Consider the following 56944-nt stretch of genomic DNA (forward strand, 5'->3'; position numbering starts at 1 on the left):
TGCGCTACGGCCTCTCGCGGGGTGCCCTGCGTGCCGCCATTCAGGCGTTTGTCGGCGCCGGTGGGCAATCCATCGAGGTGGCCAACGGTGGCGGCGGGCGGGATGACCACGTGGCCGCCGCCGCGCTGGCACGACGCTTTGGTCTGACGGGGTCAAAGGGTTCGGATTTTCATGATCCCGACTTCCCGTGGATCGAGATCGGGCGTCTGGCGCCCCTCCCACCGGATATCCCCGCGGTCTGGGAACGTTTCCGTGAAACACCGGCCGAGTCTGTCAGTGGCTGAAGAATCCGGACCGCTCGATCACCCATTTGCCGCCCTGCAGCCGGCGCTGATCCTGGATATGGTCGAGGCCGCCGGCGTGCAGGCGGATGGCCGTCTGCTCGCCCTTAATAGCTATGAAAACCGGGTCTATCAGCTCGGCGTCGAGGACGGGACACCGCTGATTCTCAAGGTCTATCGGCCCGGGCGCTGGAGTGATGGGTCGATCATCGAGGAACACGCCTTCGCCCGGCAACTGGCCGGACACGATATCCCGATCGTGCCGCCCATCAGCCTCGACGGTCACACCCTCCACCATGCCGCGGGGTTTCGTTTCGCCCTCTACCCGCGTCGCGGCGGGCATGCGCCCGAGCTCGACCAGGCGGCCACCCGGGAATGGCTGGGTCGGCTGCTGGGGCGTCTGCACACGGTCGGTGAAGCCGCCGAATTCGCCCACCGGCCGCTGCTTGATCCGGATGTCATGGGTCGACAGAGCCGCGACTGGCTGCTGGAGGCCGGCTGGATACCGGCAGCGCTGGCGGGGGCCTATCGCGCGGTGACCGATGAGCTGTTGAGCGCCATTGACGAGGCCTGGGCGCGGGCCGGACAGAGTGCGGCTGTCCGTCTGCACGGCGATTTCCATCCGGGTAACATCCTCTGGACGCAGGCTGGCCCGCATCTGGTGGATCTGGACGACTGTCGCACCGGGCCGGCCATCCAGGATCTGTGGATGCTGCTCAGCGGCGAGCGTGCCGAGCGAACGCTGCAGCTCAGTGACCTGGTGGCCGGCTACGAGCAGTTCCGCGAATTCGACCCCCGTGAGCTGCACCTGCTCGAAGCGCTGCGCACCCTGCGGATGATGAATTATGCCGCCTGGCTGGCACGGCGCTGGCATGATCCGGCGTTTCCGGCGGCCTTTCCGTGGTTTGGCAGCGAGCGTTACTGGGACGAGCATGTGCTGGCGCTGCGCGAGCAGCTGAGCGCGATGCAGACGCCGCCGCTGGCGGTATGATGGCGACGATTTCAACCGGCAACCAGAAGGCTACCCCGCAGTGATGATTGTGATAATCGGTGCCGGCCCGGTCGGCACGAACCTGATCGAGCAGGCCCTGTCGGGCACCAACAATGAGCTGGTGGTGGTCGAGAGCGACCCGGCCCTGGCCAATGCCTGTGCCGAGCAGCACGACGTGCGGGTGCTGTCCATGGACGTCGGTGACGATGCCTTTGTCGATGAAAGCCAGCTGGCGCGGGCCGAGGCGCTGATCGCCACCACGGATGACGACTCGACCAATCTCATGGCGATTCTGCTGGCCCGGGAGGTCGGGGTGAAAACGCTGACGGCCACGGTCAGCCGCCGTTCGCATATGGCCATGTTCCGCCGCCTGGGGGTGCGCGTGCTCGGCGACCCGGAGCGCCTGGTGGCCCAGCATCTGCTGGACATCACGCTGTTGCCGGGCATCAGCGATGTCACCACCCTGCGTGGCGGCCAGCAGATCATCGAACTCAGACTTGAAGACGGCTCGCCCCTGCTGGGGCTTGACGCCCGCACGATCCAGCAGCGGGAACTGCCGGACGCGGGGCTGCAGCTGCTGGCGCGGGTCCGTGACGGCGAGACCCAGCCCTTGACCGAGGGCGATGCCCTGGCGGCGGGCGACAGCGTGATCCTGTTCGCCACGGAGCGCCTGCGTGGCCGCCGCCGGCGGGAGTTTCTCGAGCGCAAGCTGGGGGGATGAGCGCGTGCGCGAGATCCTGCGTGGCGTCGGCTTTCTCCTGCATGTCCCCGGCGCCATGGCGCTGGCCTCGCTGCCCATCGCCTGGTGGGGTGGCGAGCGCTGGGGGCTGGCCGGATTCCTGATCACCGCGGCGGTGTCGCTGGGCGCCGGGCAGGCGCTGGTCTGGACGACGCGGGGCCCGCTGGTGTTCTATCGCTATCAATCCATGCTGATTGCCGCGATCAGCTGGCTGCTCATCACCCTGGTGGGGGCGATCCCCATTTATATCAGTGCGCATCTCTCGCCGCCCGCGGTTGACGCCGCTATCCAGATCTTCCGGTATCCGGCCAATGCCGTGTTCGAATCGGTATCGGGGTTCACCTCAACCGGCCTGACGGTGGTGAGTGCCGCCTCCGAGCTGCCCCTGCATATCCAGTGGTGGCGCAGCCTGATCCAGTGGGTGGGTGGCATTGGTGTCATCCTTCTGCTGCTGGCGGTGATCCCCGCCGAGCGCGGCGCGATCAACCTGTACTTCTCGGAAGCCCGCGATGAAAAGATCCTGCCGACGGTCAAATCCACCGTGCAGGCCATCTGGGCCATCTATGTGGGCTACACGCTGATTGGCATCCTGTTGCTGTGGCTGGCCGGCGACCCACTGTGGCGGGCCATCAATCACGCCATGTCGGCGATTTCCACGGGCGGGTTCACGATCACCGATGATGGGCTGGCGAGCGCGAGCACTGCGGTTCGACTGGCCTACACACCGATCATGCTGGTGGGGGCGATCAGCTTTCTCATTCATTACCGGATGGTGGTCGAGCGGGTCGGCCCGCGGTCCCTGTGGCAGTTGCTGGAGGTGCGGGTATTCGTCTACGTGCTCGTGCTGGGCGGGCTGCTGCTCTGGGGGCACCGCTGGCTGGTGGGTGCCGATACCGACCCGGTCAGTGCGCTGGTGCTGTGGGTGTCCGCCATCACCGCCACCGGTGTGACATCGGTGAACATCGCCACGCTCGACAATGGCTCGCTGCTGTTGATGCTGGTCGGGCTGGCCATGGGCGGCATGGCCGGATCGGCGGCCGGGGGCATCAAACTGCTGCGCGTCGGGCTTTTGATCAAGGACGTGGTCGGCCAGCTGAGACGGCTGCGCGCCACGCCCCACGAGGTGGTCGTGCTGCGCTATAACGGCGCCCGGATCACGCCGGCGGAAATGGCGCGGCTCGGGCATACCGCGCTGCGGCTCGTGGGCGTATTCATGCTGCTGTGGCTCGTCGGCGTTTTCATCATGCTCTACTGGATGCCCGATGACATGCGTCTGGCCTATGTGTTCTTCGACACGGCCTCGGCGCTGTTCAACAACGGGCTCGCCACCGGGGTGGCCGGACCGGACCTGGACACCGGCGCCGCGCTGGTGCTGAGCGTGCTCATGCTGCTGGGACGACTCGAGGTGTTTCCGCTGCTGCTGCTGGTGGCGTTTTTCCTGGGACGGCGCTAGGAAATCGCCGGCTGGCCGACAATTCCGCCGCGCAACCTGTAGACTGGGGGGTTATTCATCACAGCGACCGATTGATCAGCGAGCGAAATCCCATGAGCACCGATCCCATCCAGACCGACGTGCGCGACCTGCGCAATGTCGCCATCATCGCCCATGTCGACCACGGCAAGACCACGCTAGTGGATCAGTTGCTCCAGCAGTCGGGCACCCTGGCCGCGCGGGGCGAGGTGCAGGACCGGATCATGGATTCCAATGATCTGGAGCGCGAGCGCGGCATCACGATCCTGTCAAAGAATACCGCCATCAAGTGGCAGGATCTGCGCGTCAACATCGTCGACACACCGGGCCATGCCGATTTTGGTGGCGAGGTCGAGCGCGTGCTGTCGATGGTCGACTCGGTGCTGCTGCTGGTCGATGCGGTCGACGGACCGATGCCGCAGACCCGCTTTGTCACCCAGAAAGCGCTGGCGCTGGGTCTCAAGCCCATCGTGGTGGTCAATAAAGTCGACCGTGATGGCGCGCGGCCCGACTGGGTGGTGGACAAGACCTTCGATCTGTTCGACAACCTGGGTGCCAGTGACGAGCAGCTCGACTTTCCGGTGATTTACGCCTCGGCGCTGAACGGCTATGCCGGCACCGACTCGGATGTCCGCAGCGGCGACATGACCCCGCTGTTCGAGCTCATCCGCGACATCGTCCCGGCGCCTCAGGTGGATGCCGAGGGGCCATTCCGCATGCAGGTGACCTCCCTCGACTACAACAGCTATGTCGGCGTCATCGGCATCGGCCGTATCGAGCGGGGCAGCGTCAAGAGCAACCAGACGCTGAGCTGCGTCGACCGCGACGGCAAGCGCCGACAGGTCCGGCTGCTCCAGGTGCTGGGCTTCCTGGGGCTTGACCGCGTTGAGGTGCCCTTCGCCAGTGCCGGCGATATCATCGCGTTTACCGGCATTGACGGCATCAACATCTCCGACACGCTCTGCGACAGCTCGGCGGTGGAGGCGCTGCCGGCACTGACCGTCGACGAGCCGACGGTGTCCATGACCTTCCAGGTGAACACTTCGCCGTTCGTGGGCCGCGAGGGCAAGTATGTGACCTCGCGGCAGCTGCGGGAGCGGCTGATGCGTGAGCTCGAGCACAACGTCGCGCTGCGGGTCGAGGACACCAATGACCCCGAGCGTTTCCGGGTCTCGGGCCGCGGTGAGCTGCATCTGGGCATTCTCATCGAGAACATGCGCCGCGAGGGCTATGAGCTGGGTGTCTCCCGGCCCGAGGTCATCACCCGCGAGGTCGATGGCCGGCTTGAGGAGCCGTTCGAGCAGCTCACCGTCGACGTCGAGGAAGACTATCAGGGCGCGGTGATGCAGGCCCTTGGCGAGCGCGGCGGCGAGCTCACCGACATGCTCCCCGACGGCCGTGGCCGGGTGCGGCTGGACTACACCATTCCCGCGCGGGGCCTCATCGGTTTTCGCACTGAGTTCCTGACCGCCACCTCGGGCACCGGGCTGATGTATCACGTTTTCGATCACTACGGCCCGGCGAAGACCGGTGAGTACGGTCAGCGGATCAACGGTGTGCTGGTGTCGATGGCGCCCGGCAAGGCGCTCGCCTATGCGCTGTTCAACCTCCAGGATCGCGGCAAGCTGTTCATCGGGCATGGCGACGAGGTCTATGAGGGGATGGTCATCGGGCTGCACAACCGTGACAACGATCTGGTGGTCAACCCGCTCAAGGCCAAGCAGCTGACCAATGTGCGCGCGGCCGGCTCGGACGAGAGCATCATCCTCACGCCGCCGCAACGGCTGACGCTGGAGCAGGCGCTGGAGTTCATCGACGACGATGAGCTGGTGGAAGTGACCCCGGGCGCCATCCGCATCCGCAAGAAATACCTCCTCGAGCATGAGCGCAAGAAGGCGGCGAAGGCCGGCCACTAGGGCCCGTCGTGAGCCCGGAGCAGTCCGGGCTCAGCGCTCGCGCTGGATGATGTAGTCGGCGAGCGCGCGCAGGCGATCGGCGCCAGACCCCATACCGCCCAGGGCGTCGACGGCCCCGTCGCGCAGTCGACGGGCGAATTGCTGCGAGGCCTCAAGGCCCATCAGCCCCGGATAGGTCGGCTTGGCGCGACGCGCATCGGCGCCGCTGGTCTTGCCAATGGCCTCGCTGTCGCCGGTGACATCGAGGATGTCGTCCTGTACCTGAAAGGCCAGACCGATGCGCTGGCCGTACTCATCCAGCCTCTGACGGACCGAATCGTCAACGCCGTGGGGTCCGCTCAGCGAACCCAGCCTGAGGCTGGCCAGGATCAGCGCCCCGGTCTTGTAGCGGTGCATGGTCTCGAGCTGCGCGGCATTCAGTTGATGCCGGACGGCGCCCAGGTCCAGCGCCTGACCGCCCGCCATGCCCTGCGAGCCCACCGCCGCCGCCAGGGTCTGCACCATCTCCAGTCGGCGTTCGGCGGCAACGCCCGTCGCTCCCGCCAGATGCTCGAACGCCAGGGTCTGGAGGGCATCGCCGGCGAGGATCGCGGTGGACTCGTCAAACGCCCGGTGACAGGTCGGCTGACCGCGGCGCAGGTCATCGTCGTCCATGGCCGGCAGGTCGTCGTGGACAAGCGAGTAGGCATGGATCATCTCCACCGCACAGGCGGCGGGATCCAGATCCGACGCGTCGACGCCACACAATGCCCCCGCCTCGTAGACCAGGAACGGGCGCAGCCGCTTGCCCGGCGCCAGCACGGCATAGCGCATGGCCTGATGGAGCCGCGTCGGTGGCTGGTCGTCGGCGGGAAGGGCGGTTTCCAGGGCCGCCTCGACCCGCGCACGGGCCCGGCTCAGCGCGTCATTCAGGGCCGGTGTCATCGCTTCCCTCGAAGGGCCGGGGCTGGGCGTCGGGATCGCGGCCGGCGAGAATCTCGACGCGCTGTTCGGCCTCGGTCAGCGCCTTCTGGCACTCCCGCGTCAGCCGGATGCCCTGCTCGAAGCATTGCAGGGACTGCTCCAGTGTCAGCTCGCCGGCTTCCATGCGCTCGACCAGTTCCTCGAGGGTCTTGAGGGCGGCTTCAAAGTCGGGGGTCGATTCAGATTCACTCATGCCCGCAAGTCTAGCGCGCAGTGGCGGGCAACGCACTCGCCCGATGCGGTGCCACCCGTTACACTTCCCGCCATGAGCAAAGATTACGATTCCGCTTCCATCGAGGTTCTCACCGGCCTCGATCCGGTGCGCCGTCGCCCGGGGATGTATACCGATACCACCCGCCCCAACCATCTGGCCCAGGAGGTCATCGATAACAGCGTCGACGAGGCCATCGGCGGTCACTGCCAGCGCATTGACGTCACGCTGCATCGCGACGGGTCACTGTCAGTCAGTGACGATGGACGCGGCATGCCGGTGGACATGCACCCCGAGGAGGGGGCGCCCGGCGTTGAAATCATCCTTGGCCGACTGCATGCCGGCGGCAAGTTCTCGCGCGAGAGCTACCAGTTCTCCGGCGGCCTGCACGGGGTGGGTGTGTCGGTGGTCAACGCCCTGTCGACCCGCCTCGAGGTGAGTATCCGCCGCGACGGGCGGGAATGGCGGATGGCCTTCGCCAACGGCGAGCGGATCCAGCCCCTCGAGGCGGTGGGCGAGGTCGGCCGGCGCAACACCGGCACGCGCCTGCATTTCTGGCCGAATGCCGAGTACTTTGATTCGGCCCGCTTTTCGCTGCCGCGCCTGCGCCATGTCCTGCGGGCCAAGGCGGTTCTCTGCCCGGGGCTCGCCGTGCGGCTGGTCGAGGAGGCCAGCGGCGAGGAAACGCTCTGGCACTACGAAAAGGGGCTGGCCGATTATCTGGGAACCACCCTCGAGGGTGTCCCGCAGATCCCCGCAGCGCCGTTCACCGGCGATTTTTCGGCCGCCCACGAAGCCGTGGAATGGGCGGTCGCCTGGCTGCCCGAGCAGGGTGAGCCGGTGCAGGAAAGCTACGTCAACCTGATCCCCACCCTGCAGGGCGGCACCCACGTCAACGGCCTGCGCACCGGCCTGACCGAGGCGCTGCGGGAGTTCTGCGAATTCCGCAATCTCCTCCCGCGCGGCGTACGCATCGCCCCGGAGGATGTCTGGGAGCGGGTCACCTATGTGCTCTCGGTCAAGCTCGAGGAGCCGCAGTTCTCGGGCCAGACCAAGGAGCGCCTGTCCTCCCGCGCCTGCGCCGGATTCGTCTCGGGCGTGGTCAAGGACGCCTTCAGTCTGTGGCTCAACGAACACACCAGCGAGGCCGAAGCACTTGTCGAGCTGGTGCTCGCCAATGCCCAGCGCCGCCTTCGGGCATCACGCAAGGTGACGCGCAAGCGAGTCACCCAGGGGCCGGCGCTGCCCGGCAAGCTGGCCGACTGCAGCAACCAGGATCCGGGCATCAGCGAGCTGTTTCTGGTGGAGGGGGATTCCGCCGGGGGGTCCGCCAAACAGGCCCGCGACCGCGACTTTCAGGCCGTGATGCCGCTGCGTGGCAAGATCCTCAATACCTGGGAGGTCGATCCGTCTGAGGTCATGGCTTCGCAGGAGGTCCATGACATCGCCGTTGCGCTGGGGATCGAGCCGGGGTCGGAGGATCTGAGCGGGCTGCGCTACGCCAAGGTCTGCGTGCTGGCCGATGCCGACCCCGATGGTGCGCATATCGCGACGCTGCTCTGCGCGCTCTTCCTGCGCCATTTCCCCGCCCTGGTGCGGGCCGGCCACGTGTTCATGGCCATGCCGCCGCTGTATCGGGTGGATGTGGGCAAGCAGACCTGGTACGCGCTGGACGAGGACGAGCGCCAGGGTATCCTCGAGCGGATCGAGGCCGAAAAGCTCAAGGGCAAAGTGGCGATCACCCGGTTCAAGGGGCTCGGTGAGATGAACCCGCTGCAGCTTCGCGAGACCACCATGGCCCCGGATACACGGCGGCTGGTTCAGTTGACCGTTGACGCCCCCGAGGAAACCGAGGCGCTGATGGCGATGCTGCTGGGCAAGCGTGCCGCCGGCCAGCGCCGCGCCTGGCTGGAGCGCAAGGGCGATCTGGCCGACGTACTGGTATGAACGGGCGACAGGATATCCACAAACGATGAGCGAACCGATTCAGTCAGAAGGCTTCGAGCGCCGCCCGCTGCAGGAGTTCACCGAAAAGGCGTATCTCGATTATTCGATGTACGTCATCCTCGACCGGGCGCTGCCCCACGTCGGCGATGGCCTCAAGCCCGTGCAGCGGCGGATCGTCTATGCCATGTCCGAGCTGGGCCTCTCGGCGGTCTCCAAGCACAAGAAGTCGGCCCGCACCGTGGGCGACGTGCTGGGCAAGTACCACCCCCACGGCGACTCGGCCTGCTACGAGGCGATGGTGCTGATGGCCCAGCCCTTCTCCTATCGCTATCCGCTGGTGGACGGCCAGGGCAACTGGGGGTCGGCGGACGATCCCAAGTCCTTCGCGGCCATGCGCTACACCGAGGCGCGGCTGGCCCCCTACGCCCGCCTGCTGCTCCAGGAACTGGGCCAGGGCACGGTCGAATGGCAACCCAACTTTGATGGCAGTCTGGATGAACCGGTGACCCTGCCGGCGCGGGTGCCCAATGTGCTGCTGAACGGCGGTACCGGGATCGCCGTGGGCATGGCCACCGATATCCCGCCACACAATCTGCGCGAGGTCGCGTCGGCCTGCATCCGGCTGCTGGATGAGCCGGAGGCCGACATCGACGCGCTCTGCGAACACATCCAGGGCCCCGACTTTCCCACCGATGCCGAGCTCATCACCTCCGCCAGTGACATCCGCCGGCTCTACGAAACCGGTCATGGCGGTCTGCGGCTGCGCGCCCGCTGGGAGCAGGATGGCCGCGATGTGATCGTGACCGCCCTGCCGTTCCAGGTCTCCGGCAGTCGGGTGCTCGAGCAGATCGCCGCGCAGATGCAGGCCCGCAAGCTGCCCATGGTCGAGGATCTGCGTGACGAATCGGACCACGAGAACCCGACCCGCCTGGTCATCAGCCTGCGCTCCAACCGGGTGGATGCCGAGGAGGTGATGCAGCATGTCTTCGCCACCACCGATCTCGAGAAAACCTATCGGGTCAACCTGAACGTGATCGGTCTGGATGGCCGCCCGCGGGTGCGCAATCTGCGCGAGCTGCTTGGCGAGTGGCTCGAATATCGCCGCGACACGGTCCGGCGCCGCCTGCAGTGGCGGCTGGAAAAGGTCGAGGCGCGTCTGCATGTGCTCGAGGGCCTGCTGACCGCCTATCTGAACATCGACGAGGTGATCGCGATCATCCGTGACGCGGATGAACCGCGCCCGGCCCTCATGCAACGCTTCGGGCTGACCCAGACCCAGGCCGAGGCCATCCTCGAGCTGCGGCTGCGGCAGCTTGCCCGGCTCGAGGAAATGAAAATCCGGGGTGAGCAGGACGAGCTCGCGACCGAGCGCGACGAGCTGACTGACATTCTCGGCTCGGAAGACCGGATGACCCAGCTCATCCAGTCCGAGCTGAAGGCCGATGCCGAGGCCTATGGCGACGACCGCCGCTCGGTGCTGGTGGCGCGCAGCAGTGCACGGGCACTGAGTGAAAGCGAACTTGTGCCCAGTGAACCGATCACGGTGGTGCTCTCGCAGAAGGGCTGGGCGCGGACGGCCAAGGGCCACGAGGTGGATCCGCGCAGACTCTCCTATCGATCCGGTGACGGTTTTGCCGCGGCGGCCAGCGGGCGCAGCAACCAGCTGGCGGTTTTCCTGGACACCCAGGGACGCAGTTACAGCCTGCCCGCGCATACGCTGCCCTCGGCCCGTGGCCAGGGCGAACCGCTGACCGGCCGGCTGCAACCGCCGGATGGCGCCTACTTTGCGCATGTGCTGTGCGGCGAACCCGAGGAGCGGGTGCTGCTGGCATCGGACGGCGGCTATGGCTTTGTGGCCCGGATGCAGTCGTTGCAGGCCCGTCAGAAGGCCGGCAAGGCGGTGATCAATCGCCCGGCCGACAGCGAAATCCTGCCTCCCATCCGCCTCCCGGCCCATGCCGACCGCGTCGCCGTGGCCACCAGCGCGGGGCGGCTGCTGGTGTTTGCCCTTGATCAGCTCCCCGAGCTGTCACGCGGCAAGGGCAACAAGCTGATCGATATCCCCGCCGCGCGTCGGGCCGAGGGGACTGAGAAGGTGGTGGGACTGTGTCTGCTGGGGCCGGATCAGCCACTGGTGGTTACCGCCGGCAAGCGTACCCTCACGCTCAAGACAGCGGATCTGGCCGCCTACGAGGGCGAAAGGGGCCGGCGTGGGCGGCCGCTGCCGCGGGGCTTCCAGCGGGTCGATGCGCTGTCCCCGCATTCCAACTGAAGACGCTGCAGCAGGCTTTTGGCATGGCAGGAATGATTGATGCGCTGGTGATCGAGGATGAGGCCGACATCCGGGATGCGGTGGTGGGTTATCTGACGCAGGTCGGCTGGACCACCGCCGGTGTGGAATCGGTGGAAGCCGCCGATGCAGCGCTGGCGCAGACCGATGCGGCGGTGCTGGTGCTGGATCTGGCCCTGCCGGGCGAGTCCGGTCTTGACTGGCTCAGACGCCGGCCGGACCTGCGCGGAAAGGGCATCATCATGGTGACCGCCGCCGGTCGCGAGGCGGAGCGGATCGCCGGTCGCGATGCCGGTGCCGATGACTATTTCGTCAAGCCGGTGAACCTGGTGGAGCTCAGTGTGAGTGTCCGCAATCTGATCGCGCGGCTGCCCGTGAACGATCACTGGCAGCTCGACTCGCTCAGCTGGCAGCTGCGCGCGCCCGATGGATCGGCGGTCAGGCTCACCGCCTCGGAGCTGGCGTTGCTGGAACTGCTGGCGGGCCAACCCGGTGCCGTGGTGGAGCGCGACACGATCATCCGACGCCTGGGGGCCGACCCGGAGACCTACGACATCCGCCGTATGGAGGTCATGCTGCGCCGTCTGCGGGTCAAGATCGCCGACCAGCTCGGTCTCGAGGCCCCCATCGTGACTGTCCGGGGGACGGGGTATGCGTTCACGGCAGAGATTGACTGGACGGGAGAGGGATCCACAGGGTAAAGACGCTGCCCTGGCCGGGTGAACTGTCCACCGTCACCGATCCGCCGTGGGCGCGCATGACCTCGGCGACCAGGTAGAGTCCCAGCCCCAGTCCCTGTTTCCGGGGCCGCCCGGCTGCCTGGTGGTGTTTTCTGAAAATCGCGGCCTGCTCGGCTTCATCGATCCCGGCGCCCTCATCGCTGACGGCGATGCCGATGCAATCCACGGCCCTGCGTGTGCGGACACGGATCGGCGCCCCGGCGGGCGAGTACTTGGCCGCGTTGTCGATGAGATTATGCAGCGCGGTGGTCAGCAGCGCCTCATCGACAACCACGGGCACGGCGTCGATGGACTCGATCACGATGCTATGGGTGACTCGCAGGTCGCTGCTGTGCAACACCCGGGCGAGCCAGTCGTCGAGGTTGATGGTCTGCCTTTCCATGGCATCGAGTCGGTCGTGCAGGCGGTCGCTTTTGAGCCATTCATCAAACAGCCCCCGCAGGCGTTCCGCCGCCCGATCGATGGCCTGAAGGCGCTCATCCGAAAGGACATGATCACGCTGCTGCTCGAGCCGGGCGAGCTCCGTCTGGTTTGAGATGATCGCCAGCGGGTTACGGAATTCATGCGCGATCAGCGCCCCGAACTCGATGTACTGATTGAGGGTCTCGCGCTCTCGGTTCAGGGCCGACTCCAGCGCTTCGGTGCGGTCCTGGACCTTGCGCTCAAGCTGCCGCTCGGAATCCCGAAGCCCTTGGACCAGCTCCGCCTCGGCCTCGAGCGCTATGTCCTGGGCCTGTTCCCGGGCCCGCCGCTCGGCCTGGATCCGGTCGGCGAGGGCGAACGAGAGCAGCAGCATGTCGAGCAGCGAGCCGATCTGCATGAGATTGAGCGTCACCGCGTTGGTCGGTACGAGGGCGAAATTGCGGGCCGCCTGGATGCCGACGGCCAGCAGCAGGACCGCCCAGGCGGCCAGCAGGAAACGCGCGCTGCGATATCCGGCGAGCCAGCAGATGACCGTCACCGCCAGCATCAATGGTCCGGCGAGTACCGCCAGCGCACTCAGGCTGATCACGCCGATGCGGACCGGCAGACCCAGCAGCGGAAAAGCCGCCACCACGGTAAATGCCACCATCAGCCCACGCAGCAGCCAGTCGGCCCGGGGAACGGATCGGCGCGTATCCAGAAACTGGCGCAGGAATTCGACGGCGAAGACGCCCGCGATGGAGAACAGGGTGTTGGTCCCAATGCTGCGCGGCCAGTCGACCAGCGCGAGGGAGTAGGCACCAAATCCGTTCATGAACCACATGCCGGACGCCGCAAACAGCAGAAATCCGCAGTAAAGCAGGTAGTTGCGATCGCGCAGGGACAGGAACAGGAAGAAATTGAACAGCAGCAGCGCGCCGGCGACGCCATAGTAGGCGGCCGTCCACAGATAGTCGGTCTGGGTGGCATAACTGAACGTCGCCGGCTCCCACAGCGTCAGCGGCGTTGTGAGCGAGCCCACCGAGGCCACCCGTAGATAGTAGGTCTGGGGCGCGTCCGAGGCGAGCTGTATCGGAAAGACCGGGTGTCGGTGCGGCCAGGGGCGATTCGCCGCCGGCTGATACTGGCCGGTTTCAACGACTGTGCCGTCGGGATAAAAAAGCCGTAGGTCGGTCAGCCCATAGAATCCCACCTCGATCAGGTAGGGCGCCGGCTCGGGGGTGTTCCCGACAAGGGTGAAGCGCAGCCAGTAAACCGAGGCCGACAGGCCAAAGTTGAGGCCGCCAATGCCGTCGTTGGAGACGAACGCGCCGGCGGCGTCCGCGGCACGGACCTCACCGATGGTTTTCCCGCCGGTGGGATCCTCGAGAAACGCTACCTGGCTGTCCAGCCGGGTGCGGCCGTCATCGGGCGCGATGACGGCCGCGGTGGCCAGCGTCGGCAGCAGTGCAATCAGAACCATGAGGATCCGTTTCATGGGTTAAGTCTGCCACCGGCCCTTGGGACAGGCCACTTGCCCGTCACATCGGGGCGTGCCGAGTCCAGTCGATGGGCACTTTCCAGGGCTCACCGGCCACTTCGCGGACCAGTCGCGGCAGCATGTAGCCCGGCGTCGCCGCGGCCAGTGCCCGCATGAGGGCGGCGGCGGTCGCGTCGTCCACCTCGAAATGGGCCGCCCCGCGGACGCGATCAAGCAGGTGCAGGTAGTAGGGCTGTACGCCCAGTTCAAACAACCGCTCGCCCAGCGCCTCCAGGGTTGCGGCGTCATCGTTGACGCCGCGCAGCAGCACGGCCTGGTTGTAAAGCCGCACGCCGCGCGCGGTCAGGCGTTGCAGGGCATCGGCGACGCGGCCATCCAGTTCGTTGGGGTGATTGGCGTGGATGACCATGACCGGTGTCAGGCGGGTGCCGGTCAGCCACTCCAGCAGCGCCCCGTCGATGCGGCTTGGCAGGACCACCGGCATGCGGCTGTGGACGCGGAGGCGCCGCAGGTGCGGGATGCTGGCGAGGGCCTCGCTGAGCGCGCCCAGACGCCGGTCGTTGAGGCTCAGCGGGTCGCCGCCGCTGAGGATGGCTTCGCTGATGGATGGATCGGCGCGCAGGTAGTCGATGGCCCCGGCCCATTGCCCGCTGCTCGCGTTGGCGTCGGCATAGGGAAAGTGGCGGCGAAAGCAATAGCGGCAGTTGATGGCGCAGGCACCGGTGGTGATCAGCAGCGCACGCCCGCGGTATTTGTGGATGACGCCGCCGTTGGCAAGACTGGCTTGATCGCCCACCGGGTCATCGCCAAAGCCGCCGCTGTCGGCGGATTCCGCGTCCACCGGCAGGACCTGGCGCAGCAGGGGGTCATGGCGATTACCCGGTTCGATGCGCTGCAGATAGGCTTCCGGCACCCGCAGTTCGAACAGCCGGTCCGCGCGTGTTGCCGGCTCGAGCAGCGAGGCATCCAGCCCGAGGCGCTTCAGCAGCGACGCCGGGTGCCGGATGGCGTTCTGCCACTCGCGCTGCCACGGGGCTGTGCTCATGTGTCATCCCTCTGTCGTTTCGGTTAGCATGCAGCGCTGTTCGCCGTGCAGGTCGCGGCAGTCAGCGCAATGGAGAACCAATGGCGACGTACAGCACCAATCAGTTCAAGTCGGGCCTGAAGCTGCTGCTCGACGGTGAGCCCTACTCGATTGTCGAGAATGAATTCGTCAAGCCCGGCAAGGGGCAGGCATTTAACCGGGTGAAGGTGCGCAACCTCAAGACCGGCAAGGTGATCGACCGTACCTTCAAGTCGGGCGAGAGCGTTGAAGCCGCCGACGTGATGGAAACCGAGATGCAGTATCTCTACAACGACGGCGAATTCTACTACTTCATGGCCCCCGAGACCTTCGAGCAGCATGCCGCCCCCGAGGCCGCCGTGGGCGACAACGGCAAATGGCTCAAGGAGCAGGACACCTGCAACGTCACGCTGTACAACGGCGAGCCCCTTTCGGTCGAGCCGCCGCCGCATGTCACGCTGGCCGTTACCCAGACCGACCCGGGCATGAAGGGTGATACCAGCAGTGGTGGCAGCAAGCCGGCCACGCTCGAGACCGGGGCCGTCGTACAGGTCCCGCTGTTCATCCAGGAAGGCGAAGTCCTCAAGGTCGATACGCGCTCGGGCGAATACGTCTCGCGCGCCAAGGACTGACCGCCCCTTGGTCGCGGGGGCGGACTGGCGGCCCAGCGCCTCGCTCCAGGCGTTGCGCCAGCGCGCCGGGTGGCGGGCGCGGCTGCGCCGCTTCTTTGACCAGCGCGGCGTCATCGAGGTCGACACCCCGCTGCTCGCCGCCACCGGGGTCACCGATCCCGCTATCGACTGCCTGCAGGAGTCGGCCAGCGGATACTGGCTGCAGTCCTCGCCCGAGTACGCGATGAAGCGCCTGATCGCCGCCGGCCTGGGGGACTGCTATCAGATTACTCCGGCATTTCGGGCGGGGGAGCAGGGGCGCTGGCATAACCCCGAGTTCACACTGCTCGAGTGGTATCGCCTGGGCTACAGCGCCGACGACCTCATGGACGAGCTCACGGCGCTGACCGATTGCCTGCTCGGGCCCGCTCCGATCCGGCGATACACTTACCAGGCGGCCTTCGAGGCGGCCGGTCTGCCGGATCCGCTGACTGCATCCATCGATCAGTTGACCGCCGCCGCCCGGACCCGGCCGGCCGCCTGTCCACTGCCTTCGGGCACCGACCATCGGGTTCTGCTCGACTGGCTGTTCAGCCAGGTGGTCGCCCCACAGTTGCCGGCGCGGTGCTTTGTCACGCACTACCCCGCCGATCAGGCTGTCCTCGCGCGGCTCGATCCCGCGGATTCCCGGCTCGCGGAGCGATTTGAGCTGTTCATCGGGGGCGTGGAAATGGCCAACGGGTTTCGGGAATTGACCGATGCGCGGGCGCTGCGTGAGCGTTTCGAGGCCGATCAGGCGGTGCGCCGGGCCCGTGGTCAGCCAGTCATGGCCATTGATGAGCGACTGCTCGCGGCAATGACGGCCGGAATGCCGGATTGTGCCGGCGTTGCCGTGGGCCTGGACCGGATGTTCGCCCGTGCCGCTGGCGCCGAGTCAATCGCGGAGGTGATCGCCTTCCCCTGGACCCGCGCCTGAGTCTTCTGCCGCGCGGGTTTCCGCCAGCGCCTGACCCATCCGCAGCGGCTGCTCAAGGCCGATGATCGGGGACCACCGCACATCCGGGTCGGCCAACAGCAGGATCACCGTCGACCCCAGATTGAAACGCCCCATCTCGTCGCCCGCCTCGAGGGTCAGCGGGTAATGGCGAAAGTCCCAGCTGCGGATGCGCTGCCCCCGGGGTGGGGTCACCTCGCCACTCCAGAGGGTCTCGATGCTGCCAACACCGATGGCGCCGACGAGGACCATGGCCATCGGCCCCGCGGCGGTGTCGAACAGGGTCACCACCCGCTCGTTGCGGGCGAACAGCCGGGAGACATGTCGAACCAGCGGCGGCGATACCCCGAACAGCCGCCCCGGGATATACAGCATCCGCTGCAGCGATCCGGTCATCGGCATGTGGACGCGATGATAGTCCCGCGGCGAGAGATAGAGGGTGGCGAAGTGGCCGTGGCGGAACGGCCCGGCAAGCTGCGGGTCGCCGCCCAGCAGGTCATCAACGCTGTAGTCCTGGCGCTTGGCCTGGATCAGCCGCCCGTCGCTGATCGGGCCATGCTGGCTGATGACACCATCCACGGGGCTGACGATCCGGTTTTCGCCTTCGGCGAGGGGCCGGGCCCCGGGCGCCAGCGGCCGGGTGAAGAAGGCATTGAAGCTTACATAGGCGTTGGGCTCGCTGGCCGCCGCCTCGCCGCAGTCAACGCCGTAGATCCGGGTGAAAAGCCGGATGAGCCCGTTCTTCCACGGCCGCCAGCGCCAGCGGGCAAGCCCATGAACCACCCGCGAGAGTCGATGCTGGGGCAGCAGCGCGACGATCAGGCTGAACAATCGCCCCATCATGAGCGGCCCTCCGATGGATACTGCCCGCGGATCCGCCGGAACTCGTCGGCCAGCACATCGCGGCCATGGGGGGGCTGCCAGAGCGCCCGCAGCCGACCCTGCGGATCGATGAGCAGGATGGCGGCGCTGTGATCGACCGCGTAGTCGCCCTCGCTGTCGGGCTCGTGCAGGGTGTAGCTGATGCCCAGTGCCGAGGTCAGCCGGTCGATGGCATCACGTTGACCGGTCACCCCGATGAAGTCATCGCTGAAGTGCTCGACATAGGTCTTCATGGCCGCCGGCGTATCGCGCTGCGGGTCGACGCTGACGAAGACAACGCCGGGCAGGCGCTCGACATCCGCCTGCTCCAGACGCTCGAGGGCACCCGCGAGGGTTGCCAGAGTCATCGGGCAGACGTCGGGGCAGTGGGTGAAGCCGAAGAACAGGTACTGCCAGCGCCCCTCAAAATCCGACGGGGTCCAGTCCCCGCCGTTGTGATCGGTCAGTGTCACGGCCGGCAGGTCGCGGGTCTCAGGCAGTACCGTACCCACCGCCTCATCCGGGTCCAACCGTTCGGGCGGCGCATCGGACGGCCACAGGGCCGTGAGCGCGCCGGCGATCAATGCCGTTGCCAGCGCCACACCCAGTGCCAGTCGGATCGGGGATACGTTCATCATCGGTGTATTATGCCACTTTCCGCCGGCGGTCATGACCCGGCGAGCCTGATAAACTGCCCGCTATGGAATCATCGTCAACCGATCCGCTGCGTACCGTGGGCGATTTCGTGCGCTGGGCGGCCAGCCGTTTTCAGGCGGCAGGCGTGCATTATGGCCACGGCACCGACAACGCCATTGATGAAGCCGCCGCGCTGGTGCTGGGCAGCCTCAGCCTGCCGGCGGATCTCCCGGCGCTGTATTTTGACGGCGCGCTCACGGGTGACGAGCGCGAGCGGTTGTTTGCCCGCATCGACGAGCGCGTCCACCAGCGCCGTCCCGTCCCCTATATTCTTGGCGAAGCGTGGTTCTGCGGACTGGTCTTTGGGGTCGATGAGCAGGTGCTGATTCCGCGCTCGCCCATTGCTGAGCTGATTGAATCAGGCTTTGCCCCGTGGGTGGATCCGGCGCGGCTGCGGCGCATCGCCGATGTCGGCACGGGGAGCGGCTGTATTGCCATCGCCACGGCGCTGGCGCTGCCGTCGGTGCAGGTCGATGCGCTGGACTGCTCACCGGCGGCGCTGAACTGGACGGCGCGCAATGCCGAGCGCTACGGCGTTGGTGATCGGGTCCGGGCGCAGGCGTCGGATCTGCTGGACGCCATCCCCAGCGAGCCGCTGCTGGATCTGATCGTCAGTAATCCGCCCTACGTCGATGCGCCGGCGATGGCCGCGCTGCCGCCGGAATACCGGCATGAACCGCGCGATGCGCTCGCGGCGGGCGAGGATGGCCTGGATGCCGTCCGCCGACTGTTGCCCCAGGCCGCGCAACGACTGACCGACCACGGCGTGCTGATCGCCGAGGTAGGGCACGGCGCTGCGGCCTTCGAAGCCGCCTTCCCCCGTCTGCCGGTTACCTGGCTCGAGTTCGAGCGCGGCGGAGAGGGCGTTTTCATGGTCGACGCCGATACCCTGCGAGCGGCGGCCGCGGCCGGCGAAATCCCACGACTGAACGGAGACGACTGACTCCCATGTCCGGAAATACCTTTGGCCGACTGTTCACGGTCACCACCTTCGGCGAAAGCCATGGGCCCGCCCTGGGGGCGGTCATTGACGGCTGCCCACCCGGGCTTGCCATCGATGAAACCGACCTTCAGCGTGATCTTGACCGGCGTAAGCCGGGCACCTCGCGGCATACCTCCCAGCGCCGTGAGGGCGATGAGGTCCGCATCCTCTCGGGTGTGTTCGAGGGCCGCACCACCGGCGCGCCCATCGGCCTGCTGATCGAGAATATGGACCAGCGCTCGAAGGATTACTCGGCGATCAGCGAGCTGTTCCGCCCCGGGCATGCCGATTACACTTACTGGCAGAAATACGGGATCCGCGACTACCGCGGCGGGGGTCGCTCGTCGGCCCGTGAAACCGCGGTGCGGGTGGCCGCCGGCGCCATCGCCCGGCGTTACCTCCATGCCCGTCTGGGCATCGAGATCCGCGGCTGGCTCAGCCAGCTCGGCTCGATCGAGCTGTCCCTCGAGGACTGGGCAAGCGTGGATGACAATCCGTTCTTCTGCGGCGAGCCGGGGCGCCTGCCCGAGCTCGAGGCGTATATGGATGATCTGCGCAAGTCCGGCGACTCAGTGGGGGCGTCGGTGGGCGTGCTGGCCCGCAATGTGCCACCGGGCCTTGGCGAGCCGGTCTTCGATCGGCTCGATGCCGATATCGCCCATGCGCTGATGAGCATCAATGCGGTGCGCGGGGTGGAAATCGGGGACGGCTTCGCGAGTGCCGCCCAGAAAGGCACCGAGCATCGCGACGAAATGACCCCTGAAGGATTCCTGTCGAATCACGCCGGCGGCACGCTGGGGGGGATTTCCACGGGTCAGGATGTGGTGGCGCGCATGGCGCTCAAGCCCACCTCGAGCATCCGCCTCCCCGGTCAGTCGGTGGACATCCACGGCCAACCGCAGGAGGTGGTGACCACCGGCCGCCACGACCCGTGTGTGGGGATCCGCGCAACGCCGATTGCCGAGGCCATGCTGGCGCTGGTGCTGGTGGATCACTATCTGCGCCATCGCGGCCAGAATGCCGATGTCGACTCGGGGACGCCGGTCATCCCCGCACAGCCAGGCGGTTAAGCCATCGGCGGTTTCCCTGCGGTACCGGCCATCCGGCTGTCGGCCTTCTATCTGGCCTTTTTCGGGGTCCTGGGGGTGCTCTCCCCCTACTGGGGGCCCTACCTGAAGGCCCAGGGGTTTGATGCGGCCGCCATCGGCACCCTGATCGCGCTGATGCACGGCACCAAGATCATCGCCCCCAACCTCTGGGGCTGGGTGGCGGACCATACCGGTCACCGCATCCGGGTCATCCGGCTGGCCAGCATCGGCGCGCTGATCTGCTTTTCGGGGGTGTTCGCGGCCGGCGGCTCGTTTGCCGCGATGGCCGCCGTGATGATCGCGTTCAGTTTTTTCTGGCACGCCGCCATGCCCCAGTTTGAAGCCAACACGATGAACCACCTGACCGGTCAGACCCATCGCTATCCACGGATCCGGCTCTGGGGCACGGTCGGGTTCATGGCCTCGGTGCTGGTGGTGGGCGAGGGCATCGACCGGGTGGGCGTGGGCGTCGTCCCGGTGGTATTGGTCGGGCTGTTCGCCGCGCTCAGCCTGGTCAGCCTCAGCGTGCCCCAGGCCGGACAGGCCAGTGACTCGGCCGATGGTCAGGGGCTGCTCGCCGTGCTGCGCCAGCCCCAGGTGTTCGGGCTGCTGATCGCCTGCTTTCTGCTGCAGGCGAGCCACGGACCGTTCTACGCGTTCTACAGCATCTATCTACAATCCCATGGCTACAGCGCGACGGCCATCGGGCTGCTCTGGTCCATCGGGCTGATCGCCGAGATCGGCGTGTTCCTGCTCATGCCCCGCTGGCTGCCGCGCTTCGGACCCCGCCGGCTGCTGACCGTGGCAATGCTGCTGGGCGTGGTGCGCTGGCTGCTGGTGGCACGGTTTCCCGAAGTGGCCGCCACCCAGGGGTTCGCCCAGCTGCTGCATGCCGCCACCTATGGCGTCTATCACGCCGCGGCGATCTCGTTGATCCACCGCTACTTCACCGGGGGGCTGCAGGGCCGCGGCCAGGCCCTGTACAGCAGCATGACCTTCGGCGCCGGGGTGTCACTGGGGAGTTTCGTGGCGGGCAGCCTGTGGGACAGCGCCGGGGGAGCGCAGACATTCTATCTGGCCGCGGGGCTGGCGGCGGTCGCGTCGATGGTCGCGTTCAGCGTTGTGCCGGCCCGCGACCGGCTGTATGCGGCGCGCGCTTAACCGCCGCTGGCCGCCGGCGTATACTATTGCTGGAATATGACCAATCCGAATGGCCGGACAAGAGGATCTCATGGGCGGTAAAACCCTCTACGACAAACTCTGGGATGCCCACGTCGTCCGCGACAACGGCGACGGGACGGCATTGCTGTATGTCGATCGCCAGCTCGTGCACGAGGTGACATCGCCTCAGGCCTTCGAGGGCCTGAGACTGGCCGACCGCCCGCTGTGGCGGGTCGATGCCAATCTGGCCGTAGTCGATCACAACGTCCCGACCACCGGGCGCGCCAGCGGCATCGCCGATCCGATCTCGGCGCTGCAGGTGGACACCCTCAGCCGCAACTGCCGCGAGTACGGCATCACCCAGTTCGGGTTGATGGACCGGCGCCAGGGGATCGTGCACATCATCGGTCCCGAGCAGGGCGCGACGCAGCCGGGCATGACCGTGGTCTGCGGCGACTCGCATACCTCCACCCACGGCGCCCTCGGGGCGCTGGCGTTCGGTATCGGCACCTCCGAGGTGGAGCATGCACTGGCCACCCAGACCGTGGTGCAGGCGCGCTCGAAGCGCATGCTCATCCGGGTCGACGGCCAGCCCGGCCCGGGCGTGACCGCCAAGGACATCATGCTGGCGATCATTGGCAGGATCGGCACCGCCGGTGGCACCGGTTATGCGGTGGAGTACGGCGGCGAGGCCATTCGGTCCCTGCCCATGTCCGGTCGCATGACGATCTGCAATATGTCCATCGAGGCCGGTGCGCGCTGCGGCATGGTGGCGGTGGACGACACCACGATTGAATACGTCCGCGGCCGGCCGTATGCACCGACGGGCGGGATGTGGGAGCAGGCGGAGGCCTACTGGCGGACGCTGGTCAGCGACGAGGACGCGGTGTTCGACCGGGTGGTCACGCTGGACGCCGCCGAGATCAAGCCCCAGGTCTCGTGGGGGACGTCGCCCGAAATGGTGGTGTCGGTGGACGGTGTGGTCCCCGACCCGGCTGACGAACCCGACGAGACCCGGCGCGCCGGCATGCAGCGGGCGCTGGAGTATATGGGCCTCACGCCGGGGACGCCGATGCGCGAGATCCGTCCCGAGAAGATCTTCATCGGCTCCTGCACCAACGCCCGGATCGAGGATCTGCGCGCGGCGGCCCGCATCCTGCGCGGCAAGCGCCTGGCGCGGAGCATCCGCGAGGCGATGGTGGTGCCGGGATCCGGCCTGGTTAAGTGGCAGGCCGAGCAGGAGGGCCTGGATCAGGTGTTCAAGGAAGCCGGGTTCGAATGGCGGGACGCCGGCTGCTCGATGTGTCTGGGCATGAACCCGGATCGTCTGAGCCCCGGCGAGCGTTGCGCCTCGACCTCCAATCGCAATTTCGAGGGGCGCCAGGGCGGTGGCGGCCGGACCCACCTGGTCAGCCCCGAAATGGCAGCGGCGGTCGCCGTGGCCGGTCATTTTGTCGACGTCCGAGAGCTGGAGCACTAGACAATGGAGCCATTGACCCGCGTCGAGGGGGTTGTCGCCCCCCTCGACCGATCCAACGTGGACACCGATGCGATCATCCCCAAGCAGTTCCTGAAGTCGATCCATCGCACCGGGTTCGGTCCCAATCTGTTCGACGAATGGCGTTATCTGGACGAAGGACAGCCGGGACAGGACTGCAGTGATCGCCCGCTGAACCGGGATTTCGTCCTCAACCAGCCGCGCTACCAGAGGGCGAGCATCCTGCTGACGCGGGCCAACTTCGGCTGCGGCTCGTCCCGCGAGCACGCGCCATGGGCGCTTGCGGATTTCGGCTTTCGCGTGCTGATCGCGCCCAGCTTTGCCGATATCTTCTACAACAACTGCTCCAAGAACGGGATTCTCCCGCTGACCCTGCCCGAGGAGACCGTCCAGGGCCTGTTCGAGGCGACCTGGGAACAGCCCGGCTATGCCCTGACCGTTGATCTGCCCGGCCAGTGGGTGGCGACGCCGGAGGGAACCCGTCACTCCTTCGAGATCGATCCGCACCGCAAGCACATGCTGGTGGAGGGGCTGGATGAAATTGGCGTCACCCTTGAGCACGCCGATGCCATCCACGCCTATGAGCAGCGCCAGCGCATGGTCACGCCGTGGCTGTTCAGCGATATTGAGGCGTCATGACGCATCGAATTCTGCTGCTCCCGGGCGATCACATCGGCCCCGAGATCGTCGCCGAGGCCGACCGTCTGCTGAGGGCCCTGAGTGCGGATTTCGGCCTGGATGCCGAGCTTGAATACGCCCACCTCGGCGGCTGCGCGGTGGATGCCGAGGGTGATCCATTCCCCGCCACCACGCGGCGGCTCGCGGAAGCCGCCGATGCGATTATGCTGGGGGCCGTGGGCGGGCCACAGTGGGATGATCGGCCGCGGGATCAGCGTCCCGAGACCGGTCTGCTGAAGATCCGCTCGACACTGGGGCTTTTCGCCAATCTGCGCCCGGCCATGCTGTTCCCGGAGCTGGCGGCGGCCTCGTCGCTGCGGCCCGACGTGGTTGCCGGTCTGGATATCCTCATCGTGCGCGAGCTCGTCGGTGGTATCTACTTCGGCCAGCCCCGCGGGCTCAGGACCCGCGATGACGGGGTGCGGGAGGGTTTCAACACCCTGGTCTACGGCGCCGACGAAATCGAGCGGATCGGTCATGCCGCCTTCCAGGCGGCGGCCCGCCGTGGCGGACGCCTGTGCTCGGTGGACAAGGCCAATGTGCTTGAGTCGAGCGAGCTCTGGCGCGGGGTGATGACTGACCTTGCCGCCCGTTACCCGCAGGTCGAGCTCAGTCACATGTACGTCGACAATGCCGCCATGCAGCTGGTGCGCGATCCCAACCAGTTCGATGTCATCGTCACCGGCAACCTGTTCGGCGATGTGCTCTCGGACTGCGCCGCCATGCTGACCGGCTCCATCGGCATGCTGCCGTCGGCGTCGCTGGATGACGGCGGGCGCGGGCTCTACGAGCCGGTCCACGGGTCGGCGCCGGATATCGCGGGTCGCGGCCTGGCCAATCCGCTGGCGACGCTGCTGTCGGTGGCGATGATGCTGCGCCACAGCCTTGATGAGGCGGCGCTGGCGGACCGCGTCGAACAGGCGGTTGCCAGAGTGCTGGCGGACGGGTACCGCACGGCCGATCTGGCCACCGATCCGGCGCGGGCGGCCGACACCCGCACCATGGGTCAGGCCGTGGTCAACGCGCTTTATCAATAGCGATTCATTCGAATTTTCTCTGGGGGATGCATGAACAAGGTAGGGCTGATCGGATGGCGCGGCATGGTGGGCTCGGTGCTCATGGACCGCATGCGCCGCGAGAATGACTTCGCCGACATCGAGCCGGTGTTCTTTTCCACTTCGCAGACCGGACAGCCGGGGCCGGATGTCGGCAAGCCGGTGCCGGCGCTGCGCGATGCCCATTCCATCGAGGCGCTCGCGGAGATGGACATCATCGTGACCTGTCAGGGCGGTGATTACACTGGCGCGGTCTATGACGATCTGCGCCGCACCGGCTGGCAGGGCTACTGGATCGATGCCGCCTCGACCCTGCGCATGGCCGAGGACAGCATGATCGTCCTCGATCCGGTCAATGCCGGGGTGATCCGTCAGGGGCTGAGCGACGGTGTGCGCACCTTCGTCGGGGGCAATTGCACGGTCAGTCTCATGCTCATGGCGCTTGGCGGGCTGCTGGAACATGATCTGGTGGAGTGGATTTCGCCGATGACCTATCAGGCGGCATCAGGCTCCGGCGCCCAGCACATGCGCGAGCTGCTGCGGCAGATGGGGCATCTGCACGCGGCGGCGGGCACGCGGCTGGCCGATCCGGCGGGCGCCATTCTGGATATCGACCGCGACGTCAGCGAGGCGCTTCGCAGTGCCGAGTACCCCGCCGATCAGTTCGGCGTGCCGCTGGCCGGCAGCCTGATCCCCTGGATCGATCGGGCAATGGATAGCGGTCAGAGCCGCGAGGAATGGAAAGCCGGGGTCGAGACCAACAAGATCCTGGGCCGGCGGACCAATCCGCTGCCCATCGACGGCCTGTGCGTGAGGATCGGCGCCATGCGCTCACACGCCCAGGCCCTGACCATCAAGCTGCGGCGTGATGTGCCGATGGCCGATATCGAAACGCTCCTGGCCGAGGCCAACGACTGGGTCCATGTCGTCCCCAATGAGCCCGCCGCCAGTCAGCAGCAGCTCACGCCGGCAGCGGTCAGTGGCGGTCTGGATATCCCGGTGGGGCGCTTGCGCAAGCTGGCGATGGGGGACGACTACCTGTCGGCCTTCACCGTGGGGGATCAGTTGCTTTGGGGCGCCGCGGAGCCGCTGCGCCGCATGCTGCGGCTGCTGGTGGAGGACTGATGCGCCCCGCGATCGCGCTGGCCGGGCTGTTGCTGGTGGCGCTGCCATCGGCATCGGCCCTTGAGCTGGGCGATCTGCAACTGGCCTCGGCCCCTGACGAGCCACTGCGCGGGCACATCACCATTCGCGGGACCGGGCCGGTGGCGCTCAGCGCGCTCGACGTCACCCGGGCCAGCGATCGCGGGCATGCCCGGGCGGGGATCAATCCTTCCACGCTGCCACCGCGCCTGACCCTGCAGCAGGACACGTCCCCGGCGGATCGAATCCGGGTCACCACCGCCGCGCCCACCGCCGTGTCCGAGCCGGGCGGGACGCTGGAGTTTCTCGTCCGTCTGCGCTGGCCGGACGGGCAGTTGCTGCGCCGTTACCGCATCGCCAACGAAGGTGGCCGGCTGCAGGCCAGCCCGGCGTCCAGCGCCCGATTCGGCCCGACCCGCTCCGGGGATACGCTCTACAGTCTGGCCCAGCAGTTGCGCCCACCGACAGTGACCAACAATCAGATGATGCTCTCGCTGCTCGCGGAAAATCCCGCCAGCTTCAGTGCCGATAACGTCAACGCACTCAGGCGTGACAGCTATCTGGCGGTGCCGCGTGGCGAAGCGCTGCGGTTCCCGGACGAGCCCACGGCCACCGAGCGGGTGCGTGCCCAGGGCCGGTCCTGGCAGGCCGATGGCGGGGCAAGCACCGCGACCGGGTCGGCCTCGACGACATCGACCGCTCCGCCGTCATCGCCGGTACCCCGGCTGCAGTTGCTGCCACCGGATCCGCGGCTGACCGGGTCGGGATCGGGGGATGCCGGCGAGCGGCTCGACGCGGCTCTGGAGCCGCTGGAGGCACAGCTCCAGCGACTCGAATCCTCCAATGCCGAGCTCAGTCAGCAGAACCGCTCGCTCCAGGCCACGCTCTCGCGGCTTGAAGCCGATCTCTCGCGGCTCGAGGCGCAACGCGCGCAACCGGCGCCCACGCCCGACCCGCCGGCACCCACCGAAACACTGACCGCCGGGCAGGTGAGGGCGTGGCTTGAAGGGCATGCCCGCGCCGCGCTCGCCAATCCCGTCGTCACGCTGCGCCGGCCAGCGGTGCAGTGGACTCTCGGGGCAACGGCACTGGTGCTTTCGCTGATCCTGCTGGGGCTTGTGCGGCGTCGGCGCGCGCGCGAGAACACCGCATCCGCCATGCCGAACAGCTGGCGGCCCGCCGGCGGCCGGGTCGAGCAGGGCGTCGGAGTGGCCGAGACCTCGCTGGGTGAGCCACGGGTGCGCCCGCTGGATGAGGCGCCCGAGGATCCACTCGCCCAGGCCAGCGAGCGGATTGCCCATGGCCGGCTCGAGGCCGCCCAGGCAGTGCTGGACGAGGCGTTGGGCGAGGCGCCGGACAGCATCGATCTGCGCCTGAAGCTGCTCGACGTGCTGGCGATGCGCTCAGACCGGTCCGGCTTTGAGGCCGAGGCGCATGTCCTTCGGGCCCAGCTTGACGATCCCGATGACGAGCGTTGGCGGACGGTGGCCCGCAAGGGACGGGCGCTGTCACCGGATCATCCGCTGTTCCAGGCATGACCCGGGTGGTGCTCGGCGTCGAGTACGACGGTAGCGCGTACAGCGGCTGGCAGCGTCAGCACCACGCGGATACCGTCCAGGCGCGACTGGAGCAGGCACTGGCTGCGGTGGCCTGTCATCCGGTGACCACCGTGGCAGCCGGGCGGACCGATGCCGGCGTGCATGCCTGTGAGCAGGTCGTGCATTTTGACACCCACGCCACGCGTCCGGACCGGGCCTGGGTCAGGGGGGTGAATACGCATCTGCCGGGCGGCATCGGCGTGCGCTGGGTGGTGCAGTCAGTGAGCGGGTTTGATGCCCGGCGTTCGGCGGCGTCACGGCGGTATCGCTATCTGCTGGTCGACCGGCCGACGCAGCCGGTGCTGCTGCGCAATCGTGTGGGCTGGACATGGCGGTCGCTGGCGGTTGAACCGATGCAGCAGGCCGCCGTCGCGCTGCTCGGTGAGCACGACTTCAGCAGTTTCCGTGCCGCGGGCTGTCAGGCCCATCACCCGCATCGCCGGGTGGATGCGCTTGGCATCCACCGGCGCCACGGAGTGCTTGTTTTTGATATCCGCGCGAACGCCTTCCTGCATCACATGGTCCGTAATATGGTGGGGACGCTCATGCGGGTGGGCGCCGGCGATCATCCCCCCGACTGGGTGGGGCAGGTGCTGGCGGCCAGGGATCGCCGGCGCGCGGGCGTGACGGCGCCGGCCGCCGGGCTGTATCTGGTGGGCGTTGACTATCCGGCGCGGTTTGGCCTGCCGGTGCCGCCGAAGGGGCCGGTTTTTGCCCTTGCTGAGGGCGATGAGTAAACTATGACTGTGCGGTGCCGGATCAAAATCTGCGGCGTGACGCGACCCGAAGACGCGGTGATGGCGGCGGAGGCCGGCGCCGATGCGATCGGACTGGTGTTTCATCCGCCCAGCCGGCGCTGTGTCAGCGAGGCGCAGGCCGCCCGGATCGTGGCGGCGCTGCCGCCGCTGGTGAGCGCCGTGGGACTGTTCCTGGACGCGGATGCCGCGCAGGTCCGGCGGGTCAGATCAGCTGTTCCGCTGGATCTGCTGCAGTTTCACGGCAATGAGTCGGCGGCGTTCTGCGAACAGTTCGGTGATCGCTACATCAAGGCAGTCGGCATGGCCGGCGGCGATGCCTGGGCGGTGGCCCGCGAGCATCCGGCCGCGGCCGGGCTGCTGCTCGATGGACACCCGCCGGGGGCGGCCGGCGGCAGTGGCGAGGCATTCGACTGGCACCAGTCGCTGCCGGCTGAACCCCGCATCATCGTGGCCGGCGGACTCCGCGTCGATAATGTCGCCGAGGCCGTCGAAGCCATTCGACCCTGGGGCGTCGACTGCAGCAGCGGCGTCGAATCCGCCCCGGGGATCAAGGATCGGCGAAGCATCGCCGCCTTCATAGAAGAGGTCTATCGTGTCGAACGTCATCCAGGCGATTGAAGCCCCCGTCGATTACGGCGAGTTCCCCGACCCGCTCGGGCATTTCGGTCCCTACGGCGGGCGGTTCGTCCCCGAGCTGCTCATGGCGCCGCTCGAGGAGTTGGCCGCCGCCTATGACCGCTTTCGGACGGACGCCGAGTTCCAGGCCGAACTGTATGCCGACCTGCAGTACTACGTCGGCCGGCCGACGCCGCTGTACTTCGCCCGGCACTGGACGGAAAACGTGGGTGGGGCCCAGCTGTACCTCAAGCGCGAGGATCTGGATCACACCGGTGCGCACAAGATCAACAACACCATGGGTCAGGCATTGCTGGCGGTGCGCATGGGCAAGCGCCGGATCGTGGCCGAGACCGGCGCCGGCCAGCACGGGGTGGCAACCGCCGCCGTCTGCGCCCGGCTGGGGCTCGAGTGCATCGTCTACATGGGCGCCGAGGATGTCCGCCGGCAGTCGGTCAATGTCTACCGCATGCGGCTGATGGGTGCCCGGGTGGTGCCGGTGGACTCCGGCACCCGCACCCTCAAGGACGCCCTCAATGAGGCATTCCGCGATTGGGCGGCCAATGTCGATGATACGTTCTACATCATCGGCACCGTCGCCGGACCGCACCCCTATCCGGAAATGGTCCGGGATTTTCAGGCGGTGATCGGCCGCGAAACCCGCGAACAGTGCCTTGAGCAGCACGGGCGGCTGCCCGATGCGCTGGTGGCCTGCGTGGGCGGCGGCTCAAATGCCATCGGCATGTTCCACCCCTTCCTCGGCGATACGGGTGTCGCCATCTACGGGGCCGAGGCCGGTGGTGAGGGCGTCGCCACCGAGCGCCATGCAGCGCCGCTGTCGGCGGGGCGCCCCGGTGTGCTGCATGGCAACCGGACCTACCTGATGGAAAACGCCGACGGCCAGATCATGCCCACCCATTCGGTCTCGGCGGGCCTGGATTATCCGGGGGTCGGCCCCGAGCATGCCTGGCTCAAGGACACCGGGCGCGTTCAGTACGTGGCGGTGGACGATGACGATGCGCTCGCGGCATTCCACAACCTGGCGCAGCTCGAGGGGATCATCCCCGCGCTGGAAACCGCTCACGCCATCGCCTATGCCGAAAAGCTGGCCGCGGACATGTCGCCCGATCAGATCATCGTCATCAACTGTTCGGGTCGTGGCGACAAGGACATCAACACTGTGGCCGAGGTAGAGGGGATGGAACTATGAGCCGGATCGGGCACCGCTTTGAGCAGCGCCGCGCTGAGCAGCGCAAGACCCTCGTCACCTATCTGACCGGCGGCGATCCGCACCCCCGGGCGACGGTCCCGCTCATGCACCGGCTGGTGGACACCGGCGCCGATGTGATCGAGGTGGGCATGCCGTTTTCCGATCCGATGGCGGACGGGCCGGTCATCCAGTCGGCCTGCGACCGCGCGCTCGAAAACGGCACCGGGCTGCGTGGCGTACTCGAGATGGTGCGCGATTTCCGTCGCACCGATAACGATACGCCGGTGGTGCTGATGGGCTATCTCAACCCCATCGAGCAGATCGGTTACCAGGCCTTTGCCCGGGATGCCGCTGCCGCCGGCGTGGACGGCGTCCTCACCGTCGACCTGCCGCCCGAGGAGGGCAGCGAGCTGGTGGCGGCGCTGCTCTCGCACTCGCTGGATCCGATCTGGCTGGTCGCGCCCACCACCCGGATGGAGCGCGTCAACTCGATCTGCGGCCAGGCCAGCGGGTTTGTCTACTATGTCTCGCTCAAGGGTGTGACCGGCGCAGGCACCCTGGATGTGGATGACGTCGGCAGCCACGTTGATACGATCCGTCAGGCCACCCGCACACCGGTGGGTGTCGGGTTCGGGGTGCGGAGCGGCCATGACGCGGCCCGTCTCGGCCAGGTCGCCGACGCGGTCGTGGTGGGCACAGCCATCGTCTCGCGCATCGCCGAGAATGTCGGTGACGACGCCGCCATCGGCGATGCGGTCGAGGCCATCACCCGCGAACTGCGTGCCGGCCTTGATACACCGCTGGCGGAGGTGGTGGATTGAGCTGGTTTGAAAAGCTCATGCCCTCGCGGATCCGCACCGAGGGCGGGCGCAGTCACAGCATTCCCGAGGGGCTCTGGACCAAGTGCGAGGCCTGCAATGCCGTGCTTTATCGGCCTGAGCTTGAGCGCAATCTCGAAGTCTGCCCCAAGTGTGACGCCCATATGCGCATTGGCGCACGGCGGCGGCTGGCGCTGTTTCTGGACGAAGCCGGGCAGAGCGAGATCGGTGCCGAGCTGCAGCCCGTCGATACGCTGCGGTTCAAGGATTCCAAGCGCTATAAGGATCGGCTGAGTCAGGCGCAGCGCACCACTGGCGAGCGGGACGCGCTGGTGGCCATGCGCGGCACGCTGATGGATCAGCCCGTTGTGGCGGTGGCCTTTGAATTCCGCTTCATGGGCGGGTCCATGGGGGCTGTGGTCGGGGAGCGCTTCGTGCGCGCCGCCGAGCAGGCCCGCGAGTCGGGCTGCCCGCTGGTGTGTTTCAGCGCCAGCGGGGGCGCGCGCATGCAGGAGGCACTGCTCTCGCTCATGCAGATGGCCAAGACCAGTGCCGCACTGAAGCGGCTCTCGGACGCCGGCGTACCATTCGTCAGCGTCCTCACCGATCCCACCATGGGGGGTGTGTCCGCCAGTCTCGCGACCCTGGGCGATATCATCGTCGCCGAACCCGGCGCGCTGATCGGTTTTGCCGGGCCCCGGGTCATTGAGCAGACCGTGCGCGAGACGTTGCCCGAGGGGTTTCAGCGCAGCGAATTTCTGCTTGAACACGGCGCGGTGGACCGGATCATCGACCGCCGTGAGCAGCGTGTGCGCATTGCCTCCCTGCTGGCGATGCTGACCCATGCCCCGGCGCCCCGGCAGGCCGCCGCCGCCCCGAGCTGATCGACGCCAATGGCCGCGACCGTGCTCGAGCGCTGGCTCGCCTGGCTCGAGGGGGTGCATCCGCGCGGGATCGATCTGGGTCTGGAGCGGATCACCGAGGTCGCCCGGCGGCTGGAGCTGCAAAGCGATCCAACGCCGATCATCACCGTGGCGGGAACCAACGGCAAAGGCAGTACCGTGGCCTGCCTCGAATCAATCCTACAGGCTGCCGGTCATCGCCCGGGTGCCTTCACTTCGCCCCACCTGCTGCGCTACAACGAGCGTATCCGCATTGATGGAAAGCCCGTGGACGACGCCGATATCGTGGCCGCGTTCGAGGCCATTGACCGTGCGCGCGGATCGATCACCCTCACTTACTTCGAGTTCTCGACACTCGCCGCCGCCTGGTGTTTTCGGGCCGCCGGGGCCCATCCCTGGGTGCTGGAAGTGGGACTGGGCGGGCGGCTGGATGCGAGTAACTGCCTGGACCCGGAGGTGGCGGTGATCACCGCCATCGATCTCGATCACATGGAGTGGCTGGGTGACAACCGCGAGGCCATTGCCGGTGAAAAACTCGGGATCGCCCGGCCGCATCGGCCGATCATCTGCTCCGATCCCCAGCCACCGCAGCGGATTGCCGAGCGGGCTGCGGCGCTACCCGCCCCGCTGCATCAGCTGGGCCGGGACTATGGGTATGCCAGCGGCGATGGGGACTGGTCGTGGTATGACGATCACCGTCACTATGCGCATCTGCCCCGCCCGGAGTGGATGGGCGATGCGGCGCTCGCCAACGCCGCCGGAGCGGTGGCGGCGCTGACCCGTGGCCTGCCATCGCTGGGTGTCGACGCCGCCAGTGTCGCCCGGGGGCTCGCCAAGGCGCGTCTTGTCGGGCGTCAGTCGCGGGCGCCGGGGCCGGGGGGTGGATGGCTGCTTGATGTCGGTCACAACCCGTCGGCCATCGAGTTGCTCGCCCGCCGCCTAGCCGTCCATCGCGAGCACGGCCGGGTGCGTATGGCGTTCGGGTTGATGGCCCGCAAGCCGCTGCGGGTGCTGATCGAGCGGCTCGCCCCGGTGGTTGATGAGTGGTATGCCCTGTCGCTGGACGATCCTCAGAGTCATTCCGCCGAGGCGATTGAACGGGCGCTGGCGGCGGTCGGTGCGGTGGTGATTGGCCGTGGTGATGCGGCCGGGGCGCGTCAGCAGCTTGAGCAACGCGCAGCGGGCAGCGATCTGGCGGTGGCCGCGGGATCCTTCCGGGTCGTCGAGGTGTTCATGCAGGCGGGCGTTGTCCCTTGCAACGCGGGCGGCAGCAGCCGAGACTGAGGCGGTGGAGTGACGCGGAGCACAGGGGTGGATCAGCGATTCAGACAGCGGTTGATCGGGGCGATCGTGCTGGTCGCGCTGGGTGTCATCTTCCTGCCGATGCTGCTGAGTGGCCCGGTGGAGCAGACCCGCGTCGACATACAGCTGGACATGCCCGCCGAGCCTTCCCTCGACGCGGCGCCGAGCCTGCCCGAAGACACCACCGACGGGACACCGGAGCCGGTTCCCCCTGAGGAAGCGGCACCATCCGAGGCGCCGGCGCCCGTGAGCCCAGACCCGGCAGCGGGCAGTGGCGCGGGATTTTTCGTGCAGGTCGGCGCGTTTGGCAGTCTCGACAATGCCCGGCGCCTGTCGGGACGGCTCGATGAGGATGGCCTGACGGTCCGCATCGCCGAGAATGACCGCGAGGATCGTCTGCGCTATCGCGTTCAGGTGGGCCCGGTGGACACGCGGTCGGCGGCTGAGGCAATGGCCCAGCGCCTGGCTGAGGATCACGATCTGCCCGGCTATATCGTCGAGCCTTAGGCGATCGACTGTTACAATGATGCGACTATGACACCGTTGAACTGGCTGGATCTCGCGTTTATCGGCGTCATCGCGCTGTCGGTAGTCATCGGTGTGATTCGCGGATTCGTCCGCGAGGTCATTTCGGTGCTGGTCTGGGTGGCGGCTTTCTGGATCGGCGTCCGCTACAGCGCTCAGGTGGGCGATTACCTGTCACCCTGGCTCGCCTCCTCAATGCTGCGGCTGGTGGCCGGATTCGCCGGGCTCTTCATCCTGACCCTGCTGGTGGGGGCGCTGGTGAGTTTTCTCGCCCGCATGCTGGTTGGACGGACCGGATTGTCGGGCACCGACCGGCTGCTGGGCGTGGTCTTCGGTGCGCTGCGCGGCCTGCTGCTGATTGGCGTGGTGGTGCTGGGGGCGGGCCTGACCGCGGTGCCCAACGAGACCTGGTGGCGGGAGTCGGTGATCGCGCAGGGCTATCGCCCATGGGTCTGTCATGCACAGGTCGGCAGCTGGCTTGAACAGGCGCGTCAGGTGCCCGGGGTGTCACAGGCACCGGTCAACGGCACGGCGGCGTTCGCCTACTGGGAAGCCTACTGTCAGATCAATTCACAATCCAACGGCGAGAGCGGGAGCTGAATCTATGTGTGGCGTAATCGGCATGGTGGCCCGGGAACCGGTCAACCAGGCCCTTTATGATGGCCTGACGGTCCTCCAGCATCGCGGGCAGGATGCTGCCGGCATCATGACCTTTGATCGCGGCCGGCTGCATCTGCGCAAGGACAACGGGCTGGTGCGCGATGTCTTCAGCACCCAGGACATGATGCAGCTGCAGGGCAACATGGGAATCGGTCACTGCCGCTATCCCACCGCCGGCTGCGCCAGTGCGGCCGAGGCCCAGCCGTTCTATGTCAACTCACCCTACGGCATCAGCATCGCCCACAATGGCAACCTGACCAACGCCGAGGCCATCAAGCGCGATCTCTTTCTCGAAGATCTCCGCCACATCAATACCAGCTCCGATTCCGAAATCCTCCTCAACGTGTTCGCCCATAAGCTCGCCGAGCTGGGTAAGCTGCGGGTGGACGAGTCGGACATCTTCAATGCGGTCACCGGTATTCACGAGCGCTGCCATGGCGGGTACGCCGCCGTGGCCATGATCAACGGCTATGGCGTGCTCGGCTTCCGTGATCCCAATGGCATCCGGCCGCTGTGTTTCGGCAGTCGCGAGACGCCCTCGGGCACCGAGTACATGATCGCCTCGGAGAGTGTCGCGCTGAGCGTTCTCGGCTTCCGGCTCATCCGTGATGTGGCGCCCGGCGAGGCCGTGTTCATCGATCTCGAAGGGCGTCTGCACACCCGCCAGTGCGCCACTGAGACCGCGCTCTCGCCGTGTATTTTCGAATACGTCTACCTGTCCCGGCCCGATTCCATGCTCGACGATGTCTCGGTCTACAAATCGCGGCTGCGGATGGGGCGGACCCTGGCCCGCAAAATCAAGCGGGAGTGGGCGCATCACGACATCGACGTGGTCATCCCCATTCCGGATACCAGCCGCACCAGTGCGCTGGATCTGGCCAACGATCTCAACATCCGGTACCGCGAGGGATTCATCAAAAACCGCTATATCGGCCGGACCTTCATCATGCCGGGCCAGGCCGTGCGGAAGAAATCCGTCCGCCAGAAGCTCAATCCCATCGAACTGGAATTCCGCGGCAAGAATGTCCTGCTGCTCGATGACTCCATCGTCCGCGGCACCACGTCGGAGCAGATCATCGAGATGGCCCGCGACGCCGGTGCCAACAAGGTGTTCTTTGCCTCGGCCGCACCGCCGGTGCGTTATCCCAATGTCTATGGCATCGACATGCCGGCGGCCCGGGAACTGCTCGCGCATGGCCGATCGGTGGAGGATATCCGCCAGACCATCGGCGCCGACGGGATGATCTACCAGGACCTTGAGGATCTGGTGGCCGCCGTACGCGAGGGCAATAACGGCATCGGCAGCTTTGACTGCTCATGCTTCGACGGCCGCTATGTGACCGGCGACATCAGCGTCGACTACCTGCTGCAGCTTGAGGCGCAGCGCGGCGAGGCGGCGCGTCAGGTGGGCCAGGAGAGCACCGCCGTGAACGAACTCGGGATGGTGCGCTCTTGAGTTGGGGCGACGACACCACCGGCCTGCGTGCGGGCTGGGAGCGGACGCCCGAGCAGGAGCACTCCGAGGCGATATTCCCCACGTCGAGCTTCACCTTTCGGAGCGCGGCCGAGGCGGCGGCACGGTTCAGCGGCGAGGAATCGGGGAATATCTATTCGCGGTTCACCAATCCCACCGTGCGGGCCTTCGAAAATCGTCTGGCGGCGATGGAAGGCGGCGAACGGGCAATCGCAACGGCCTCGGGCATGTCGGCGATCCTCAGCCTGTGCATGGGGCTGCTGCGGACCGGCGATCATGTGATCTGCTCGCTGGGTGTGTTCGGGACCACGAGTTCGCTGTTCGCCAACCAGCTGTCGCGGTTCGGGGTGCACACCGATTTCGTCTCACCGACGGACGTGGATGCCTGGGCAGGGGCGATGCGCCCCGAAACGCAGATGCTGTTCCTCGAAACGCCGTCGAACCCGTTGACCGAAGTGGCGGACATCCGTGCCCTCGCGGATCTGGCCCACGCCCACGATGCGCGGCTGGTGGTGGATAACTGCTTCTGCACCTCGGCCCTGCAGCGGCCGTTGGATTGGGGCGCGGACATCGTCTCGCACTCCGCCACCAAATACCTCGATGGTCAGGGGCGCTGTGTGGGCGGTGCGCTGGTCGGTGACGCCGATACCCTGGATCGGCACATCTTCCCGGTGCTGCGCACGGCCGGGCCGACGATGAGTCCGTTCAATGCCTGGGTATTCCTCAAGGGGCTCGAAACGCTCAACCTGCGCATGCGCGCCCACAGCGAGCAGGCGGCCGCGCTTGCCGAATGGCTGCGCTCGCACCCGGCGGTGACGCGGGTTTTCTACAGCGGCCTGGCGGATCACCCGCAGCATGCGCTGGCGGCCCGTCAGCAGAAGGCGTTCGGCGGCATCGTCTCGTTCGAGGTCGCGGGTGGCCGAGCGGCGGCCTGGAGCGTCATCGACCATACCCGGATGCTCTCGATTACCGCCAACCTCGGCGATACCCGCTCGACCATCACCCATCCGGCCACCACTACCCACGGTCGTGTGCCGGCGGATCAGCGTGAGGCCATGGGCATTCAGGAAGGCCTCGTGCGGGTCTCGGTGGGTCTTGAGGACTTAACTGACATCCAGACCGATCTGGATCATGGGTTGTCGCGAATCCGTCAGGGCGGTTGAACAAGCGTTACTGGTTCCGTACGGTTTCGTTCATCGAAGCCATTGCGGAGCGGTATGACAGACCCAACCGGTCTCTCCATCACACCCCTGGATGCGCCTGACGCATCGTCGACCGCCCCCGGCCTGCCGTCCATCACCGCGCCAACCCAAGGGGCTGTCCGATGACCACCAAGATCTCGGTCGATAACCTCCACAAAGTCTTCGGGCCTGATCCCGATGAGGGCATGCGTCTTCTGGAGGCAGGCTATGAAAAGGACGCGATCTTCGAGAAGACCGGCAACACCGTGGGTGTCCAGCGCGCGTCCTTCGACATCGAAGAGGGCGAAATCTTCGTCATCATGGGGCTGTCCGGCTCCGGTAAATCCACCATCGTGCGGATGTTCAACCGCCTGATCGACGCCACGGCGGGACGGGTTCTGATCGATGGACGTGATGTCACGGCGATGCCGCGTAACGAGCTGATCAACCTGCGCCGTCACGAGATGAGCATGGTGTTTCAGTCGTTTGCGCTGATGCCCCATAAAACGGTGCTGCAGAACGCCGCCTTTGGTCTGGAAGTGGCCGGCAGCGACCGCGAGACCCGCGAAGCGCGGGCCCTCGATGCCCTCGAGCAGGTGGGTCTCAAGCCCAACGCCAGCAGTTTCCCGGAGGAGCTCTCCGGTGGCATGCAACAGCGCGTCGGGCTGGCCCGGGCGCTGGCGGCCGACCCGTCGATCATGCTGATGGACGAGGCGTTCTCGGCGCTTGACCCGCTGATCCGCACCGAGATGCAGGATGAGCTGGTGCAGCTGCAGCGGGAGAACCGCCGCACCATCATTTTCATCTCCCATGATCTTGACGAGGCCATGCGGATCGGCGATCGCATCGCCATCATGCAGGGAGGCCGGGTCGTTCAGGTGGGCACGCCCGAGGAAATCGTCACCCAGCCGGCCAATGAGTATGTGCGCTCGTTTTTCTACGGCGTGGACGTCACCCGGGTGTTCTCGGCGGCGGATCTGGCCGATCGCCGCCAGGTCATGGTGTTCGATCGTCCCGGCACCAGCCTGCACGCAGCGCTGGAGCGCCTGCATGCCAACAACCGCGAGCTGGGCGTGGTCCTGGACACCGACGAGCGCTATCGCGGCACGGTCAGTGCCGATTCGCTGAAAAAGGCGATGGATGCCGGCAATGACGCGGGTTTTGACGCGGCGTTTCTGGACGACGTGACGACACTGCCGGCGGATACGCCCCTCAGTGATGTGGTGACCCGATCGGCGCAGACCGGACATCCGCTGCCGGTGACCGATGCCAGCGGCCATTACGTGGGCAGCATCAGCCGAACCGCCGTTCTCAAGACACTGGATCGCTCAGGAGCAGAATAATGGCTGATTTGCGGGAGATCATTGATATCCCCATCGGCGGATGGGTCGAGGCCGGCGTGGAGTGGGTCCGCTCGACGCTGGCGGGGCCGCTTGATGGATTCGCCACTGGCGTTGGATTCGTCGCCGACGGGCTCGAGTCGGCGCTGCTGTTCCTGCCCGACTTCATCTTGGCGCCTCTGTTGGTGGCGTTTGCCTGGTACCGGGTCGGCTGGCGGTTTGGTCTGTTTGCCGCGCTGGCGCTGCTGCTGGTGGTTGGCATGGGACTGTGGCAGGAGACCATGCAGACTCTGGCGCTGGTGATCGGCGCGAGTCTGATCGCCCTGCTGGTGGGGCTGCCGCTGGGCATCACCATGGCGCGACGCGACGCGGTGGCTATGGTCGTGCGGCCGGTACTGGATTTCATGCAGACCATGCCGCCGTTCGTCTATCTGATCCCGGCGGCCATTTTCTTTGGGCTGGGCAAGGTGCCCGGCACCATCGCCACGGTGATCTTCGCGATGCCGCCGGCGGTTCGCCTGACCAACCTCGGCATCCGCCAGGTCAGTCAGGAGAACGTCGAGGCGGGACTCGCCTTTGGCTGCACCCAACGCCAGCTGCTTTACAAGGTGCAGGTGCCACTGGCGATGCCCTCTATCATGGCGGGCGTCAACCAGACCATCATGCTGGCCCTTTCCATGGTCGTCATCGCCTCGATGATCGGCGCCGGGGGGTTGGGCAATACCGTTTTGACAGGCATTCAGCGGCTGGACGTCGGCCTCGGTTTCGAGGGCGGACTGGGTGTTGTCATTCTCGCAATCCTGCTGGATCGGATGACGCAGAGCTTTGGCCTGCGCCGTGGCAAGGATTGATTTTTTGTTGCAAGAAAGGAGTAACCCGATGCTAAGGCAATCAACGCGTCTCTTGGTCACCGGAGCGCTGGGGATGGCCCTCGCGGGGGGTGCCCAGGCCCAGGATGACACGATTGAAATTGGCTGGACGGCCTGGTCTGACGCCGAGTTCGTCACCAAGCTCGCCTCGCGGCTGATCAATGAGAACACCGACCACACGGTCGAGCTGGTGCAGACGGACATCGCGCCGCAGTACCAGGGCATCGAGACCGGCGACATCGACGCCATGATGATGGCGTGGCTGCCGGCAACCCACGAGGACTATTACGAGGAAATCGCCTCGAACGTCGAAAACCTCGGCGTGCTCTACAACGGGGCCCGCCTCGGCTGGGTCGTGCCGGACTACATCCCGGAAAGCCAGCTGTCCTCGCTGAGCGATCTGTCCAACGAGTCGGTCCGCGACAAGCTGGACGGGCGCATCACCGGTATCGATCCGGGCGCCGGCCTCACGCAGCTCTCCGAGTCCGCCATCGAGGAGTACGAGCTCGACGGCTACAACCTGCAGACCTCGAGCGGTGCCGGCATGACGGCGGCGCTGGACCGCGCCACCAACCGCGAGGAGTGGGTCGTGGTGACCGGCTGGAGCCCGCACTGGAAGTTCGGTGCTTACGACCTGCGCTATCTCGAGGATCCGCAGGGCGTGCTGGGTGGTCCGGAGCGTGTTCACGTCCTGGCCCGCGCGGGCTTTGATGCGGACTATCCGCAGATCTCCCAGGTGCTGACGCGCATGTATCTGTCGCTCGACGAGCTTCAGGGCTACATGTTCGAGGCGCGCGAGAGCTCCTATGACGAGGCGATCAGCCAGTTCATCGATGAGAACCCGGATCAGGTCAACTACTGGCTGACCGGCGAGTTCTGATCGACGGTGCCTCGGGCACCTCGGGCCGAGCCAATCGGCCGATTCACACCCCGCCGCGTGCGGGGTGTTCTGTTTTAGACTGCGGGAATGAGATTACGGCGAAATCCGCGTCCCGACATTCACGCCCCGGATCCCGCCAGCCGCCGCGCGGCCATCGATGCCGCGGTGGTGGGGCATAACGCATTGCGCCGGGTCGTGACCCACGATCCCGATCGCGGCGTTCGTTGCGCTGCCATCCGCCGACTCCAAGACCTGATCATCCTGCGTCAGGTGTGCGAGTCGGAGAGCGACGAAGTGGTCCGCGAGGCGGCCCGCGTTCGTTACCGGCAGTTGCTCGCCGGCGGCGATACGCTGGACATCGGCTATCGGCATGCGGCGCTGAAGGCCTGTTCCGACGCCCAGATCATCGCCCATGTAGCCCGCAGTGCCCGTGAGCCGAGCCTGCGCCGGGCGGCGCTCGGGTTGATCGACGAATGGGGGTTGCTTGAGGAGATCCGTTGTCACGACCCGGACCCCACCGTCCGGTCCGCTGCCGCCGACCGGTTGATCAACCTTCGAAGCTGAGTGTCTCCAGTCGAGCGGTGCCATGGTCGATGCGCAGCACGCTGCCCTGTTCAAACCAGTCCCCCAGGACGATGCGACGCCCGGCGCCATCGCCCAGGTCCAGGTGGTGAATGGCGGGGCGGTGGGTGTGGCCATGGATCAGGGTCCGCACACCCCAGGTTTCAAGCCGGTCGCGCACGGCCGCAGCGTTGACGTCCATGATCGCGGCGGGCTTGCCGGCCATGGCCTCACCACTGCGCTGGCGCAGGTCGCGCGCCTGCTCCAGCCGTCTGGTAATGGGCTGTGCCAGAAATCCGGCCTGCCAATCCGGGTCGCGAACCTGGGCGCGGAATGCCTGATAGGCGGTATCGTCGGTACACAGTGCATCGCCGTGCTCGAGGAGTACCGCTTCGTCGTCGATCTCCACCCGTGTGGGCTCGGCCAGCATCGTGATCCCAGCGGCCTGACAGAACGCCGGGCCAATCAGAAAGTCACGGTTGCCCGCCAGGAAATAGACCGGAGTGCCCTGCGCACTGAGCGCCGCGAGCGCCGGCGCGACGGGATCATCCGCCGGTCGTGCGTCGTCGCCGATCCACGCCTCGAACAGGTCACCCAGGATGAAAAGCGCGGCCGCGGATGGCGCGCGCGTCTCGACGAAATGGCGGAACGCCTGTATGGCTGCCGGGCGCTGCGGATCCAGGTGCAGATCGGCGATAAACAGCACCGGCGCGCGGGCGGTGTCAAAACGCAGTGGAGTCATGGCGTGACGATGCCCGGGGCGGCAGCTGCATGCAAGGCGCGGTTCCATTACCATTGCGGCGATGGATGATCAGGCCGTTCGCACACGCTTCGCACCCAGCCCGTCGGGCCAGCTTCATGTCGGCAACCTGCGCACGGCGCTTTTCAACTGGCTGCTGGCGCGGCACCACCGGGGCACGTTCGTGCTGCGCATCGAAGACAGTGATGCGGCCCGCAGCGATGCCGAGCGTATCGAGCGGCTGCAGGGCGACCTGGAATGGCTTGGGCTCGGCTGGGATGTGGGGCCGGGGATCGACTCACCGGTCGCCTGGCAGCAGTCCCGACGGACCGACCTGCATGCCGCAGCGGCCGGGCGCCTGCGGCACATGGACGCCGCCTATTACTGTTTCTGTTCCACCGAGCGGCTCGCCGCGCTGCGTGAGCGTCAGAAAAAGGCCGGCCACCCGCCACGCTATGACGGCTGCTGCGCGGGTCTCGATCCGGTTCGCTCGGCGGAGCGCGTCGCGGCCGGAGAGTCCGCGGTCCTGCGGTTGCGCATGCCGGCTGAAGGTGCTCTCCGATTCACCGACGCGGTGCGCGGCGAGCAGTCATTCCAGGCGGCGGATCTCGATGATCCGATCATCCAGCGGGCTGACGGGAGTGCCGCATTTCTGTTCGCCAACGCCCTGGATGACGCGCTGATGGGGATCACCCATGTGCTGCGCGGCGAGGATCACCTCTCGAACACGCCCCGCCAGATCGTGCTGCTCGAGCGCCTGGGGCAGTCGGTCCCGGTCTACGGCCACCTGTCGCTGGTGGTCGACGATCAGGGGGCGCCGCTGTCGAAGCGCCGCGGTGCGCCGGGTGTCGGGACCCTGCGGGACGAGGGCGTGGAGCCGGCGGCCATTGCAAACTACCTCGCCCGGCTGGGCAACCCGGCGCCGGCGGACGGCCTCGAGCGGCTCGACGCGCTGGCGGCGGATTTCGATGTGACCCGCCTCAGCCGGCGGCCGGTCCGGTTTGATCGTCGCCAAATCGATTACTGGCAGTCGCTGGCGATGGCGGCGGCGCCGGTCGCCCGCCTGCGACCCGCGCTGCGGGTCGACTGCGTGCCGGACGACCGGGTCGCCGCATTCATCCGCCTCGTGCAACCCAACCTGCGCCGCGCCGATGAGCTCAATGACTGGGCGCTGCGCCTGTTTTCGCGGCAGCCAGTGCTCGACGGGGCGCTCGAGGCCCGGCTGCGCCCGTCGGGAGCGGCCTTCTTCGAAACCCTGGCCGGGCTGCTCGAGTCGGCGGCCACCGCTGACTGGAAGCCCCTGCGGGCCGAGCTCGAGGCCGCCACCGGACGCCGCGGCGGCGCGCTGATGAAGCCGCTGCGCCAGGCCCTGACGGGGCTTGATCATGGCCCGGCACTGGGCGACATCATTCATCTCATGCCGGCGGATATCCGCCGGCTGCGTTTGCAACAGGCGGCCGCCATTGCCGCCCCGGGAGCCGATACGGATGCTTGAGATCCATGACAGCCTGAGTGGCCGCAAGGCCGCCTTCGTGCCCATCGATCCGCCGCATGTCAGTCTCTATGTGTGCGGCATGACGGTGTACGACTACTGTCATCTCGGCCATGCCCGCGCCATGGTGGTCTTCGACATGGTGGTCCGCTACCTGCGGGCCAGCGGCTACGACGTCCACTATGTGCGCAATATCACCGACATTGACGACAAGATCATCGCCCGGGCCGCCACGCTGGGCGAGTCCATGGACGCGTTGACATCGCGTTTCACCGAGGCGATGCACGCCGACGCCGATGCGCTCGGCTGCGAACGTCCCGACGCAGAACCCCGCGCCACGGCGCATGTCGACGAGATCATTGCCATGATCCAGCGCCTCGTGGACCGCGGTTATGCCTACGCGGCCGGGGGCGATGTGTATTACGCCGTCGGCCAGTTCCCCGATTATGGCCAGCTCTCCGGCAAGCGGCTCGAGGATCTGCGGGCCGGCGCCCGGGTCGAGGCGGGCGAGCACAAGCGCGATCCGGCCGACTTCGCGCTGTGGAAGGCGGCACGACCCGAAGAACCCGGCTGGCCCTCGCCGTGGGGTCCGGGGCGGCCTGGTTGGCATATCGAGTGCTCGGCCATGTCCACCCACTGCCTGGGTAACCACTTCGACATCCACGGCGGTGGTCTCGACCTGAAGTTTCCCCATCACGAGAACGAGATCGCCCAGTCGGAAGCGGCCACCGGCGAGCATTTCGTCAACTACTGGATGCACAACGGCCACGTGCGCATCGACGATGAGAAGATGGCGAAGTCGCTGGGCAACTTCACCACCGTGCGCGACGTCCTCGCCCGGCACGATGCCGAAACGGTCCGCCAGTTCCTGCTCTCAAGCCATTACCGCAGCCCGCTCAACTATACCGCTGACGCGCTGTCGCAGGCGCGGAGCGGGATGGAGCGGCTCTACACGGCATTGCGTGATCTGCCCGGGGAACAGACGCAAGCGGGGGACAGCGAGGTGTTCCGCGGCCGCTTTCGGGCGGCGATGGATGACGATTTCAATACACCGCTGGCCCTGGCCGTGCTGTTCGAGCTGGCGCGCACCATCAACCGCGCCCGCGAGGCCGGCGAGGTTGACCGGGCCGATGGTCTGGGCACAACACTGCGCGAGCTGGGCGGCATGCTGGGGCTGCTGGGTCAGTCGCCGATCGCCTATCTGCAGGCGGCGGCGTCAGAGGATGATGCCGATGCCGCGCGCATCGAGGCGCGACTCGCCGAGCGGGCGGCGGCCCGGGCGGCCCGGGATTTTGCGCGTGCCGATGCCATTCGTGATGAGCTGCTGGCCGAGGGGGTGGTGCTCGAGGATAAGCCTGAGGGCACCCGCTGGCGTCGCGACGGCCACTGAGCCAGGGCTCAGTCTTCGATGGCGGGCGGGGTTTCGCGTGGCCGCACACGCTGCTCAAGGCGGGCCACCTTGACGCGGTTTTCCTCGGCCTGCAGGACCGTGACGGGGTGGCCGTCGATCAGCAGGCTGATGCCCGGCTCGGGAATGGTTTCCAGCTGCTCGAGGATCAGTCCGTTCAGGGTCTTCGGCCCTTCCGCCGGTAAGTCCCAGCCCAGCAGGCGCTTCAGCTCGCGCACGCTGGCGCTGCCGGCGGCCAGGTAGCTGCCGTCGGGCTGGCGGTGGATGTCGCGGATGGCTTCAGCGGGATCGGTGGTGAACTCGCCGACGATCTCCTCGAGGATGTCCTCGAGGGTGACAAGGCCGTGGAACTCGCCGTACTCGTCCACGATCAGGCCGATCCGGCGGCGCTCCGACTGGAAATTCAGCATCTGCTGATGCAGGGGCGTCCCCTCGGGCACGAAATAGGGCTCGCGGACATGCTCGAGCAGCCGTTCGCGGGTCAGTACCCCGTCGAGCATTGCCGTGAGCACCCGGCGCACATGCAGGATGCCGCGGATGGTGTCGACGCCGCCCTCGAACACCGGCAGGCGCGTGTACTCCGAGCTGGCGATCTGCTCGGTAATACGCGACCAGTCATCCCCCAGGTCGATGCCCACCACTTCATTGCGCGGGATCATGATGTCGTCGACGGTGGCCTGATCCAGATCGAGAATGCCGAGCAGCATGCGTTGATGACGACGCGGGATCATCGCACCGGTCTCGTTGACCACCGTGCGCAGCTCCTCGCGGCTGAGCGCGGTCTGGCCCCCTTCGGTGGGATTGACGCCGAGGCTGCGCAGCAGTGTGTTGGCCAGCATGTTGGTGAGCCACACCAGCGGGTAGAGCAGCTTCAACAGTGGGCCGAGGACGAACGCGGCGGGAAAGGCGACGCGCTCGGGCCGCAGCGCCGCCAGGGTCTTGGGGGCCACCTCCGCGAAGATCAGGATGGTCAGGGTCAGCAGACCCGTCGCCGCGGCGATGGCGCCCTGACCCCCCAGACGCAGGGCGATCAGGGTGGCAATGGACGACGCGGAGATATTCACGAAGTTGTTGCCCAGCAGGATGATGCCGATCAGCCGGTCGGGCCGCTCGAGCAGCCGCTCCGCGCGGCGGGCGCCGCGGTTGCCATGCCGCGACAGGTGCCGCAGCCGGTAGCGGTTGAGCGTCATGAGGGCGGTCTCAGAGCTCGAGAAGCCGCCGGACAGGACGATCAGCGCGCCCAGAATGACGAACAGAACGGGAAGGGGAACAACGTCCAAGCTCGCTCAGGCCCCCCGGCCGATGATCAGCTCGACCACGATTTTGCTGCCGAAATACGCCACCGCCAGCAGGGCGAATCCCCATAGCGTCCAGCGGATGGCGGTGCGGCCGCGCCAGCCCGCCACGGTCCGGCCGATGAGCAGCCCGGCGAAGACCAGCCAGCCGATCATCGAGATCACGGTCTTATGCACCAGGTCCTGGGCGAAGAGGTTGTCGACGAACAGCCAGCCGCTGACGAGCGCGACGGACAGCAGCACGAAGCCGATGGCCACCAGGTGGAACAGCAGGGATTCCATGCCCTGCAGGGGCGGGAGAAACCCCAGCACCGAGCCGGCGCGACGTCGGCGCAGGGCGCTCTCCTGCCAGGCCAGCAGGAGCGCCTGAGCGCTGGCGAGCCCCAGGACGGCATACGCGGCCACCGACGAGATGACATGCACATCCACGGGCGCGCCCACCGGCACCATGGTGGCCGTCGGCACACCCAGCGTCTGGGCAAGCAGCAACGTCAGCAGGGCGAACGGATAGACGATCAGGCCCAGGCTGTGCAGGGGCTGACGCACCGCCGCGGCGATCAGCGTCAGCGCCATCAGCCAGCCGAGTAACGAGGCGGCGTTGAACAGTGACAGGTCGACGCCTGCCGGCGTCCACAGCGCCTGCCAGAGGCTGACGCCATGCAACACCACGGCGATGGCGGCCAGGGCCAGTGCCAGAGGCTCGGCGCGTTGCACGGCAAGGCGGCCGCGCAGGGCGGCCAGGAGCGCCGCGACGGCGAGCGCGTACAGCGCCGCCGCCATCCAGGGAGTGAGGGTAAGGATCATCTGCGGGTTGTTCACTGCCGTTGCGACTTGACTGGATCATCGCACACAAAATTTGCTTCTTCGACCATCAGTGCTCGAGGAACCGGCATGCGCTGATACAATCTTCACCATGACGACCGGCGACTGCGGGGTGCCTGACAGACATGTTCGATAATCTGAGTGATCGCCTCGAGGCGATCGGAAAGCGCCTGAAAGGCAAGGGGCGGCTGACCGAGGACAACATCCAGGAGACACTGCGCGAAGTGCGCATGGCGCTGCTTGAGGCGGATGTTGCCCTGCCGGTGGTCAAGGACTTCGTGGCCAGCGTCCGCGAGCGGGCCCTGGGCACCGAGGTGACCAAGAGCCTGTCGCCCGGACAGGCTTTCGTGAAGATCGTCCACGACCAGCTCGTCGAGGTGATGGGCGCCCGCAACGACGGCCTCGATCTGACCACGCGCCCGCCGGCGGTGGTGATGCTGGCGGGCCTTCAGGGCTCGGGCAAGACCACCAGCATCGCCAAGCTCGGGCGGTTGCTGCGCGAGCGCGAAAAGAAAAAGGTGCTGGCGGTCTCGGTCGACGTCTATCGGCCGGCCGCCATCGATCAGCTGCAGCGTCTGAGTGACGAGGTGGGCATTGATTTCCACCCCACTGATGCATCGGCCGACCCGGTGGCAACGGTCGAGGCGGCGCGCGAGCAGGCCCGTACCGGGTACTACGATGTGCTGCTGGTGGATACGGCGGGTCGTCTGCATGTCGACGGCGAGATGATGGACGAGGCGCGGCGGGTGCATGAGGCGGTGGCGCCGATCGAAACCCTGTTCGTGGTCGACAGCATGACCGGTCAGGATGCCGCGAACACCGCCCGGGCGTTCGACGAGGCCCTGCCGCTGACCGGGGTGATCCTGACCAAGGCTGATGGTGATGCCCGCGGTGGCGCGGCACTGTCAATCCGGCAGATCACCGGCAAACCCATCAAGTTTCTGGGCATCGGCGAGAAGACCGATGCCCTCGAGCCCTTTCATCCCGATCGCATGGCCTCGCGGATCCTGGGGATGGGGGATGTGCTCTCCTTGGTCGAAGAGGTCGAGCGCAAGGTCGACCACCAGAAAGCCGAGCGAATGGCCGGCAAGCTCAAGAAGGGCAAGGGTTTCGACCTCGAGGACATGCGCGAGCAGCTCACCCAGGTCACCCAGATGGGTGGCATGGGCGGGCTGATGGAAAAGCTCCCGGGTATGGGTCAGCTTACCGAGCAGGCCAGCCAGCAGATGAATGACGGCCAGGTCCGGCGGCAGATCGCCATCATCAACTCGATGACGCCGGGCGAACGCCAGCGTCCGGATGTCATCAACGGATCGCGCAAACGGCGGATCGCCCGCGGCTGTGGCATGCAGGTGCAGGACATCAATCGCCTGCTCAAGCAGCACAAGCAGATGCAGAAGATGATGAAGCAGTTCAAGAACGGCGGGATGAAGAAAATGATGCGCCAGATGGGCGGCGGCAACGGCATGCCGCCGGGGGGCGGCATGCCACCGGGCGGTGGTCTGCCGCCGGGACTTGGCGGGCGCTGAACACGCAGGTAAACTGCGCGGTTTAGTAGTCACCAGAGTTGACTGGATAACGATATGGTCACGATCCGTCTAGCGCGTGCGGGCGCCAAAAAGCGTCCCTTCTACCACATCGTCGTCACCGACAGCCGGAATGGCCGTGACGGCAAGTTCATCGAGCGCCTCGGTTTTCTCAACCCGGTCGCCCGGGGGCAGGAAGTGCCGTTCCGGCTCGATCTCGAGCGCGCCGAGCACTGGCTGTCGCAGGGCGCTCAGCCGAGTGAGCGGGCGCGGCAGCTTATCCGTCAGTCGCGCCGTGGAGCGGCCGAGGGTGCCGAAAGCGCCTGATCCAGCGACGCCCGCGGATGCCCATGTCGTCATGGGCGAAATTGCGGGAGTCCGGGGGGTCCGCGGCGAGCTGAAGGTCCATTCCTGGACACGGCCGCGGGAGAACCTGCTGGACTATTCAGTCTGGACGCTGCAACACGGCGACGATGCCCGCGACTGGCGGGTCACGGGTGGCGGCTGGCAGGGCCGGCATCTGGTGGTGCGGCTCAAGGGCATCGACGATCGCGACGCCGCCGAAGCGCTGGTCGGCTGCCCGATCACGGTGGCCCGGTCGCAGATGCCGCCAGCGGGCCCTGACGAGTTCTACTGGTATGAGCTCGAGGGGCTGGCGGTGGAAAACCGCGATGGAACAAGCCTCGGTCGGGTCGCGGGCCTGATCGAAACGGGCGCCAACGATGTGATGCGGGTGGTTGGTGACCGCGAGCGGCTGATCCCCTATACGCCGGGGGTGCATATTGATCGCATTGACCTGGACGATGGTCGGATGGTCGTCGACTGGGATCCGGAGTTCTGAGCGGACATGCGCTTCGACGTCATTACGCTGTTTCCGGAAATGGTGCACGGCCTGCTGGGCCACGGGGTCATGGGACGGGCGGTCGACCGCGGGTTGATCAAGCTGGTCACCTGGAACCCCCGCGATTACAGCGAAGACCGCCATGCCACGGTGGATGATCGCCCCTATGGGGGTGGCCCGGGCATGGTCATGAAAGTCGAGCCGCTGCGGACGACGATCCGCGCGGCGAGGGCGGCCGCTGCGGCGGCGCCGGTGATCTATCTGTCGCCGGACGGGGAACGGCTCGATGGGCCCCGGGTGCGGCGACTGGCGCAGGACCAGCGGGTGATCCTGCTGTGCGGGCGCTACGAAGGCATCGACGAGCGGCTCATCGACGAGGAGGTCGATCAGTCACTGTCGATTGGCGATTATGTGCTGAGCGGTGGCGAGCTGCCGGCCATGGTGGTGATGGACGCCGTCGCCCGGCTGATCCCGGGGGTGCTCGGGCATGCCGAGTCGGCATCCCAGGACGCCTTCGCGGACGGACTGCTGGATTGTCCGCACTACACGCGCCCGGAGTGGATCGATGACCGGCGCGTGCCGGCGGTACTGCTCAGCGGCGACCACCAGGCGGTGGCGCGATGGCGGCTTAAACAGGCGTTGGGGCGAACGCTGGAAAAACGCCCGGACCTGCTCGATCAGCGGGGGGTCAGTGACGACGAACAGGCACTGCTCGATGAATATCGGGCGGGGCATCAAGGCTAATTACAAGGGGATGCAGGCATGACCAACATCATCGAAGAACTGGAGCGTGAACAGGTCGAGAAAACCGGCCGCTCGCTCGAAGACATCAACTCCGGCGATACGGTGCTCGTCAACGTCTGGGTCCGCGAGGGCAACCGTGAGCGCACCCAGCCCTTCGAGGGTGTGGTGATCGCCAAGCGCAACCGCGGCGTCAATTCGTCGTTCACGCTGCGCAAGGTCTCCCACGGCGAGGGCGTTGAGCGGGTCTTCCAGCTCCACAGCCCATTGATCGAGAGCCTGCAGGTCAAGCGGCGTGGCGATGTCCGCCGGGCCAAGCTCTACTTCCTCCGTGAGCGGCGCGGCAAGGCGGCACGCATCAAGGAGAAGGTGCGGGCGAAGAGCCGCAAGGCCTCCTGATCACCCGACCGCCCGTACGCGCTCAGTGCGGGTTTTCGGCGTCGTTCATACCCATCAGGTAAAGCACCCCGTCCAGGCCGATGGTCGAAATCGCCTGACGGGCGCTTTTCTGCACCAGCGGCTTGGCGTGAAACGCGATCCCCAGTCCGGCTGACCGCAGCATGGGCAGATCGTTGGCGCCGTCACCGACGGCGATCACCTGTGCCAGGTCGATGCCCATCTCGCCTGCCAGGCGCTCGAGCAGTTGCGCCTTGCGCTCGCCGTCGACAATCGGCCCCGCCACTTGACCGGTAAGACGGCCGTCGACGATTTCGAGCCGGTTGGCGTACACCGTGTCCAGATCCAGACGCCGCTGCAGGTGGTGGCCGAAAAAATCGAACCCGCCGGAAATGACGGCCGTGCGGTAACCGAGCGTCTGCAGGGTCTTCATCAGCCGCTCCGCTCCCTCGGTCAGGGTCAGCCGCTCGGCCACCCGGGCGAGCACCGCCTCATCCAGGCCTTCAAGACAGGCAACACGCTGGGCAAGGCTGTCGCGAAAGTCGATGTCACCGCGCATGGCCGCCTCGGTGACCGCGGCCACCTGATCGCCTACGCCGGCCTCGCGGGCCAGTTCATCGATGACCTCCTCGTGGATCAGCGTCGAGTCCATGTCGAACACCACCAGGCGCCGATTGCGCCGGTAGAAGTTGTCCTCCTGGAATGAGATGTCGATATCCATTTCCCGGGAGATGGACAGGAACGCCGCTTTCATCGCATCGGCATCACTGGGCTCGCCGCGCAGGCTCAGTTCCAGGCAGGCCCGGCTTTCCTCGCGCTCGTCATGCAGGGGGCTGCGGGCCGACAGGCGGACGATGTCCTCGATATTGAGGGCATGCTGGGTGGTGACGCGCGCAATCCGGGCGATCTGCGCGGCGGTCACCCGCCGGCCCAGCAGTGTCAGGACATAGGCCGACTGGCGCTCGCCGCGCACCCATTGCTGGTACTCGTTCGCTGGCACTGGCTGAAAGCGCACGCGTAGCTCGAGCTGATGCGCTTCGTAGAGCAGATCCTTGAGCACCGCGGCCGAGTCCGCCGCCCCCGAGAGCTTGATCAGGATCGCCAGGGCGAGGTTTTCGTGGACCATCGCCTGGCTGATGTCCAGGACGCGGACCGGATAGTCGGCGAGTATCCCCATCAATGCCGCGGTGACGCCGGGGCGGTCACTGCCTGAGATGTTGATCAGGATGATTTCGCTGTCGGATTCGATGTCGTTCATGGATTCGCTCAGTGACGGCCCGGCGCGATATTGTAGGGGAAATTGCCAAGGAGCCCACGTCCATGACCGATTCGCGCGATCCCCGCAACACCGACTGGCGGCAGCAGCTGACGCCGGCGCAGTATCGGGTCGCCCGCGAGGGTGGCACCGAACCGCCGTTCAGCGGCGAGTACAATAATCTAAAGGCCGACGGCGTCTTTCGCTGTGTCTGCTGCGGACGGCCGCTGTTCGACAGCGAGCAGAAGTTCGACTCCGGTACCGGCTGGCCGAGTTTCTGGGCACCGACACGGGACGACGCCGTTGCCACCGAGGCGGACAGCAGCCTTGGCATGCGGCGGACCGAGGTCCATTGCCCGGACTGCCAGGGCCATCTCGGTCATGTATTTCCGGACGGGCCGAAGCCCACCGGACTGCGCTACTGCATCAATTCGCTGTCACTTCAGTTCGAGCCCCGCGGGGACAGCGGCTGAGGCTTGCCGCCCGGCCTGACGCCTCGGTATAGTCGTGAGATAAGTCACTGATCTCAGGATGTCACCATGAATGAACCCGCTCCCTCCATCGACGCCGATCCCAACGGCCATTCCCCCCGCGAGCAGTCCGGCCATCCGCGTGCCGGCGAGGTCATGAGCGGGGCGGAGATGGTCGTCGAGGTCATGGCACAGGAGGGGGTCGACACCATCTTCGGGTATAGCGGTGGCGCCATCCTGCCCACCTACGATGCGATCTTTCGCTACAACGAGCGGGAACGGACCGACGCCAGTCACGACCCCATGCAGCTCGTGGTGCCCGCCAACGAGCAGGGCGCGGGCTTCATGGCCGCCGGTTATGCGCGCAGCACCGGTGATGTCGGCGTCTTTCTGGTGACCTCGGGGCCCGGGGCCACCAACACCGTGACGCCGATCCGCGACTGCATGGCCGATTCCGTGCCGGTGGTGCTCATCACCGGCCAGGTGGCGCGCGCCGCCATGGGGACTGACGCCTTCCAGGAGGCGCCCATCGTCAACATCATGGGCAACTGCGCCAAGCACGTGTTTCTGGTCACGCGCCCCGAGCGCCTCGAGGAAACCATCCGCACGGCGTTTGAAGTGGCGCGCTCAGGCCGCCCGGGTCCCGTGGTGGTGGATCTGCCCAAGGACGTCCAGAACTGGGTGGGCGAGTACAAGGGCAGTGGTCTGCTGGGTATCCGCGGCTATCGCCAGCGCATGGAATCACTGCGCCAGACGCCGCTCGCCGAAGGCAAGGCCCGGCAGTTCTTCGACATGCTCGAGCAGTCCCGCCGGCCCCTGTTGTACGTTGGCGGCGGCGCCATCCATGGTGAAGGCAGTGAGGCCCTGACCGCTTTTGCCCATGAGTACGGGATCCCCAGCGTCAGTACCGTCATGGGTCTGGGTGCCATCGATTCCACCGAGGACCTGCACCTGCACATGCTGGGCATGCACGGGACGGCCTACGCCAACTACGCCGTCGAGGACTGCGATTTCATCATCGCCGTCGGCTCGCGGTTTGACGACCGGGTGGCCGCCAAGGCGGAGCTGTTTGCGCCGAACGCCGAGAACATCGCTCACATCGACATCGACGCCGCCGAGATCGGCAAGGTCAAGCAGGTGACCTGGTCGCACATCGGTGAGGCCGGCAGCACCCTTCGACAGCTCCTCGACTATGGGTGCGACAGCGGCTTTGGCGCGGACTACACCAGCTGGGGCCAGCACTGCCAGGAGCTGCGTGAGCGTCACCCGATGAATTTCAAGCCGGATGGCGAATTCATCCAGCCCCAGGCGGTGATGCGCTCGCTCAATCGCCTGACCGGCGGCAATGCCATCGTCAGCACCGGAGTGGGTCAGCATCAGATGTGGGCCGCCCAGTATCTGGACTTCCGTCGGCCGCGTCTGTGGATGACTTCGGGCTCCATGGGCACCATGGGTTTCGGCCTGCCAGCCGCCATTGGGGCCCAGTTCGCCAACCCCGACGAGCTGGTCATCGACATTGACGGCGATGGCAGCCTGCGAATGAACCTGGGCGAGATGGAAACGGTGACCACTTACGGCCTGCCGGTAAAGATCCTGCTGCTCAATAACGCCGGCGACGGCATGGTGCGGCAGTGGCAGAAGCTCTACTTCGGTGATCGCTTCTCGGGTAGCGACAAGTCCCTGCACCGCAAGAATTTCATCAAGGCGGCCGAGGCCGACGGCTTCGAGTTCGCCCGCAATGTGTCGGATCCGGCCGAAATGGAAGATACGCTGGCGGCGTTCATCGGCTTTGACGGCCCGGCCTTTCTCGAGGTCAACGTCGATCCCGACGCCTCGGTGTATCCGATGGTGGGCCCCGGCATGGGCTACAAGCAGATGGTGACCGGTGAGTATATCCCGGCGCGCGAGATACCCGAGATCGGCCGACACGGCCGGGTTGGTCCCAGCGAATCATTCTGAGCGCATTGAAAACATGACCGCCCGACCCCATTACGCGGCAAGGTTCGGGACGAAACGGAAACAGGAATGAGCAACAACGACGCACAAGCCGCGGAAACCCACGAATTCCAGGCCGAGGTCCGGCAGCTGCTGGACCTCATGATCCACTCCCTCTACAGCAATCGCGAGATCTTTCTGCGCGAGCTCGTCTCCAACGCCGCCGATGCAGCCGACCGGCTGCGGTTCGAGGCGATACAGGATGAATCACTGCTCGAGGACGATCCGAAGCCACGGGTGAGCATTCAGGTGGATGCCGATGCCCGGACACTGACCATCAGTGACAACGGCGTGGGCATGAATCGAGAGGATGTCATCGACAACCTCGGCACCATCGCGCGCTCCGGTACGCGACGCTTCCTTGATGCCATGACCGGCGACCAGAAGCAGGACGCCCAGCTCATCGGCCAGTTCGGGGTCGGCTTCTACTCGGCGTTCATCGTGGCCGACTCGGTCAGCGTGCACACCCGCCGCGCCGGTGAATCCGCCGATCAGGGCGTGCTGTGGCGCTCCGACGGCAAGGGCGCCTTCACCCTCGAACCGGCACCGCGGGAGCGGCGCGGCACGGCAGTGACGCTGCATCTGGCCGAGGGCCAGGATGAATTCCTCGAGCGGCAGCGGCTGCGCCAGATCGTGCGCCGCTACTCCGATCACATCGCCCTGCCCATCGAACTCGAGGACGAACAGGGTGAGATGGAAACCGTCAACCAGGCCTCGGCACTGTGGATGCGGCCCAAGTCGGAGATCAGTGACGAGGACTATCAGCAGTTCTACCAGCAGCTGACCTACGATCCGGAGCCGCCGCTGGAGTGGCTGCACAACAAGGTGGAGGGCAATCAGTCCTACACATCGCTGCTCTACATCCCTGCCCAGCGGCCGTTCGATCTGTTCGAGGCGGACACCCAGCAGGGGCTGCGTCTGTACGTGCGGCGCGTGTTCATCATGGAGGACCGCGAGAACCGGCTGCTGCCGCGCTATCTGCGGTTTGTGCGCGGGCTGGTGGATTCGGATGACCTGCCGCTCAACGTCTCCCGTGAGCTGCTCCAGCACAATCGGCTGATCGATCGCATCCGCAGCGCCTCGGTCAAGCGCGTGCTCGACAGCCTTGAGCGTATGGCCCGGGATGATGCCGAACGCTACGCGCGGTTCTGGTCGTCCTTTGGCACCGTACTCAAGGAAGGGCCGGTGGAAGATCCCGGCAACGCCGAGAAAGTCGCGGGGCTGCTGCGCTTTCACTCGACCCACGGCGACGGCGGTCAGACGGTCTCGCTGGCGGACTATCTTGCGCGTCGTCACGAGGGTCAGACCGCGATCTATTATCTCACCGGGGAAAGCCTGGCTGCGGTGCGCAACAGCCCCCATCTGGAGATCTTCCGTCAGCGCGATATCGAAGTGCTGCTGCTGGCCGAGCCCATCGACGAGTGGCTGGTCGCGCATCTGAGCGAATACGACGGCGTGCCGCTGCAGAGCGTCGCCAAGGGCGATCTCAATCTGGACGGACTGGGTGACAGCCCTGAGGAAAAACCCGAACAGCCCGAGACCAGCGAGCCCGTCGATGCGCTGATCGGCCGGATCCGCGAGGCGTTGGGCGACCAGGTCTCGGAGGTGCGCGCCAGCAGCCGGCTGACGGATTCGCCGGCCTGCATCGTGGTCGGGGATGACGAGTTCGGTCTGAACATGCAGCGCATGCTCAAGGCGGCCGGTCACGAACTGCCGCGGCAGAAGCCGGTGCTCGAGATCAATCCCCAGCATTCCATCATCGAGCGGCTGGCGGCGAGCGATGACGCACCGATCGATGAGTGGGCCACGCTGCTGCTCGAGCAGTCGGTGCTCATGGACGGCGGTCGGCTGGATGATCCGGCCGGCTTCGTCCGACGCATGAACCGGCTGCTCGACTGATGGCAGTCAATGCGCCGGCCGGTGCGGCCTTCGATCTCAAGGGGCGGATGGCGCCGTTTACGGTGCTCCAGGTCCGGACGGCCGATATTGACGCGGTACTGGCTCAGCTCGATGCGCGGCTCGCGCAGGCACCGGACTTTTTTGCCGGTATGCCCCTCGTGGTGGCGCCCGCCGAGGCGGTGAGCCTTGAGGGGGCCAGCCTCGACGCCCTGGTGACTGGCCTGCGTGAGCGTTCACTGCTGCCGGTGGCGGCGTCGGGGTTGCCCGCTGAAACCGCCGCGGTTGCCGGGCTGGGACTGATCCGCAATCTCGAGGCCGCGCGATCGGGGTCCGCTGAAGGCGGGCGTCGCGAGGCCCCGGCCAAAGCCGCGGCCGGCGCGGCCCGGCTGGTCACCCAGCCGGTGCGCTCCGGGCAGCAGGTGTATGCGCGTGGGGGCGATCTGGTGGTGACGGCGCCGGTGAGTGCCGGTGCCGAGCTGATGGCCGATGGCCATATCCATGTCTATGACACCCTGCGCGGTCGGGCACTGGCCGGTGTGCAGGGGGACGAGAATGCGCGTATCTTCTGTCGATCGCTCAAGGCAGAACTGATCGCGATTGCCGGGCAGTACCGGCTCAGCGACCAGATCGACGCCGAGCTGCGTGGCGCGGCGGCAATGGCCTCGCTGCGTGACGGCGAGCTTGAACTCAACGCGCTCTGACAATCGGGAGGTGAATGTGGCGCGAATCGTGGTTGTAACATCCGGCAAGGGGGGCGTTGGAAAAACGACCACCAGTGCTGCATTCGGGGCGGGTCTGGCCCGCGCGGGCTATCGCACGGTGGTGGTCGACTTCGATGTCGGGCTGCGCAACCTCGACCTCATCATGGGGTGCGAGCGGCGGGTGGTCTATGACTTCGTCAACGTCATCAATGGCGAGGCCAATCTCAATCAGGCCCTGATCCGGGACAAGCGTGTCGACGGCCTCGAGATCCTCCCGGCCTCGCAGACCCGTGACAAGGACGCGCTCACTTTCGAAGGTGTCCAGTCGGTGCTCGAGACGCTGGCGAGCACCCATGACTATGTGATCTGCGACTCACCGGCGGGCATCGAGCGCGGGGCGCACCTGGCGATGTACTTTGCCGATGATGCGCTGGTGGTGACCAATCCCGAGGTCTCCTCGGTGCGTGACTCCGATCGGGTGCTGGGGCTGCTTTCAAGCAAAACCCGACGCGCCGAACAGGGCGACGAGCCGGTCCGGGAGCACCTGGTGGTGACCCGCTACGCGGCGGCCCGGGTGGGCAAGGGCGAGATGCTGAGCATCGAGGACATCTGCGAAATCCTCTCGATTGATCTGCTTGGTGTGGTGCCGGAGTCCAGCGCCGTGCTCAACGCCTCGAACGCCGGCGTGCCGGTGATCATGGAGGAAAAGACCGACGCCGGTCAGGCCTACGATGACATCGTCTCGCGCTATCTCGGCGAAGCGCGCGATCATCGCTTCCTGACCGAGAAAAAGGGACTGTTCGGCCGACTGTTCAAGGGCTAGCGCAATGGCTTTTCTGGATTATTTCCGCTCGGAGAAAAAACGCAGCGCATCGCTGGCCAAGGAGCGATTGCAGGTCATCGTCGCGCGTGAGCGGGGCAACCGGGGTGGCCCGGATTATCTCCCGGCGCTGCAACAGGAGATCCTGCAGGTCATCCGCCGCTATATCGAGGTCGACGACGACGCCGTCCGCATCGAGGTTGACCGCGAAGGCGACTGCGAGGTGCTCGAGCTGAACGTCACCCTGCCCGACAGCGATTAGCCGCTGCGGGCTGAGCCGCGATGGGGCCGCTCAGGGACTGCTCTGGGCGGTCACGTCGACACGCATGCGCAGGGACTGCCCGGGCTGCAGGTAGGCATCGGCGGACAGATCGTTCCAGCGCTGCAGATCGTCAATGCTCACGTTGAACTGCCGGGCGATGCGATACAGCGAATCCCCCTCGCGGACCGAGTAGGTCACCGACTGTAGGCGATCGCCCGCCGCGATTCCGGGCCGGGCGCGGCGATCGGGCTGCGGGTCGCCGGTCCCGCGCTGCGTCCAGACCACCAGCTGCTCGCCAACACCCAGC

Annotated in this window: 56 protein-coding genes (2 of these 56 running past the window's edge); 45 read left to right on the plus strand and 11 right to left on the minus strand. The window is 66.6% G+C overall.

All coding sequences use genetic code 11. From position 1 onward, the window contains the following. From BA899_RS07160 to typA, 5 genes are all read left to right on the plus strand, one after another. Positions 1–284, plus strand: the 3' end of a protein-coding gene (locus BA899_RS07160) for a PHP domain-containing protein (RefSeq protein WP_159300181.1). It extends 601 nt beyond the left edge of the window; the window shows 284 of its 885 coding nt (coding positions 602–885); its start codon lies off the left edge, out of view; the stop codon is at positions 282–284. Further along, positions 277–1272 carry a serine/threonine protein kinase gene (locus tag BA899_RS07165; protein ID WP_235013322.1) on the plus strand — a complete coding sequence of 332 codons (996 nt, stop codon included), beginning with the start codon at positions 277–279 and terminating at the stop codon, positions 1270–1272. Before BA899_RS07160 ends, BA899_RS07165 begins: the two co-directional genes overlap by 8 nt. A gap of 43 nt (positions 1273–1315) precedes the next feature. Next, complete coding sequence (locus tag BA899_RS07170; protein WP_069134133.1) at positions 1316–1993, plus strand: TrkA family potassium uptake protein; 678 nt, start codon at positions 1316–1318, stop codon at positions 1991–1993. Beyond that, positions 1947–3464, plus strand: coding sequence for a TrkH family potassium uptake protein (locus BA899_RS07175; RefSeq protein WP_148122335.1), 1518 nt, complete (start codon positions 1947–1949; stop codon positions 3462–3464). The genes BA899_RS07170 and BA899_RS07175 overlap by 47 nt, the downstream gene beginning before the upstream one ends. 92 nt (positions 3465–3556) lie before the next feature. Further along, complete coding sequence (gene typA, locus BA899_RS07180) at positions 3557–5398, plus strand: translational GTPase TypA (RefSeq protein ID WP_159300182.1); 1842 nt, start codon at positions 3557–3559, stop codon at positions 5396–5398. Positions 5399–5428: 30 nt separating this feature from the next. Here the strand turns inward: typA and BA899_RS07185 are convergent, their stop codons facing one another. Both BA899_RS07185 and BA899_RS07190 read right to left on the minus strand, forming a co-directional pair. Continuing rightward, on the minus strand, positions 5429–6322 hold the full coding sequence (locus BA899_RS07185; protein ID WP_159300183.1) for a polyprenyl synthetase family protein: 894 nt from the start codon (positions 6320–6322) through the stop codon (positions 5429–5431). Continuing rightward, on the minus strand, positions 6303–6554 hold the full coding sequence (locus BA899_RS07190; RefSeq protein ID WP_069134136.1) for an exodeoxyribonuclease VII small subunit: 252 nt from the start codon (positions 6552–6554) through the stop codon (positions 6303–6305). Before BA899_RS07190 ends, BA899_RS07185 begins: the two co-directional genes overlap by 20 nt. A gap of 72 nt (positions 6555–6626) precedes the next feature. Here BA899_RS07190 and parE point away from each other — a divergent pair, with 72 nt between their 5' ends. From parE to BA899_RS07205, 3 genes are read left to right on the plus strand one after another with little or no spacing between them, the layout of a single operon-like run. After that, complete coding sequence (parE, locus tag BA899_RS07195; RefSeq protein ID WP_159300184.1) at positions 6627–8519, plus strand: DNA topoisomerase IV subunit B; 1893 nt, start codon at positions 6627–6629, stop codon at positions 8517–8519. A gap of 25 nt (positions 8520–8544) precedes the next feature. Then, entirely contained in the window at positions 8545–10791 is a 2247-nt protein-coding gene (parC, locus tag BA899_RS07200) for a DNA topoisomerase IV subunit A (protein ID WP_159300185.1), read from the plus strand. A gap of 23 nt (positions 10792–10814) precedes the next feature. Next, the gene (locus BA899_RS07205) at positions 10815–11510 is read left to right on the plus strand and encodes a response regulator transcription factor (protein ID WP_083217691.1); all 696 of its coding nucleotides are present in this window, start codon (positions 10815–10817) and stop codon (positions 11508–11510) included. On the opposite strand, the gene BA899_RS07210 is transcribed toward BA899_RS07205, so the two are convergent. Both BA899_RS07210 and epmB read right to left on the minus strand, forming a co-directional pair. Continuing rightward, complete coding sequence (locus tag BA899_RS07210) at positions 11467–13449, minus strand: sensor histidine kinase (protein WP_159300186.1); 1983 nt, start codon at positions 13447–13449, stop codon at positions 11467–11469. The genes BA899_RS07205 and BA899_RS07210 overlap by 44 nt on opposite strands. 43 nt (positions 13450–13492) lie before the next feature. Continuing rightward, positions 13493–14497 (minus strand): EF-P beta-lysylation protein EpmB, encoded by a 1005-nt coding sequence (gene epmB / locus BA899_RS07215; RefSeq protein WP_159300187.1) that lies wholly within the window; start codon positions 14495–14497, stop codon positions 13493–13495. An 80-nt stretch (positions 14498–14577) separates the two neighbouring features. On the opposite strand from epmB, the gene efp reads away from it, so the two are divergent. Together efp and epmA are read left to right on the plus strand one after the other, a co-directional pair. Continuing rightward, positions 14578–15147, plus strand: a complete 570-nt coding sequence (gene efp, locus BA899_RS07220; protein ID WP_069134142.1) for an elongation factor P — start codon at positions 14578–14580, stop codon at positions 15145–15147. Positions 15148–15154: 7 nt separating this feature from the next. Then, positions 15155–16102 (plus strand): EF-P lysine aminoacylase EpmA, encoded by a 948-nt coding sequence (gene epmA / locus BA899_RS07225; protein WP_159300188.1) that lies wholly within the window; start codon positions 15155–15157, stop codon positions 16100–16102. Here epmA and asd (BA899_RS07230) read toward each other — a convergent pair. Together asd (BA899_RS07230) and BA899_RS07235 are read right to left on the minus strand one after the other, a co-directional pair. Continuing rightward, entirely contained in the window at positions 16061–16963 is a 903-nt protein-coding gene (asd, locus tag BA899_RS07230; RefSeq protein WP_370456329.1) for an archaetidylserine decarboxylase, read from the minus strand. The two genes, epmA and asd (BA899_RS07230), sit on opposite strands and share 42 nt — an antisense overlap. Continuing rightward, entirely contained in the window at positions 16960–17619 is a 660-nt protein-coding gene (locus BA899_RS07235) for an SCO family protein (RefSeq protein ID WP_159300189.1), read from the minus strand. The genes asd (BA899_RS07230) and BA899_RS07235 overlap by 4 nt, the downstream gene beginning before the upstream one ends. 62 nt (positions 17620–17681) lie before the next feature. Between BA899_RS07235 and prmB the strand changes: the two genes are divergently transcribed. From prmB to BA899_RS07345, 22 genes are all read left to right on the plus strand, one after another. Continuing rightward, on the plus strand, positions 17682–18620 hold the full coding sequence (prmB, locus tag BA899_RS07240; RefSeq protein WP_144348088.1) for a 50S ribosomal protein L3 N(5)-glutamine methyltransferase: 939 nt from the start codon (positions 17682–17684) through the stop codon (positions 18618–18620). 5 nt (positions 18621–18625) lie between these two features. Beyond that, the gene (gene aroC / locus BA899_RS07245; protein ID WP_159300190.1) at positions 18626–19729 is read left to right on the plus strand and encodes a chorismate synthase; all 1104 of its coding nucleotides are present in this window, start codon (positions 18626–18628) and stop codon (positions 19727–19729) included. Positions 19730–19765: 36 nt separating this feature from the next. Continuing rightward, entirely contained in the window at positions 19766–20908 is a 1143-nt protein-coding gene (locus BA899_RS07250; RefSeq protein WP_327451895.1) for an MFS transporter, read from the plus strand. Between the two features lie 70 nt (positions 20909–20978). Beyond that, the gene (gene leuC, locus BA899_RS07255) at positions 20979–22388 is read left to right on the plus strand and encodes a 3-isopropylmalate dehydratase large subunit (RefSeq protein WP_069134267.1); all 1410 of its coding nucleotides are present in this window, start codon (positions 20979–20981) and stop codon (positions 22386–22388) included. 3 nt (positions 22389–22391) lie between these two features. After that, on the plus strand, positions 22392–23045 hold the full coding sequence (gene leuD / locus BA899_RS07260; RefSeq protein WP_159300191.1) for a 3-isopropylmalate dehydratase small subunit: 654 nt from the start codon (positions 22392–22394) through the stop codon (positions 23043–23045). Beyond that, positions 23042–24121: a 3-isopropylmalate dehydrogenase gene (leuB, locus tag BA899_RS07265; RefSeq protein WP_159300192.1), complete on the plus strand. Its 1080-nt coding sequence runs from the start codon at positions 23042–23044 to the stop codon at positions 24119–24121. Before leuD ends, leuB begins: the two co-directional genes overlap by 4 nt. Positions 24122–24151: 30 nt before the next feature. Then, a complete protein-coding gene (gene asd / locus BA899_RS07270; RefSeq protein WP_069134151.1) occupies positions 24152–25264 on the plus strand; it encodes an aspartate-semialdehyde dehydrogenase in 1113 nt (370 codons plus the stop codon). Next, on the plus strand, positions 25264–26820 hold the full coding sequence (locus BA899_RS07275) for a FimV family protein (protein ID WP_159300193.1): 1557 nt from the start codon (positions 25264–25266) through the stop codon (positions 26818–26820). The genes asd (BA899_RS07270) and BA899_RS07275 overlap by 1 nt, the downstream gene beginning before the upstream one ends. Then, positions 26817–27617 carry a tRNA pseudouridine(38-40) synthase TruA gene (gene truA, locus BA899_RS07280; protein WP_159300194.1) on the plus strand — a complete coding sequence of 267 codons (801 nt, stop codon included), beginning with the start codon at positions 26817–26819 and terminating at the stop codon, positions 27615–27617. Before BA899_RS07275 ends, truA begins: the two co-directional genes overlap by 4 nt. Before the next feature lie 9 nt (positions 27618–27626). Then, complete coding sequence (locus BA899_RS07285) at positions 27627–28256, plus strand: phosphoribosylanthranilate isomerase (RefSeq protein ID WP_159300220.1); 630 nt, start codon at positions 27627–27629, stop codon at positions 28254–28256. Then, complete coding sequence (gene trpB, locus BA899_RS07290) at positions 28231–29463, plus strand: tryptophan synthase subunit beta (protein ID WP_069134154.1); 1233 nt, start codon at positions 28231–28233, stop codon at positions 29461–29463. Before BA899_RS07285 ends, trpB begins: the two co-directional genes overlap by 26 nt. Continuing rightward, entirely contained in the window at positions 29460–30284 is an 825-nt protein-coding gene (gene trpA / locus BA899_RS07295) for a tryptophan synthase subunit alpha (protein ID WP_159300195.1), read from the plus strand. Before trpB ends, trpA begins: the two co-directional genes overlap by 4 nt. Continuing rightward, a complete protein-coding gene (gene accD / locus BA899_RS07300) occupies positions 30281–31165 on the plus strand; it encodes an acetyl-CoA carboxylase, carboxyltransferase subunit beta (RefSeq protein WP_069134156.1) in 885 nt (294 codons plus the stop codon). Before trpA ends, accD begins: the two co-directional genes overlap by 4 nt. A gap of 9 nt (positions 31166–31174) precedes the next feature. Continuing rightward, positions 31175–32467, plus strand: a complete 1293-nt coding sequence (locus BA899_RS07305) for a folylpolyglutamate synthase/dihydrofolate synthase family protein (RefSeq protein ID WP_159300196.1) — start codon at positions 31175–31177, stop codon at positions 32465–32467. 27 nt (positions 32468–32494) lie between these two features. Continuing rightward, positions 32495–32992, plus strand: coding sequence for an SPOR domain-containing protein (locus BA899_RS07310; RefSeq protein ID WP_159300197.1), 498 nt, complete (start codon positions 32495–32497; stop codon positions 32990–32992). A 27-nt stretch (positions 32993–33019) separates the two neighbouring features. Continuing rightward, complete coding sequence (locus tag BA899_RS07315) at positions 33020–33610, plus strand: CvpA family protein (protein WP_235011970.1); 591 nt, start codon at positions 33020–33022, stop codon at positions 33608–33610. Positions 33611–33614: 4 nt separating this feature from the next. Then, positions 33615–35126 carry an amidophosphoribosyltransferase gene (gene purF, locus BA899_RS07320; protein ID WP_159300198.1) on the plus strand — a complete coding sequence of 504 codons (1512 nt, stop codon included), beginning with the start codon at positions 33615–33617 and terminating at the stop codon, positions 35124–35126. Then, positions 35123–36307, plus strand: a complete 1185-nt coding sequence (locus BA899_RS07325) for an O-succinylhomoserine sulfhydrylase (protein WP_069134161.1) — start codon at positions 35123–35125, stop codon at positions 36305–36307. The genes purF and BA899_RS07325 overlap by 4 nt, the downstream gene beginning before the upstream one ends. A gap of 161 nt (positions 36308–36468) precedes the next feature. After that, positions 36469–37668 carry a glycine betaine/L-proline ABC transporter ATP-binding protein ProV gene (gene proV / locus BA899_RS07330; protein WP_159300199.1) on the plus strand — a complete coding sequence of 400 codons (1200 nt, stop codon included), beginning with the start codon at positions 36469–36471 and terminating at the stop codon, positions 37666–37668. Further along, on the plus strand, positions 37668–38516 hold the full coding sequence (locus BA899_RS07335) for a proline/glycine betaine ABC transporter permease (protein WP_069134163.1): 849 nt from the start codon (positions 37668–37670) through the stop codon (positions 38514–38516). The genes proV and BA899_RS07335 overlap by 1 nt, the downstream gene beginning before the upstream one ends. A gap of 28 nt (positions 38517–38544) precedes the next feature. Continuing rightward, positions 38545–39414, plus strand: a complete 870-nt coding sequence (locus tag BA899_RS07340; RefSeq protein WP_069134164.1) for a glycine betaine ABC transporter substrate-binding protein — start codon at positions 38545–38547, stop codon at positions 39412–39414. 87 nt (positions 39415–39501) lie between these two features. After that, a complete protein-coding gene (locus BA899_RS07345) occupies positions 39502–39978 on the plus strand; it encodes a hypothetical protein (protein WP_144348102.1) in 477 nt (158 codons plus the stop codon). On the opposite strand, the gene BA899_RS07350 is transcribed toward BA899_RS07345, so the two are convergent. After that, complete coding sequence (locus BA899_RS07350; protein WP_159300200.1) at positions 39962–40717, minus strand: UDP-2,3-diacylglucosamine diphosphatase; 756 nt, start codon at positions 40715–40717, stop codon at positions 39962–39964. The two genes, BA899_RS07345 and BA899_RS07350, sit on opposite strands and share 17 nt — an antisense overlap. 61 nt (positions 40718–40778) lie before the next feature. Here BA899_RS07350 and gltX point away from each other — a divergent pair, with 61 nt between their 5' ends. Both gltX and cysS read left to right on the plus strand, forming a co-directional pair. Then, positions 40779–42209 (plus strand): glutamate--tRNA ligase, encoded by a 1431-nt coding sequence (gene gltX, locus BA899_RS07355; protein WP_159300201.1) that lies wholly within the window; start codon positions 40779–40781, stop codon positions 42207–42209. Continuing rightward, entirely contained in the window at positions 42202–43596 is a 1395-nt protein-coding gene (gene cysS / locus BA899_RS07360) for a cysteine--tRNA ligase (protein ID WP_159300202.1), read from the plus strand. Before gltX ends, cysS begins: the two co-directional genes overlap by 8 nt. Before the next feature lie 8 nt (positions 43597–43604). Here cysS and BA899_RS07365 read toward each other — a convergent pair whose 3' ends face one another. Both BA899_RS07365 and BA899_RS07370 read right to left on the minus strand, forming a co-directional pair. Further along, positions 43605–44894, minus strand: coding sequence for an HlyC/CorC family transporter (locus BA899_RS07365; protein WP_159300203.1), 1290 nt, complete (start codon positions 44892–44894; stop codon positions 43605–43607). Between the two features lie 6 nt (positions 44895–44900). Continuing rightward, entirely contained in the window at positions 44901–45713 is an 813-nt protein-coding gene (locus BA899_RS07370) for an inner membrane protein YpjD (RefSeq protein WP_235013324.1), read from the minus strand. 143 nt (positions 45714–45856) lie between these two features. Here BA899_RS07370 and ffh point away from each other — a divergent pair, with 143 nt between their 5' ends. The 5 genes from ffh to rplS are packed head-to-tail and all read left to right on the plus strand — an operon-like array spanning position 45857 to position 49238. After that, positions 45857–47260, plus strand: a complete 1404-nt coding sequence (gene ffh / locus BA899_RS07375; protein ID WP_069134171.1) for a signal recognition particle protein — start codon at positions 45857–45859, stop codon at positions 47258–47260. A gap of 54 nt (positions 47261–47314) precedes the next feature. After that, entirely contained in the window at positions 47315–47584 is a 270-nt protein-coding gene (gene rpsP, locus BA899_RS07380) for a 30S ribosomal protein S16 (RefSeq protein ID WP_069134172.1), read from the plus strand. Beyond that, positions 47568–48098 carry a ribosome maturation factor RimM gene (gene rimM / locus BA899_RS07385; RefSeq protein WP_235013325.1) on the plus strand — a complete coding sequence of 177 codons (531 nt, stop codon included), beginning with the start codon at positions 47568–47570 and terminating at the stop codon, positions 48096–48098. Before rpsP ends, rimM begins: the two co-directional genes overlap by 17 nt. Before the next feature lie 6 nt (positions 48099–48104). Beyond that, positions 48105–48842 carry a tRNA (guanosine(37)-N1)-methyltransferase TrmD gene (gene trmD / locus BA899_RS07390; RefSeq protein WP_159300204.1) on the plus strand — a complete coding sequence of 246 codons (738 nt, stop codon included), beginning with the start codon at positions 48105–48107 and terminating at the stop codon, positions 48840–48842. Positions 48843–48860: 18 nt separating this feature from the next. Next, positions 48861–49238 (plus strand): 50S ribosomal protein L19, encoded by a 378-nt coding sequence (rplS, locus tag BA899_RS07395; RefSeq protein ID WP_148122311.1) that lies wholly within the window; start codon positions 48861–48863, stop codon positions 49236–49238. 22 nt (positions 49239–49260) lie between these two features. Here rplS and serB read toward each other — a convergent pair whose 3' ends face one another. Continuing rightward, positions 49261–50493: a phosphoserine phosphatase SerB gene (gene serB / locus BA899_RS07400; protein WP_159300205.1), complete on the minus strand. Its 1233-nt coding sequence runs from the start codon at positions 50491–50493 to the stop codon at positions 49261–49263. 62 nt (positions 50494–50555) lie between these two features. Between serB and msrB the strand changes: the two genes are divergently transcribed. The 6 genes from msrB (at position 50556) to minE (ending at position 56637) form a co-directional block, all read left to right on the plus strand. Next, positions 50556–50963, plus strand: a complete 408-nt coding sequence (msrB, locus tag BA899_RS07405) for a peptide-methionine (R)-S-oxide reductase MsrB (protein ID WP_069134177.1) — start codon at positions 50556–50558, stop codon at positions 50961–50963. A 66-nt stretch (positions 50964–51029) separates the two neighbouring features. Beyond that, positions 51030–52919, plus strand: coding sequence for a biosynthetic-type acetolactate synthase large subunit (gene ilvB / locus BA899_RS07410; RefSeq protein WP_159300206.1), 1890 nt, complete (start codon positions 51030–51032; stop codon positions 52917–52919). Between the two features lie 66 nt (positions 52920–52985). Further along, on the plus strand, positions 52986–54854 hold the full coding sequence (gene htpG / locus BA899_RS07415) for a molecular chaperone HtpG (protein ID WP_159300207.1): 1869 nt from the start codon (positions 52986–52988) through the stop codon (positions 54852–54854). After that, a complete protein-coding gene (gene minC, locus BA899_RS07420; protein ID WP_159300208.1) occupies positions 54854–55555 on the plus strand; it encodes a septum site-determining protein MinC in 702 nt (233 codons plus the stop codon). The genes htpG and minC overlap by 1 nt, the downstream gene beginning before the upstream one ends. 16 nt (positions 55556–55571) lie before the next feature. Further along, on the plus strand, positions 55572–56378 hold the full coding sequence (gene minD, locus BA899_RS07425) for a septum site-determining protein MinD (protein ID WP_069134269.1): 807 nt from the start codon (positions 55572–55574) through the stop codon (positions 56376–56378). Positions 56379–56382: 4 nt separating this feature from the next. Beyond that, positions 56383–56637 carry a cell division topological specificity factor MinE gene (gene minE / locus BA899_RS07430; protein ID WP_069134181.1) on the plus strand — a complete coding sequence of 85 codons (255 nt, stop codon included), beginning with the start codon at positions 56383–56385 and terminating at the stop codon, positions 56635–56637. A gap of 30 nt (positions 56638–56667) precedes the next feature. Here the strand turns inward: minE and BA899_RS07435 are convergent, their stop codons facing one another. Further along, positions 56668–56944, minus strand: partial view of a LysM peptidoglycan-binding domain-containing protein gene (locus tag BA899_RS07435; RefSeq protein WP_159300209.1) — the 3' end only. It continues 1364 nt past the right edge of the window; only the last 277 of its 1641 coding nucleotides appear in the window; the start codon falls outside the window, past its right edge — the gene reads right to left on this strand; the stop codon is at positions 56668–56670.

It is taken from the genome of Spiribacter sp. SSL99 (assembly GCF_009805925.1).
In the GTDB taxonomy this organism is placed as follows: domain Bacteria; phylum Pseudomonadota; class Gammaproteobacteria; order Nitrococcales; family Nitrococcaceae; genus Spiribacter; species Spiribacter roseus.

Excerpts from the sequence above, each read along its gene's own strand:
- BA899_RS07170 (WP_069134133.1), top strand. The coding sequence starts at position 1,316 with ATGATTGTGATAATCGGTGCCGGCCCGGTCGGCACGAACCTGATCGAG.
- typA (WP_159300182.1), top strand. The coding sequence starts at position 3,557 with ATGAGCACCGATCCCATCCAGACCGACGTGCGCGACCTGCGCAATGTC.
- BA899_RS07185 (WP_159300183.1), bottom strand. The coding sequence starts at position 6,322 with ATGACACCGGCCCTGAATGACGCGCTGAGCCGGGCCCGTGCGCGGGTC.
- BA899_RS07190 (WP_069134136.1), bottom strand. The coding sequence starts at position 6,554 with ATGAGTGAATCTGAATCGACCCCCGACTTTGAAGCCGCCCTCAAGACC.
- parE (WP_159300184.1), top strand. The coding sequence starts at position 6,627 with ATGAGCAAAGATTACGATTCCGCTTCCATCGAGGTTCTCACCGGCCTC.
- parC (WP_159300185.1), top strand. The coding sequence starts at position 8,545 with ATGAGCGAACCGATTCAGTCAGAAGGCTTCGAGCGCCGCCCGCTGCAG.
- BA899_RS07205 (WP_083217691.1), top strand. The coding sequence starts at position 10,815 with ATGGCAGGAATGATTGATGCGCTGGTGATCGAGGATGAGGCCGACATC.
- BA899_RS07210 (WP_159300186.1), bottom strand. The coding sequence starts at position 13,449 with ATGAAACGGATCCTCATGGTTCTGATTGCACTGCTGCCGACGCTGGCC.
- epmB (WP_159300187.1), bottom strand. The coding sequence starts at position 14,497 with ATGAGCACAGCCCCGTGGCAGCGCGAGTGGCAGAACGCCATCCGGCAC.
- efp (WP_069134142.1), top strand. The coding sequence starts at position 14,578 with ATGGCGACGTACAGCACCAATCAGTTCAAGTCGGGCCTGAAGCTGCTG.
- asd (WP_370456329.1), bottom strand. The coding sequence starts at position 16,963 with ATGATGGGGCGATTGTTCAGCCTGATCGTCGCGCTGCTGCCCCAGCAT.
- BA899_RS07235 (WP_159300189.1), bottom strand. The coding sequence starts at position 17,619 with ATGATGAACGTATCCCCGATCCGACTGGCACTGGGTGTGGCGCTGGCA.
- prmB (WP_144348088.1), top strand. The coding sequence starts at position 17,682 with ATGGAATCATCGTCAACCGATCCGCTGCGTACCGTGGGCGATTTCGTG.
- aroC (WP_159300190.1), top strand. The coding sequence starts at position 18,626 with ATGTCCGGAAATACCTTTGGCCGACTGTTCACGGTCACCACCTTCGGC.
- leuC (WP_069134267.1), top strand. The coding sequence starts at position 20,979 with ATGGGCGGTAAAACCCTCTACGACAAACTCTGGGATGCCCACGTCGTC.
- leuD (WP_159300191.1), top strand. The coding sequence starts at position 22,392 with ATGGAGCCATTGACCCGCGTCGAGGGGGTTGTCGCCCCCCTCGACCGA.
- leuB (WP_159300192.1), top strand. The coding sequence starts at position 23,042 with ATGACGCATCGAATTCTGCTGCTCCCGGGCGATCACATCGGCCCCGAG.
- asd (WP_069134151.1), top strand. The coding sequence starts at position 24,152 with ATGAACAAGGTAGGGCTGATCGGATGGCGCGGCATGGTGGGCTCGGTG.
- BA899_RS07275 (WP_159300193.1), top strand. The coding sequence starts at position 25,264 with ATGCGCCCCGCGATCGCGCTGGCCGGGCTGTTGCTGGTGGCGCTGCCA.
- truA (WP_159300194.1), top strand. The coding sequence starts at position 26,817 with ATGACCCGGGTGGTGCTCGGCGTCGAGTACGACGGTAGCGCGTACAGC.
- trpA (WP_159300195.1), top strand. The coding sequence starts at position 29,460 with ATGAGCCGGATCGGGCACCGCTTTGAGCAGCGCCGCGCTGAGCAGCGC.
- BA899_RS07305 (WP_159300196.1), top strand. The coding sequence starts at position 31,175 with ATGGCCGCGACCGTGCTCGAGCGCTGGCTCGCCTGGCTCGAGGGGGTG.
- BA899_RS07315 (WP_235011970.1), top strand. The coding sequence starts at position 33,020 with ATGACACCGTTGAACTGGCTGGATCTCGCGTTTATCGGCGTCATCGCG.
- purF (WP_159300198.1), top strand. The coding sequence starts at position 33,615 with ATGTGTGGCGTAATCGGCATGGTGGCCCGGGAACCGGTCAACCAGGCC.
- proV (WP_159300199.1), top strand. The coding sequence starts at position 36,469 with ATGACCACCAAGATCTCGGTCGATAACCTCCACAAAGTCTTCGGGCCT.
- BA899_RS07335 (WP_069134163.1), top strand. The coding sequence starts at position 37,668 with ATGGCTGATTTGCGGGAGATCATTGATATCCCCATCGGCGGATGGGTC.
- BA899_RS07340 (WP_069134164.1), top strand. The coding sequence starts at position 38,545 with ATGCTAAGGCAATCAACGCGTCTCTTGGTCACCGGAGCGCTGGGGATG.
- BA899_RS07345 (WP_144348102.1), top strand. The coding sequence starts at position 39,502 with ATGAGATTACGGCGAAATCCGCGTCCCGACATTCACGCCCCGGATCCC.
- BA899_RS07350 (WP_159300200.1), bottom strand. The coding sequence starts at position 40,717 with ATGACTCCACTGCGTTTTGACACCGCCCGCGCGCCGGTGCTGTTTATC.
- gltX (WP_159300201.1), top strand. The coding sequence starts at position 40,779 with ATGGATGATCAGGCCGTTCGCACACGCTTCGCACCCAGCCCGTCGGGC.
- cysS (WP_159300202.1), top strand. The coding sequence starts at position 42,202 with ATGCTTGAGATCCATGACAGCCTGAGTGGCCGCAAGGCCGCCTTCGTG.
- BA899_RS07370 (WP_235013324.1), bottom strand. The coding sequence starts at position 45,713 with ATGATCCTTACCCTCACTCCCTGGATGGCGGCGGCGCTGTACGCGCTC.
- ffh (WP_069134171.1), top strand. The coding sequence starts at position 45,857 with ATGTTCGATAATCTGAGTGATCGCCTCGAGGCGATCGGAAAGCGCCTG.
- rpsP (WP_069134172.1), top strand. The coding sequence starts at position 47,315 with ATGGTCACGATCCGTCTAGCGCGTGCGGGCGCCAAAAAGCGTCCCTTC.
- trmD (WP_159300204.1), top strand. The coding sequence starts at position 48,105 with ATGCGCTTCGACGTCATTACGCTGTTTCCGGAAATGGTGCACGGCCTG.
- rplS (WP_148122311.1), top strand. The coding sequence starts at position 48,861 with ATGACCAACATCATCGAAGAACTGGAGCGTGAACAGGTCGAGAAAACC.
- serB (WP_159300205.1), bottom strand. The coding sequence starts at position 50,493 with ATGAACGACATCGAATCCGACAGCGAAATCATCCTGATCAACATCTCA.
- msrB (WP_069134177.1), top strand. The coding sequence starts at position 50,556 with ATGACCGATTCGCGCGATCCCCGCAACACCGACTGGCGGCAGCAGCTG.
- ilvB (WP_159300206.1), top strand. The coding sequence starts at position 51,030 with ATGAATGAACCCGCTCCCTCCATCGACGCCGATCCCAACGGCCATTCC.
- htpG (WP_159300207.1), top strand. The coding sequence starts at position 52,986 with ATGAGCAACAACGACGCACAAGCCGCGGAAACCCACGAATTCCAGGCC.
- minC (WP_159300208.1), top strand. The coding sequence starts at position 54,854 with ATGGCAGTCAATGCGCCGGCCGGTGCGGCCTTCGATCTCAAGGGGCGG.
- minE (WP_069134181.1), top strand. The coding sequence starts at position 56,383 with ATGGCTTTTCTGGATTATTTCCGCTCGGAGAAAAAACGCAGCGCATCG.